This window comes from Candidatus Methanoperedens sp., assembly GCA_012026795.1.
GTDB lineage: Archaea > Halobacteriota > Methanosarcinia > Methanosarcinales > Methanoperedenaceae > Methanoperedens.
In genome coordinates this window covers 1-57,281 of record VEPM01000022.1, presented here as the reverse complement: position 1 = coordinate 57,281, position 57,281 = coordinate 1, and the positions used below count along the sequence as shown (strand labels likewise).

Annotated in this window: 66 protein-coding genes (1 of these 66 running past the window's edge); 20 read left to right on the top strand and 46 right to left on the bottom strand. The window is 41.3% G+C overall.

Annotated elements, in window-relative coordinates:
• Both clpB and FIB07_11905 read left to right on the top strand, forming a co-directional pair.
• Positions 1–933, top strand: the 3' portion of a protein-coding gene (gene clpB / locus FIB07_11910; protein ID NJD53560.1) for an ATP-dependent chaperone ClpB. 1,659 nt of this gene lie to the left of the window's left edge; only the last 933 of its 2,592 coding nucleotides appear in the window; its start codon lies beyond the left edge, outside the window; the stop codon is at positions 931–933.
• 106 nt (positions 934–1,039) lie between these two features.
• The gene (locus FIB07_11905) at positions 1,040–1,471 is read left to right on the top strand and encodes a 30S ribosomal protein S6e (GenBank protein NJD53559.1); all 432 of its coding nucleotides are present in this window, start codon (positions 1,040–1,042) and stop codon (positions 1,469–1,471) included.
• 76 nt (positions 1,472–1,547) lie between these two features.
• On the opposite strand, the gene FIB07_11900 is transcribed toward FIB07_11905, so the two are convergent.
• Genes FIB07_11900 through mvk form a run of 5 tightly spaced genes read right to left on the bottom strand, consistent with a single transcriptional unit; the run spans position 1,548 to position 6,790 of the window.
• Entirely contained in the window at positions 1,548–2,510 is a 963-nt protein-coding gene (locus FIB07_11900) for a polyprenyl synthetase family protein (protein NJD53558.1), read from the bottom strand.
• 38 nt (positions 2,511–2,548) lie between these two features.
• Entirely contained in the window at positions 2,549–3,886 is a 1,338-nt protein-coding gene (locus FIB07_11895; protein ID NJD53557.1) for an RNase J family beta-CASP ribonuclease, read from the bottom strand.
• Positions 3,887–3,926: 40 nt separating this feature from the next.
• Complete coding sequence (locus tag FIB07_11890; GenBank protein ID NJD53556.1) at positions 3,927–5,033, bottom strand: type 2 isopentenyl-diphosphate Delta-isomerase; 1,107 nt, start codon at positions 5,031–5,033, stop codon at positions 3,927–3,929.
• A gap of 33 nt (positions 5,034–5,066) precedes the next feature.
• On the bottom strand, positions 5,067–5,834 hold the full coding sequence (locus FIB07_11885) for an isopentenyl phosphate kinase family protein (protein ID NJD53555.1): 768 nt from the start codon (positions 5,832–5,834) through the stop codon (positions 5,067–5,069).
• Positions 5,831–6,790, bottom strand: coding sequence for a mevalonate kinase (gene mvk, locus FIB07_11880; protein NJD53554.1), 960 nt, complete (start codon positions 6,788–6,790; stop codon positions 5,831–5,833). The genes FIB07_11885 and mvk overlap by 4 nt, the downstream gene beginning before the upstream one ends.
• Before the next feature lie 85 nt (positions 6,791–6,875).
• On the opposite strand from mvk, the gene FIB07_11875 reads away from it, so the two are divergent.
• A complete protein-coding gene (locus FIB07_11875) occupies positions 6,876–7,478 on the top strand; it encodes a hypothetical protein (GenBank protein ID NJD53553.1) in 603 nt (200 codons plus the stop codon).
• Between the two features lies 1 nt (position 7,479).
• Here the strand turns inward: FIB07_11875 and amrS are convergent, their stop codons facing one another.
• The 5 genes from amrS to FIB07_11850 all read right to left on the bottom strand — a co-directional run bounded on the left by amrS (position 7,480) and on the right by FIB07_11850 (position 12,949).
• Positions 7,480–8,487 carry an AmmeMemoRadiSam system radical SAM enzyme gene (gene amrS, locus FIB07_11870; protein NJD53552.1) on the bottom strand — a complete coding sequence of 336 codons (1,008 nt, stop codon included), beginning with the start codon at positions 8,485–8,487 and terminating at the stop codon, positions 7,480–7,482.
• Positions 8,484–10,766: a CDC48 family AAA ATPase gene (locus FIB07_11865; GenBank protein NJD53551.1), complete on the bottom strand. Its 2,283-nt coding sequence runs from the start codon at positions 10,764–10,766 to the stop codon at positions 8,484–8,486. The genes amrS and FIB07_11865 overlap by 4 nt, the downstream gene beginning before the upstream one ends.
• 131 nt (positions 10,767–10,897) lie before the next feature.
• Positions 10,898–11,548 carry a DUF115 domain-containing protein gene (locus FIB07_11860; GenBank protein NJD53550.1) on the bottom strand — a complete coding sequence of 217 codons (651 nt, stop codon included), beginning with the start codon at positions 11,546–11,548 and terminating at the stop codon, positions 10,898–10,900.
• A 127-nt stretch (positions 11,549–11,675) separates the two neighbouring features.
• Complete coding sequence (locus FIB07_11855) at positions 11,676–12,689, bottom strand: transcription initiation factor IIB (protein NJD53549.1); 1,014 nt, start codon at positions 12,687–12,689, stop codon at positions 11,676–11,678.
• Positions 12,690–12,703: 14 nt separating this feature from the next.
• Positions 12,704–12,949, bottom strand: a complete 246-nt coding sequence (locus tag FIB07_11850) for an H/ACA RNA-protein complex protein Gar1 (GenBank protein ID NJD53548.1) — start codon at positions 12,947–12,949, stop codon at positions 12,704–12,706.
• 142 nt (positions 12,950–13,091) lie between these two features.
• Between FIB07_11850 and FIB07_11845 the strand changes: the two genes are divergently transcribed.
• From FIB07_11845 to FIB07_11835, 3 genes are all read left to right on the top strand, one after another.
• Positions 13,092–13,763, top strand: a complete 672-nt coding sequence (locus FIB07_11845) for a hypothetical protein (protein NJD53547.1) — start codon at positions 13,092–13,094, stop codon at positions 13,761–13,763.
• Positions 13,733–14,362 carry a protein-L-isoaspartate O-methyltransferase gene (gene pcm, locus FIB07_11840; GenBank protein ID NJD53546.1) on the top strand — a complete coding sequence of 210 codons (630 nt, stop codon included), beginning with the start codon at positions 13,733–13,735 and terminating at the stop codon, positions 14,360–14,362. The genes FIB07_11845 and pcm overlap by 31 nt, the downstream gene beginning before the upstream one ends.
• A gap of 278 nt (positions 14,363–14,640) precedes the next feature.
• On the top strand, positions 14,641–15,822 hold the full coding sequence (locus tag FIB07_11835) for a bifunctional 5,6,7,8-tetrahydromethanopterin hydro-lyase/3-hexulose-6-phosphate synthase (GenBank protein NJD53545.1): 1,182 nt from the start codon (positions 14,641–14,643) through the stop codon (positions 15,820–15,822).
• A gap of 552 nt (positions 15,823–16,374) precedes the next feature.
• Here FIB07_11835 and FIB07_11830 read toward each other — a convergent pair.
• From FIB07_11830 to FIB07_11810, 5 genes are all read right to left on the bottom strand, one after another.
• Positions 16,375–16,710: a hypothetical protein gene (locus FIB07_11830; protein NJD53544.1), complete on the bottom strand. Its 336-nt coding sequence runs from the start codon at positions 16,708–16,710 to the stop codon at positions 16,375–16,377.
• A 2-nt stretch (positions 16,711–16,712) separates the two neighbouring features.
• Complete coding sequence (locus tag FIB07_11825) at positions 16,713–17,054, bottom strand: hypothetical protein (protein ID NJD53543.1); 342 nt, start codon at positions 17,052–17,054, stop codon at positions 16,713–16,715.
• Positions 17,051–19,558 (bottom strand): hypothetical protein, encoded by a 2,508-nt coding sequence (locus tag FIB07_11820; GenBank protein NJD53542.1) that lies wholly within the window; start codon positions 19,556–19,558, stop codon positions 17,051–17,053. Before FIB07_11820 ends, FIB07_11825 begins: the two co-directional genes overlap by 4 nt.
• Before the next feature lie 735 nt (positions 19,559–20,293).
• Complete coding sequence (locus tag FIB07_11815; protein NJD53541.1) at positions 20,294–20,635, bottom strand: acylphosphatase; 342 nt, start codon at positions 20,633–20,635, stop codon at positions 20,294–20,296.
• 186 nt (positions 20,636–20,821) lie between these two features.
• Positions 20,822–21,004, bottom strand: coding sequence for a hypothetical protein (locus FIB07_11810; GenBank protein NJD53540.1), 183 nt, complete (start codon positions 21,002–21,004; stop codon positions 20,822–20,824).
• Positions 21,005–21,231: 227 nt separating this feature from the next.
• Here FIB07_11810 and FIB07_11805 point away from each other — a divergent pair, with 227 nt between their 5' ends.
• From FIB07_11805 to FIB07_11780, 6 genes are read left to right on the top strand one after another with little or no spacing between them, the layout of a single operon-like run.
• Entirely contained in the window at positions 21,232–22,317 is a 1,086-nt protein-coding gene (locus FIB07_11805; protein NJD53539.1) for a hypothetical protein, read from the top strand.
• A 2-nt stretch (positions 22,318–22,319) separates the two neighbouring features.
• Positions 22,320–22,793, top strand: a complete 474-nt coding sequence (locus FIB07_11800) for a hypothetical protein (GenBank protein ID NJD53538.1) — start codon at positions 22,320–22,322, stop codon at positions 22,791–22,793.
• Between the two features lie 16 nt (positions 22,794–22,809).
• Positions 22,810–23,970, top strand: a complete 1,161-nt coding sequence (gene phaC / locus FIB07_11795; protein NJD53537.1) for a class III poly(R)-hydroxyalkanoic acid synthase subunit PhaC — start codon at positions 22,810–22,812, stop codon at positions 23,968–23,970.
• The gene (gene fabG, locus FIB07_11790; protein ID NJD53536.1) at positions 23,967–24,707 is read left to right on the top strand and encodes a 3-oxoacyl-ACP reductase FabG; all 741 of its coding nucleotides are present in this window, start codon (positions 23,967–23,969) and stop codon (positions 24,705–24,707) included. The genes phaC and fabG overlap by 4 nt, the downstream gene beginning before the upstream one ends.
• Positions 24,708–24,721: 14 nt before the next feature.
• Positions 24,722–25,900: an acetyl-CoA C-acetyltransferase gene (locus FIB07_11785; GenBank protein NJD53535.1), complete on the top strand. Its 1,179-nt coding sequence runs from the start codon at positions 24,722–24,724 to the stop codon at positions 25,898–25,900.
• A gap of 4 nt (positions 25,901–25,904) precedes the next feature.
• Positions 25,905–26,762, top strand: coding sequence for a 3-oxoacyl-ACP reductase FabG (locus tag FIB07_11780; GenBank protein NJD53534.1), 858 nt, complete (start codon positions 25,905–25,907; stop codon positions 26,760–26,762).
• A gap of 46 nt (positions 26,763–26,808) precedes the next feature.
• On the opposite strand, the gene FIB07_11775 is transcribed toward FIB07_11780, so the two are convergent.
• On the bottom strand, positions 26,809–27,468 hold the full coding sequence (locus FIB07_11775) for a hypothetical protein (GenBank protein ID NJD53533.1): 660 nt from the start codon (positions 27,466–27,468) through the stop codon (positions 26,809–26,811).
• Between the two features lie 144 nt (positions 27,469–27,612).
• Here FIB07_11775 and FIB07_11770 point away from each other — a divergent pair, with 144 nt between their 5' ends.
• From FIB07_11770 to FIB07_11745, 6 genes are all read left to right on the top strand, one after another.
• Positions 27,613–28,317 carry a cytochrome C assembly protein gene (locus FIB07_11770; protein ID NJD53532.1) on the top strand — a complete coding sequence of 235 codons (705 nt, stop codon included), beginning with the start codon at positions 27,613–27,615 and terminating at the stop codon, positions 28,315–28,317.
• Positions 28,318–28,373: 56 nt separating this feature from the next.
• A complete protein-coding gene (locus tag FIB07_11765; protein NJD53531.1) occupies positions 28,374–28,973 on the top strand; it encodes an AsnC family transcriptional regulator in 600 nt (199 codons plus the stop codon).
• 3 nt (positions 28,974–28,976) lie between these two features.
• Complete coding sequence (locus FIB07_11760) at positions 28,977–29,627, top strand: methyltransferase domain-containing protein (GenBank protein ID NJD53530.1); 651 nt, start codon at positions 28,977–28,979, stop codon at positions 29,625–29,627.
• Between the two features lie 68 nt (positions 29,628–29,695).
• The gene (locus tag FIB07_11755) at positions 29,696–31,030 is read left to right on the top strand and encodes a hypothetical protein (GenBank protein ID NJD53529.1); all 1,335 of its coding nucleotides are present in this window, start codon (positions 29,696–29,698) and stop codon (positions 31,028–31,030) included.
• Positions 31,017–32,414 carry a 4Fe-4S binding protein gene (locus FIB07_11750; protein ID NJD53528.1) on the top strand — a complete coding sequence of 466 codons (1,398 nt, stop codon included), beginning with the start codon at positions 31,017–31,019 and terminating at the stop codon, positions 32,412–32,414. The genes FIB07_11755 and FIB07_11750 overlap by 14 nt, the downstream gene beginning before the upstream one ends.
• Before the next feature lie 367 nt (positions 32,415–32,781).
• The gene (locus tag FIB07_11745; protein ID NJD53527.1) at positions 32,782–34,272 is read left to right on the top strand and encodes a 4Fe-4S binding protein; all 1,491 of its coding nucleotides are present in this window, start codon (positions 32,782–32,784) and stop codon (positions 34,270–34,272) included.
• 31 nt (positions 34,273–34,303) lie between these two features.
• On the opposite strand, the gene FIB07_11740 is transcribed toward FIB07_11745, so the two are convergent.
• The 3 genes from FIB07_11740 to FIB07_11730 form a co-directional block, all read right to left on the bottom strand.
• Entirely contained in the window at positions 34,304–34,969 is a 666-nt protein-coding gene (locus FIB07_11740) for a metal-dependent transcriptional regulator (GenBank protein NJD53526.1), read from the bottom strand.
• A 113-nt stretch (positions 34,970–35,082) separates the two neighbouring features.
• Positions 35,083–35,835, bottom strand: a complete 753-nt coding sequence (locus FIB07_11735; protein ID NJD53525.1) for a CbtA family protein — start codon at positions 35,833–35,835, stop codon at positions 35,083–35,085.
• Positions 35,798–35,938, bottom strand: coding sequence for a CbtB-domain containing protein (locus tag FIB07_11730; GenBank protein ID NJD53524.1), 141 nt, complete (start codon positions 35,936–35,938; stop codon positions 35,798–35,800). Before FIB07_11730 ends, FIB07_11735 begins: the two co-directional genes overlap by 38 nt.
• A gap of 33 nt (positions 35,939–35,971) precedes the next feature.
• On the opposite strand from FIB07_11730, the gene FIB07_11725 reads away from it, so the two are divergent.
• Positions 35,972–36,580: a helix-turn-helix domain-containing protein gene (locus FIB07_11725; protein ID NJD53523.1), complete on the top strand. Its 609-nt coding sequence runs from the start codon at positions 35,972–35,974 to the stop codon at positions 36,578–36,580.
• 89 nt (positions 36,581–36,669) lie between these two features.
• Here FIB07_11725 and FIB07_11720 read toward each other — a convergent pair whose 3' ends face one another.
• From FIB07_11720 to FIB07_11600, 25 genes are all read right to left on the bottom strand, one after another.
• Positions 36,670–37,086, bottom strand: coding sequence for an ATP-binding cassette domain-containing protein (locus tag FIB07_11720; GenBank protein ID NJD53522.1), 417 nt, complete (start codon positions 37,084–37,086; stop codon positions 36,670–36,672).
• A 327-nt stretch (positions 37,087–37,413) separates the two neighbouring features.
• Positions 37,414–38,181, bottom strand: coding sequence for a phosphonate ABC transporter, permease protein PhnE (gene phnE / locus FIB07_11715; GenBank protein NJD53521.1), 768 nt, complete (start codon positions 38,179–38,181; stop codon positions 37,414–37,416).
• Positions 38,168–38,923: an ATP-binding cassette domain-containing protein gene (locus FIB07_11710; GenBank protein NJD53520.1), complete on the bottom strand. Its 756-nt coding sequence runs from the start codon at positions 38,921–38,923 to the stop codon at positions 38,168–38,170. Before FIB07_11710 ends, phnE begins: the two co-directional genes overlap by 14 nt.
• On the bottom strand, positions 38,886–39,860 hold the full coding sequence (gene phnD / locus FIB07_11705) for a phosphate/phosphite/phosphonate ABC transporter substrate-binding protein (protein NJD53519.1): 975 nt from the start codon (positions 39,858–39,860) through the stop codon (positions 38,886–38,888). Before phnD ends, FIB07_11710 begins: the two co-directional genes overlap by 38 nt.
• An 11-nt stretch (positions 39,861–39,871) precedes the next feature.
• On the bottom strand, positions 39,872–41,164 hold the full coding sequence (locus FIB07_11700; protein ID NJD53518.1) for a DUF2318 domain-containing protein: 1,293 nt from the start codon (positions 41,162–41,164) through the stop codon (positions 39,872–39,874).
• Positions 41,165–41,287: 123 nt separating this feature from the next.
• Positions 41,288–42,124, bottom strand: coding sequence for a DUF63 family protein (locus FIB07_11695; GenBank protein NJD53517.1), 837 nt, complete (start codon positions 42,122–42,124; stop codon positions 41,288–41,290).
• A 2-nt stretch (positions 42,125–42,126) separates the two neighbouring features.
• Positions 42,127–42,420: a MoaD/ThiS family protein gene (locus tag FIB07_11690; GenBank protein ID NJD53516.1), complete on the bottom strand. Its 294-nt coding sequence runs from the start codon at positions 42,418–42,420 to the stop codon at positions 42,127–42,129.
• Positions 42,417–43,295, bottom strand: a complete 879-nt coding sequence (gene artA, locus FIB07_11685; protein ID NJD53515.1) for an archaeosortase A — start codon at positions 43,293–43,295, stop codon at positions 42,417–42,419. The genes FIB07_11690 and artA overlap by 4 nt, the downstream gene beginning before the upstream one ends.
• Positions 43,226–43,957, bottom strand: a complete 732-nt coding sequence (locus tag FIB07_11680; protein ID NJD53514.1) for an isoprenylcysteine carboxylmethyltransferase family protein — start codon at positions 43,955–43,957, stop codon at positions 43,226–43,228. The genes artA and FIB07_11680 overlap by 70 nt, the downstream gene beginning before the upstream one ends.
• 44 nt (positions 43,958–44,001) lie before the next feature.
• The gene (locus tag FIB07_11675; protein NJD53513.1) at positions 44,002–44,517 is read right to left on the bottom strand and encodes a hypothetical protein; all 516 of its coding nucleotides are present in this window, start codon (positions 44,515–44,517) and stop codon (positions 44,002–44,004) included.
• A gap of 4 nt (positions 44,518–44,521) precedes the next feature.
• Positions 44,522–45,049: a hypothetical protein gene (locus FIB07_11670; protein ID NJD53512.1), complete on the bottom strand. Its 528-nt coding sequence runs from the start codon at positions 45,047–45,049 to the stop codon at positions 44,522–44,524.
• 7 nt (positions 45,050–45,056) lie between these two features.
• Positions 45,057–45,647, bottom strand: coding sequence for a hypothetical protein (locus FIB07_11665; protein NJD53511.1), 591 nt, complete (start codon positions 45,645–45,647; stop codon positions 45,057–45,059).
• 8 nt (positions 45,648–45,655) lie between these two features.
• Complete coding sequence (locus tag FIB07_11660; GenBank protein ID NJD53510.1) at positions 45,656–46,147, bottom strand: hypothetical protein; 492 nt, start codon at positions 46,145–46,147, stop codon at positions 45,656–45,658.
• A 9-nt stretch (positions 46,148–46,156) separates the two neighbouring features.
• Positions 46,157–46,588, bottom strand: a complete 432-nt coding sequence (locus FIB07_11655) for a hypothetical protein (GenBank protein ID NJD53509.1) — start codon at positions 46,586–46,588, stop codon at positions 46,157–46,159.
• The gene (locus FIB07_11650; GenBank protein NJD53508.1) at positions 46,585–46,848 is read right to left on the bottom strand and encodes a DUF2933 domain-containing protein; all 264 of its coding nucleotides are present in this window, start codon (positions 46,846–46,848) and stop codon (positions 46,585–46,587) included. The genes FIB07_11655 and FIB07_11650 overlap by 4 nt, the downstream gene beginning before the upstream one ends.
• Positions 46,849–46,888: 40 nt before the next feature.
• Positions 46,889–47,080, bottom strand: coding sequence for a YHS domain-containing protein (locus FIB07_11645; GenBank protein ID NJD53507.1), 192 nt, complete (start codon positions 47,078–47,080; stop codon positions 46,889–46,891).
• A 77-nt stretch (positions 47,081–47,157) separates the two neighbouring features.
• A complete protein-coding gene (locus FIB07_11640; protein ID NJD53506.1) occupies positions 47,158–47,652 on the bottom strand; it encodes a hypothetical protein in 495 nt (164 codons plus the stop codon).
• Between the two features lies 1 nt (position 47,653).
• Entirely contained in the window at positions 47,654–48,349 is a 696-nt protein-coding gene (locus FIB07_11635) for a hypothetical protein (protein NJD53505.1), read from the bottom strand.
• Between the two features lie 13 nt (positions 48,350–48,362).
• Entirely contained in the window at positions 48,363–48,833 is a 471-nt protein-coding gene (locus FIB07_11630) for a cupredoxin domain-containing protein (GenBank protein ID NJD53504.1), read from the bottom strand.
• A 22-nt stretch (positions 48,834–48,855) separates the two neighbouring features.
• Complete coding sequence (locus FIB07_11625; protein ID NJD53503.1) at positions 48,856–49,770, bottom strand: hypothetical protein; 915 nt, start codon at positions 49,768–49,770, stop codon at positions 48,856–48,858.
• Positions 49,764–50,255, bottom strand: coding sequence for a hypothetical protein (locus tag FIB07_11620; GenBank protein NJD53502.1), 492 nt, complete (start codon positions 50,253–50,255; stop codon positions 49,764–49,766). The genes FIB07_11625 and FIB07_11620 overlap by 7 nt, the downstream gene beginning before the upstream one ends.
• Positions 50,256–50,318: 63 nt before the next feature.
• Positions 50,319–52,022: a hypothetical protein gene (locus FIB07_11615; GenBank protein NJD53501.1), complete on the bottom strand. Its 1,704-nt coding sequence runs from the start codon at positions 52,020–52,022 to the stop codon at positions 50,319–50,321.
• The gene (locus tag FIB07_11610; GenBank protein ID NJD53500.1) at positions 51,958–52,380 is read right to left on the bottom strand and encodes a hypothetical protein; all 423 of its coding nucleotides are present in this window, start codon (positions 52,378–52,380) and stop codon (positions 51,958–51,960) included. Before FIB07_11610 ends, FIB07_11615 begins: the two co-directional genes overlap by 65 nt.
• Positions 52,370–54,376 (bottom strand): heme lyase CcmF/NrfE family subunit, encoded by a 2,007-nt coding sequence (locus tag FIB07_11605; GenBank protein NJD53499.1) that lies wholly within the window; start codon positions 54,374–54,376, stop codon positions 52,370–52,372. The genes FIB07_11610 and FIB07_11605 overlap by 11 nt, the downstream gene beginning before the upstream one ends.
• 14 nt (positions 54,377–54,390) lie before the next feature.
• Positions 54,391–54,801 carry a cytochrome c maturation protein CcmE gene (locus FIB07_11600; GenBank protein ID NJD53498.1) on the bottom strand — a complete coding sequence of 137 codons (411 nt, stop codon included), beginning with the start codon at positions 54,799–54,801 and terminating at the stop codon, positions 54,391–54,393.
• 347 nt (positions 54,802–55,148) lie between these two features.
• On the opposite strand from FIB07_11600, the gene FIB07_11595 reads away from it, so the two are divergent.
• A complete protein-coding gene (locus FIB07_11595; GenBank protein ID NJD53497.1) occupies positions 55,149–56,408 on the top strand; it encodes a hypothetical protein in 1,260 nt (419 codons plus the stop codon).
• A 131-nt stretch (positions 56,409–56,539) separates the two neighbouring features.
• On the opposite strand, the gene FIB07_11590 is transcribed toward FIB07_11595, so the two are convergent.
• A complete protein-coding gene (locus FIB07_11590) occupies positions 56,540–56,890 on the bottom strand; it encodes a hypothetical protein (protein ID NJD53496.1) in 351 nt (116 codons plus the stop codon).
• Between the two features lie 2 nt (positions 56,891–56,892).
• Positions 56,893–57,093 carry a hypothetical protein gene (locus FIB07_11585; GenBank protein ID NJD53495.1) on the bottom strand — a complete coding sequence of 67 codons (201 nt, stop codon included), beginning with the start codon at positions 57,091–57,093 and terminating at the stop codon, positions 56,893–56,895.
• Positions 57,094–57,281 lie beyond the last annotated feature (188 nt).

Genomic DNA, 57,281 nt, shown 5'->3' with positions numbered 1-57,281 from the left:
AGCAAAATGCTCGAAGGCGAGATGCAAAAACTCGTGCATATGGAAGAGCGCATCAGACAGCGAGTCATTGGCCAGGAGGAGGCAATTGTTGCGGTTGCAAATGCCGTGAGACGCGGCCGTGCCGGAATTTCAGATCCGAAGCGTCCAATCGGATCGTTTATGTTCCTTGGTCCGACGGGCGTGGGAAAAACAGAACTGGGAAGGGCGCTTGCCGAGTTCATGTTTGACGATGAGGCTGCAATGATCAGGCTTGATATGAGCGAATATATGGAAAAGCATACAGTAGCAAGGCTCATAGGCGCACCACCCGGATATGTGGGTTACGAAGAAGGGGGACAGCTCACAGAAGCCATCAGGCGACGCCCGTATGCAGTCGTTTTATTAGATGAGATAGAAAAGGCACATCCCGATGTCTTTAATGTCCTGCTCCAGATACTCGACGACGGGAGGCTCACAGACGGCCACGGCCGCACCGTAGATTTCAAGAATACGGTCATAATAATGACTTCCAATATCGGGAGCCAGTGGATTTTTGAACTGTTTGACAGGGAAGATGAAATGAGGAGAAAAGTGATGGAAGTCGTTCGAAACGCGTTCAAGCCTGAATTCCTGAACCGGCTTGATGAGATCATTATCTTCCATCCTCTGAGACTTCCGGAAATCATGAAAATAGTGGATATCCAGTTCAATATCCTGAAAAAACGCCTCAGTGAAAGGAAGATCGAAATAAATCTTACTGAATCAGCAAGAGACCTCATTGCAAGAGCAGGTTATGACCCATCATACGGCGCAAGGCCTTTAAAGAGGACAATCCAGCACAAGATACTTGACCCCCTGGCAGTGAAGATACTTGATAAGGAATTCGACGAGGGGGATTCGATAGAAGTGGATGCAAAGGGCAATGAACTCGTGTTCAGGAAAGCCTTAGATTGATATGCAATCAATATGTTTAAGTAGATTAAATGCCAGTTAGGTCAAGAATTATAACAATCCTATTAAAGGGATAAATTATTATTATTGATACAGGAGAATTAAAATAATGGTAGATTTCAGAGTAACTATTTCGGACAGTAAAAGTAAACTGGCTTACCAGGTAGCTGTAACAGGCCCCGCAGCCAATAAAATGATCGGAAAAAAAATCGGGGATGTTGTAAGCGGCGATATTGCAAATATGGCAGGATATACACTTAAGGTAACTGGCGGAACCGATAAGGATGGGTTCGCTATGAGAGGGGATTTACCAGGCCCTGCAAGACGAAAAATATTAGTAGCAGGCGGCGTTGGTTATATTCCAAAGGCAGATGGGGTAAAGAAGAGAAAATCCATGAGGGGAAATGAGATTTCATCAGACATTTCACAGATCAATACTGTCATTATGGAATATGGCCAAAAACCTTTGAACGAAATCTTTGTTAAGAAAGAAGGCGAAGAAGCAAAGAAGGAAAAGGAAAGACCAAAGGCGAGAAAGTAATCTTCGAATATAGCGTTGTGGATATTATCCCGGCGCTAATCTTAATATTTTTAACTTTTTTATTAATATAATTGTCTTAATACTTCCGCTCGATCATATAATCAGCAAGTCCGATAAGTATCTTCTTTGCATCTGATTCAGGGAGCACAGCGAGTGCGGCTTTACCTTCATCAACAAACCCGAGCGCCTTGTTCATGGCGTAATCAATTGAACCTGATTCCTTAAGAGTCGTGAGCGCTGCGGAGATTTCGCTTCTGGTTGCATTACATTTCCCAAGAGCATCAATACTTATTCCTTTTGAAAGTGCATGAATAATAATAAGAGTACGTTTTCCTTCAATTATGTCTCCACCCTGCGCTTTTCCCAGTATTTCCTCAGGAGTGATCAAATCTATCACATCATCATATATCTGGAATCCAACACCCGTCAGCCTGCCAAAATCCCATAAAGCCCTGACATGCTCGCGGTTTGCACCGGATAACACTGCTCCTAATTTTAGTGCTGTTGCAAAAAGTACAGCCGTTTTTTTCTCGACCATTCGCATATACTCTTCTTCAGATACATCCCTGCGTGTCTGGAAATTCATATCCATCCACTGGCCTTCACATATATCGGTGCATGTTTTTGACAGGAGCTCAAGACTTTCAACAAGTCTCTGTGGCTCGCTTTTTGTACATGAAAGGATCTCAAAAGCCTTTGAGTAAAGGGCATCCCCGGCAATGATCGCTCTTGGAACACCCCATTTCTTATGAACAGTTGTAAGTCCTCTCCTCAAGTCCGCTTCATCCATGATATCATCATGTATCAGGGTAAAATTATGGACAAGTTCAACAGCAACTGCAGCAGGAAGAACATCCTCGGGCTTTCCGCCCACAGCTTCGGATGCAAGCAACAACGCAGATGGCCGAAGTCTTTTTCCTCCGGCATCAAGAAGATGGCGCATGGCTTTATACAATTCATCCGGCGGAGTAATTGGAAGGAATTTCGGGATAGCTTCATCAACCAATTTAGCTTTTTTCTGAAGGATCTCTTCGATCATATGTTTTTATCTCCGTTTTTTAGCATATATAAGTATTTTCATACTACCAGTTCCTCCCCGTTTCTCATGATATGGACTGTGTCACCGAAATGGTATCCAGCATCCTCAGCCAGCTCAACATAATGGGAATGCATTACCATATTCCCATGCGATGGGATAACCTGCTCAGGATTCACCATACGCAGTAGTTCCCAGTGATCTTCCCTTGAAGCATGACCCGATACGTGGACATTTTCATAAAGGCGAGCTCCCGCCATTTTCAGTTTTATTTCAAGGGCATGCCTGTTCGCCATAGTCATAGGGCTGGGAATGGTATTTGCAGAGAATATTACTTTATCTCCCGGTTCAATCCTGAATTGTGTTTCTCCATTTGCGATCCTTGTCAGGATGGCATCGGGCTCTCCCTGATGACCTGTAACTATAGGCAGGTATTTTTTCTTTCCTTCCTGTGATATGCGTCTCAGGAACTTATCAACTGAGTTCCTGTTACCGTATATTTCAAGATTTTTAGGGAATTCTATATAACCCATCTTCTGGGCTATTGAAAGATAGCGTTCCATTGATCTTCCCAGCAATACAGGGATCCTGTCCATCTCTTCTGCTGCCTGGATAATTGCATTGATACGCGCAACATGTGATGAGAATGTAGTAATAATTACGCCTGATTCTGTTTCTTCCGTTCCGAGAAGTACATCACGCACAAGGTCTTTTGCTATTTGTTCTGATGGTGTTTTCCCGGATAGTCCCGAATTTGTGCTTTCGGTTATCATAGCCCTGACGCCATCTTTACCAATTTTTTTTAGTCGTGCGAAATCCGGAGGTTCGCCGATTGTCGGCGTCCTGTCCAGTTTGAAATCACTTGCATACAGTACAACTCCTTCCGGAGTATGTATCGCTGCAAAAGCTGAATCCACTATGCTGTGCTGGATACGTATGAATTCTATCTGGATATCAGGTGTAAGATTATATCTTCCACCGATCCTTAAGGGAATAACTTCATTATTTACCCTGAATTTCTTTTCATCTGATATTTCATGCTTAACAAGCTCTGCGGTATATGGTGTGGCAATTATGGGTGCTTTATACCTGTGGGCGAGCTTCGGGATGGCTCCGATATGATCAAGATGACCGTGTGTGCAGACTATAGCTTTTACGCTTCCGCCTGCATCCTTCATAATGGTGTCATCCGGGATTGCCCCCATTTTTATAAGGTCCATTGAATGCATTTTGTCTACTTCGACATCTTCATGTATCTGGACCCTGTCCAGCTGTAGTCCCATATCAAGGACAATAATATCATTATCTACTCTTACACCGGTCATATTCCGGCCCATTTCATTATAGCCGCCGACCGCAATAATTCCTATTTCTGTCATTTAAATTACTCCATAATTATTATACAATACAATTTTTATATTATATCTTATATCTTTTTGTTGCAAATTTACCTGTCTCAAATCCTCTCTGCTCAAGGAACTCTTTCGTGCTTCCATGTATCACTAAAGCGACATTGCCCAGTTCTTCAATTGTGCTGCACCCGCATAAGAACATAGCTACTCGCAATTCTTCAATAATAAGATTCAATCTGTCTACTACGTCCTTATGCCCCTTTAAAGCAGGAGCTACAAGGGGCAATGCAATTCCGCAAAGGGATGCACCCAGTGCGATGGATTTTGCCACATCTATACCTGAACGTATGCCTCCTGTTGCAATTACAGGTATTGAAATACTGGATTCCACAATACTTGCTGCTGTGGGTATTCCCCAATTCCAGAATTCTTTGCCAAGATGTTCGGATAAAAGATCTCCGCGTTTTTGTGCACGATATGTTTCAACACCTGCCCAGCTCGTTCCGCCACGGCCCCCTACATCAATGGCAGATGCTCCTGCTTCGGATATTGCAAGGGCCTGGTTATGAGCGATACCCGCGCCTGTTTCTTTTACAATTACCGGAACAGATAACTCCTCACAGACTTTCTTTATGGCTGTAAGGCATCCTGTGGCGTCAACATTTCCTTCAGGTTGTATGGCTTCCTGGAGAAAATTCAGGTGAATGGCCATGGCATCCGCACCTATCATCTCGACTGCCCTTTCAAGTCCATCGATCCCGAATTCGTTTAGCTGTGCTGCGCCCACATTTCCGTAAATGAACGCATTGGGAGCTTTATCCCTTACTACCCTGAATGAATCCTCCATGCTGGGGTCCTCGATCGCTGCCCTCTGGCTGCCTACACCAATACCTATACCAAGCTCTTCTGCTGCGCTGGCAAGCGCTGTATTCACAGCTTTAGTGTCGGGATGACCTCCTGTCATTGATGCTATCAATATGGGCGCACGTAATTTCTTACCCATGAATTCAGTTTCAAGAGAAAGATTATTTTTATTTATTTCCGGAAGACAATCATGAACAAGATCTATATCATCAAAACCAGACGCCCGAAGACCCGTATTACTCTTATGCGCTTCAACATCTTTTTCAACGCATAATAATAAATGTTCTATCTTCCTTTCCGACGTACTCATTTCATATCCCTTATTAAATTCACTATATATAACTCATTTGTCTGATATCAAAGTTCCAACATCTTCTCCATATAGAAAACCTGATACCATACCTTTCCTGGAAGCATTGAATATGCGGGAGCTTATTCCTTTATCGGCAAGTTCCAGCAGCTCCGATACTTTTCCGAGCATTCCGCCTGTCACATCTGTTGAACTTGAACCCTTGATATTTTTTTTCATATCAACAAAACTGAAATGCGTTATTTTTTTAATGACTGCATCCTTATCATCAAGAACCCCATCAACATCGCTTCCCGCACCGATTTGCGAAGCATTCAGGGCGATCGCAAGATGCGGGATTATCCTGTCACCTGAAAGGACCGAAGCGCCTTTGACCCTGTCCATAACCATATCTCCATGAAGTACAGGAATAATGCCTTTTTCAAGCATCACTTTTATCTGCCCGACCTGGAAATCAATTATCTTCCCGTTCTCAAGAAGACATGAACTTAAAGGATGAACCGGCAGGGCATTTGCACCTGCATTATTCAAAGACTCCAGGACTTTTGAATTCAACACTTTAACAGAAGCATGGATAAGATATGCGCCTTTTGCATCAAATCCTTCGCTCAACCGGTATTTCATGGCCTGCGGATGACCGAATGAACCTGCCCCATGAACAAGGATCAGCTGTGAATCCGAATCTTTTTTAAATGATGCAATCTCATTTGATATCCTGTTAATCTCAGCTTCCCTTGCTTTTGATAAGGAACCTTTATCAGTAATTACACTTCCACCGATCTTCAATATGATAAGGTTCAAACCTGCAACACCCCGTCAGGAGTAAAACTTGAAATAATCGCGCTACCTCCGGCTTTCTCAATCGCTGTAGCTACTTCCTCAGGCGAATCAGTAAGTGCAACCATGCAGCCGCCGCCCCCGGCACCTGTCAGTTTTGCGCCATATGCGCCTGCATTACGTGCAGCATAGACGAGAGCGGATAATTCCATCGTACACACGCCAAGCGCATCCAGCAATCCGTGATTGATATTCATAAGTTTTCCGAGCTCTATATAATTTTTTTGCATTACCAGGATCTCCCCGTATCCTGCAAATGAACCGATTATTTTGATTATGGGATCTATTGAATCAGGGTACTCTTTCTTAAGCCCGGCTACCTGCATTACAAGTTTTGCGGTTTTTTTGGGCGAAGCGCCTTTATTGGTATTACCGATAACGATACCGCAATCAAGGATATCAAGCTTTTTCCTGGAGGGTATTTCAACTACCCCGCCAAAAGTCGAGACAAATGTATCGGTAGGGCTTGCAGCTCCCTGCACTTCCTTTTCTATCTCATGCGCCATTCTTGCAATACCGGTTTTATCATATCCGAGCCCGCATTCGATATTAATGGCCTCAAGTGTCGCAACTGTTACAGCGGCAGATGAGCCAAGACCGGAGCCAACAGGTATCCGGGAGGTTATTTTTATTGAAACTTCAGGAGAACCCAGTTTCTGTATAGCTGATGAAACATAAGGATGCATCTGGAAATCAAGCCCTGTTGTCCCGATATCTGATGATATCGAAATACCGCTTGATCTTTTTACTGCAACACAGGTCCGAAGCTCCACAGCGCAGGCAATGGCAGGTTCGCCATATACCACGGCATGCTCACCAAACAGGTATATTTTCCCCGGGGCTGTGCATGTAGTGGTCAGTAAAATTCTCCGACCCCCATGATGCGATATATAAATATAAGGATTGCCGCGATCACACATTTTTCACACCTCAGTTTATTTGCAACACACAACGCTATTTAAAAGAATATACAATTATATACTGTTCCGGAAGCTGCATGAGTGAATGAAAAACCTTACAAATGAAACAGCAGATGTTGGTGTAGGCACACTGATAGTTTTCATTGCAATGGTATTAGTTGCAGCTGTCGCGGCAATCATGCTGATCTATTCAACAGGAGACCTCCGGCAGAAAGCAATAATTACATCTAAAGATGCTACTGCGACAGTTGCAACAAATTTCCAGATCGAAACTGTGGTTGGAGACAGGGTAAATCCTAATGTGACAGGCCTTCAACCTGGTATTCAAAATTTATATATCCGGATCAAACCGGAGGTGGGGACTGAATCTATGGATCTAAGGCTAATAATGATAATCTTAAACGAACATCAGTTTTTGAATTATTCAAATAGAAGTGATGTTGCAAATACATTTAACGCAATCATCATACGCGATATTGATGGATCTTTTACTCCGAATTATCCGGTTCTTAACAGTGGAGATTTAGTAGATATTAACGTTCATAATCTCAATTATACAGATCCGATTCTTGTTCCAAGACAAACTATCTCAGTATATATTAACCAGGAACGTGGAGCATCTGTACAACTTGAACTTACCGCACCATACACTTTCGGAATAGACAGATATATCAAGCTTTATCCATGATCTATGCAACGATCGGTATTGTTTCCCCGCATTCCGGGCATTTCCCATCCCTGATCTTAACAGCGCCTACCCTGAATCCCAGGCGGTCAATAAGCAGGGCATTGCACTTCGGGCAATATGTATTCTCATACCTGTGTCCTCCAACATTCCCCAGATATACAAACCTCATCCCAACTTTTTTTGCAATATCATATGCCATCTCAAGAGTACCAAGGGGCGTGGGATGAAGGCCATCCATCTTATACATTGGATGGAATCTCGTAAAATGCATTGGCGTGTCAATACCCACGTTATCATGCACCCATTGCACGATTTGTGTGATCTCCCCGGGTGAATCGTTCTTTCCGGGTATGATAAGTGTTACCGTTTCCACATGCATTCCCAGTTCCCTGGCCAGTTTTGTTGATTCAAGGACCGGAGCCAGCCTTGCACCGCAGATTTTCCTGTAAAAGTCCCCGGAAAATGATTTGATATCCACGCGGTAGGCATCAAGATGTGGAGCAATTCTTCGAAGCGCCTCCGGGGTTATGTAGCCGTTTGTCACATATACTGTCTTTAGCCCTGCTTTTTTTGCAAGCACCGCGCTGTCAAAAGTATATTCATGCCAGATGGCAGGCTCATTATATGTCCAGGAGATCGATTTTGATCCTGATTCCAGCGCCCGCTGGATTGCGGTTTCAGGCGTTATTTCCATCGTATAAGACTCTTCCGGATTAACCTGGGAAATATTCCAGTTCTGGCAGTGCTGGCATCTGAAATTACACCCTATTGACCCCAAGGAATATGAAAGTGTACCTGGCAGGAAATGATAAAGCGGCTTTTTCTCGATAGGGTCAACATTTTCACTTGATACCGTATTATATATCAGCGTATAGATTTTCCCGTTCTTATTCTGTCTTGTCCTGCATATCCCCACTTTACCTTCTGCAATAGTACACCTGTGGGAACAAACATTACATTTTACTTTTTTGTCCGGAAGCTCATCAAATAATATCCCTTCCCTGATCATACATATATTCCCGGACTGGTTTCTATCTGCTTTGAGCGTTTCTTTCTCAGGTCATCCTTGATCTGTTCATAATAGTTCATTATATCAGGGGTAACAGACGGTCCTGTCTCTTCAATTGCAGAAAGGAAATGCCTGTGGCTCACTTTTTGCGTGTTAATGTCCTCTCTCATCGCAATGCGTCCTGCTTTCTTGCATACAGCGGCAATATCCGCACCTGTAAAGTCCTGGGTTATTCTCACAAATTCCCCTAAATTAACATCTTCGGAGAGTGCCATTTTTTTCGTATGGACTTTAAAAATCTCTAATCTTGTCCTGGGGTCAGGAACAGGAACAAGTATCATCTCATCAAACCTTCCAGGCCGCAAAAGTGCAGGATCGATTATATCCGGCCGGTTTGTCGCTCCTATGATCACAACTCCCCTTAGTTCTTCAAGACCATCAAGTTCTGAGAGTAATTGGTTCACTATTCGCTCTGTTGCAAGGGGTTCACCCTCGGCAGTTCCCCTTACAGGCGCAAGAGCATCAAGCTCATCAAGGAATATTATAGCAGGTGCGACCTGGCGCGCTTTTTTAAATATCTCAGCTATATGCTTTTCAGATTCTCCATACCATTTTGATAAAATATCGCTTCCCTTTACGGTCATAAAGTTTGCCGCGCTTTCATAGGCAATAGCTTTAGCCAGAAGTGTCTTTCCAGTGCCAGGGGGACCATACAGAAGAACGCCTTTCGGTGCTTCAACCCCTATCCGCTTGAATGATTCAGCATACCGCAGCGGCCATTCCACAGCCTCGGAAAGCAAATCTTTAACACTCGTAAGCCCGCCTATGTCATCCCAGGAGACATTTGGCACTTCAAACAATATCTCGCGAAGGGCCGATGGCTGTATTTCCTTCATTACGTCTTCAAAATCCGAAGATTTAATAATTAGTTTATCAAGCGTCTCCTTGGGTATGACCTTCAGTTCAAGGTCAATTTCAGGAAGAACTCTTCGAAGAGATGTCATTGCAGCCTCACGGCATAATGCTGCTATATCTGCGCCCACAAAGCCATACGTCCGGTCCGCAAGTTTATCTAGACTGACATCTTCAGCAAGAGGCATACCGCGCGTGTGTATCTGGAATATTTCATGCCGCCCTTCCCGGTCAGGTGCCCGAAGCTCGATCTCCCTGTCAAACCTGCCCGGGCGGCGAAGCGCCATGTCAAGAGCTTCAGGACGGTTCGTGGCCCCGATGACGATCACATTCTTCCTTGATTTCAGGCCGTCCATAAGAGAAAGAAGCTGAGCCACGACCCGGCGCTCCACCTCGCCTGTTACTTCAGCTCGTTTCGGTGCAATGCTGTCGATCTCGTCAATGAAGATTATGGCAGGGGCATTTTTTTCGGCCAGGTCAAAAGCTTCACGAAGCTTGTGTTCGCTTTCCCCGTAATATTTTGACATTATCTCAGGGCCATTGATTGTGATAAAATATGCCTCACTTTCATTTGCCACGGCTTTTGCAAGCATGGTTTTTCCTGTCCCGGGCGGCCCGTGAAGAAGCACTCCTTTTGGCGCATCAATACCCAGCCTGTTGAAAAGCTCAGGATGCTTAAGGGGCAGTTCAATTATCTCCCGGATCTTACTCAGGGCAGGTTTTATACCACCAAGGTCTTCGTACATTACCTCAGGCAGTTCCGCAGGAAGCTCAACAGCTTCAGGCAAAAGCTCCACTTCAGTGACATCGGTTATCTTGACTATCCCGGCAGGGGTTGTTGAAAAAACATGCAGTTTTATCTCGCCAAGCCCAAATGAGCCGCCAAAGAATTCCGGGAACACCTGCTCGAACATGACATCCGTGCCCATTGATTCCCTCGGCCGCCTGACGCTTGTTGTCGATATGATGTCTCCTTTTGAGACCGTCCTGTTATGAAAAATCGCACGCAGGCTTTCAGCTGGCGCATAAATATGAATATTCTTTGTCACCGGGGCAAGTGTGACTTTTTTTGCTTCTTTCCACTGTGCTATTGAAACATCCACATATTCCCCGAGGCCTGTCCTGGCATTTGTGCGTATAAGGCCGTCCATTCTTATGACATCAAGTCCTTCATCCTGCGGATATGCCCTTCCAACCACGGCAGATGTAGAATGCTGCTCTCCTTTTATCTCAACTACATCAAAAATATTGATGCCGATCATGTTCCGATACTTTTCATCAATCCGGACGATCCCTTTTCCTACATCACGCTGGTCTGCCTCAACTACCTTCAACCTAATTGATTTTTCCATGTTACCCCGTATTATAAGTTATTTAGTTAAGCCTGTTAAACTTTTATTATGTGGCTACCATTATAATATTTATTGGAATTATCATGGAAAGCCATACAATTATAGATAGATACTTTAAAGAAGAAATAATTAATGGATTGAAAATATCAACAAAGCATTAAATCTATTAATCTTTCTGCCCATATGAGTTTTTTCTTCTTAAGAGGAGTTACATTCGTATCTTTAAAATCAAATCCGATCAATGTGATTGACTTTGCTCCCATTTCTTTTGCAATAAAAACGCTTCTGTCACCATCAGTAAATCCACCAAAGTTATAGACATTGTTAAAGGGCTTTGATTGCGTGGTTCCTATCACTCTTTTCAGGCGCGGCAATTCTTCACCCAGCGTATCAATGTTATCACCATGGGCATGCACTACCATTATGGCGCCAAGTTCGTTGGCTTTTGCTTCATCGTCTATATTGCCATCAAGGTCTGTAACGATTATATCCGGGGTAATTCCGTTGTTCATCAGAACACTGGTCGCGCCGTCAGCAGCAATGACCACGTATTTTTTGAAATCAATTTTTTTTTTAATATCATCTTCAAGGCAGGGCGCTTTGCCGCATACAAGAATATCCTTTCCATTGATGGCCTTTTGCAGCAATTCGATCTCAATAACATCAGGTGGTTTTTTCCTTGCCTTCGTTTCAAGCATTTTTGAGAGCAGGCGGGCAGAATTTTCATCATATATCCTGTCAAAATTCATGTCTTCAAGGATCAGTTTATATATCGGTTCCCATTCCTCAAATTTCATATTAAAACAATAAAAAATAATTATAGTAAAAAGCAAATGAACGCAAATCTGTTAACCGGTTATCTGCGTTCATCTGTGTTTGTCTGCGGTTTTCCTGGTTTTTATGTATCAGATCAGTTTCCCATCCTCAGAGGATAATTTCAATATCCAGTTCCTCGGCTAATTCTTTATAGCGGTTCCTTATCGTCACTTCGGTTATTCCTGCGACTTCGGCGACTTCGCGCTGTGTTCTCCTGTCACCGCACAGGATCGAGGAAATATAAATTGCAGCGGCAGCAACACCTGTCGGGCCTCTTCCGCTTGTAAGTTCTTTTTCGGATGCCTGCCTGAGGATCTCTACGGCCTTTGACTGGACTTCTCCGCGAAGGGTGAGTCCTGAGCAGAAACGCGGCACATAATCAATGGGCGATGTCGGGACAAGCTTCAGGCCAAGCTCTCTTGAGATGAACCTGTATGTTCTTCCGATCTCTTTCCTGCTTACTCTTGAAACTTCTCCTATTTCATCAAGGGTCCTGGGTACATTGCACTGCCTGCATGCTGAATACAAAGCTGCTGCTGCAACGCCTTCAATGCTTCTTCCCCTGATAAGGTTCTTATCAACGGCTTTCCTGTATACGACGGCTGCTGTCTCTCTCACGTTCTGTGATAAACCCAGGGCTGATGCCATCCTGTCAAGTTCTGATAATGCAAATGCAAGGTTTCTCTCGGTCGCATTGCTTACACGTATGCGGCGCTGCCATTTCCTGAGACGGTATAACTGCGCCCTGCTCTTACTGGATATGGATTTCCCGTATGAATCCCTGTTTCTCCAGTCTATCATAGTGGATAATCCTTTATCATGAATGGTATAGGTCATTGGCGCACCGACACGGGACCGTTTCATTCTCTGGTCATGGTCAAAAGCTCTCCATTCCGGACCCTGGTCAATAAAGTCCGCATCAACTACAAGGCCGCATTCATTGCAGATAAGTTCAGCCCTTTCATAGTCATGAACAAGGGCGTGGCTCTTACATTCGGGGCACTCTACTGTTGCTTTCTCGAACTGACCGACCTTTTCTTTTTCTTTCTTCTGCCTGATGCCTTCTTTTATTTTCTCTCGTTCGGTCTTCTCAATTTCCTTTACTTTTTCAATTTCTGCCATTTCACACCTTTCCTTTATGCCAAATAGACCCTTTCTTTTTTTAATTTCGTTATTTCAGAGTCTTTGATTTCATTGAATAACTTGATAGATATGTAGGGATTCTTCTCCGGGCCAAATAGTTCTTTTACCCTGCCTATCTTTTTCATCGTTTTTGTAATAACCATTGAATTCGGGTACAGGCCACTTGATTCAAGCGTTTTATCGGCGCGTACTATCAGTATATTATCGATAGAGTGAAGAACAGTTCCTAATCTTTTCAATTTTTACCTCAGCGAAAGAGTTATATATTCAAATATGTAGTATATAAGCATATCGCTTACTATTTAATTTTTTCCGGACAATAATAAAATATTTCATGTTTTAAAAGGATATTTATATCAATCAAGCCCCTTATATGATCATATGGAATATATCGAAACAATATGCCCTTCATGCTCACCTGATACACCGGTTAACCATATTATTCTTAAAGGGGGAAAAGAAGAATTATTGCAGTGCCAGGAATGTAAGTCAGTCCATAAAGAGAAAAAACCAAAAAATTTACTGGTAAGGGTGATTGTAAGCAAGGGGAAAGAATCAGTCCATACAAGAGCAATGCTTTCCGGTATCATACGAAAAGATGATGAGATCCTGATAGATGATGAAACAACGGGTGAAGCATATCTTGTAAAGATAACTTCTATAGAAGGTAAGGATAAAAGACTGGATGAAGCTAATGCAGACGCTATTAAAACAATATGGGCAAGAGCAATCGATGAAGCCATTGTGAAATTTGCAATAAGTCACCGGGAAACCACAGAATCCGTATCTATGCGCGTACCTGGTGACAGGGAATTTGTGATCGGGGATAAAGTAGAAGTAAACAACCGGAATTTAAAGATCGTGCGGATAAAAATAAGGGATGGCGGATTTAAAAGTAGGAAAGGTGTAGCCATCAAAGCAAAATATATAAAGCGGATATATGCTGATTCCGGTATCAAGGAACCTAAACGATTTTCAAGGGCAAAAGGAGAGCGTGTTGTGATCAAAAAGAGGGAGTCATTATGGAGTTTGAGGTCAAAAGCAACCAGCTGATAGAAGAATTGAGGCGGCACGGGATAAGCAAACGTGTGCTTGAGGCGATGAAAAGCATTCCCAGGCATCTTTTTGTTCCGGAAAGAGAACAGGATAATGCATATGGCGATTACCCATTAATGATAGGTTTCAATCAAACGATATCAGCCCCTCACATGGTTGCTATAATGTGCGATCTTCTCGATATCAGGGATGGAATGAAAGTTCTTGAGATCGGGGCAGGATCGGGATATCATGCTGCTGTCATGGCAGTACTCGCGGGCCGCGGGCATGTCTATACTGTTGAGAGGATCGAACCCCTGGCATTACTTGCCCGCCAGAACTTAAAAAAAGCAGGGGTCGAAAATGTGACTGTAATTGTCGGGGATGGATCGCTTGGTCTTCCCGGATTTGCACCGTATGATCGGATAAGTGTTGCTGCCGCATCTCCTGAAATACTTGATACCCTGACCGACCAGCTTAAAACCGGGGGAAAACTGATCATACCTGTAGGAAAAAATTATCAGGAATTATATCTTGTTACAAAGACCGATGGTTTGAAAAAAGAAGTGAAAGGGGACGTAGTATTTGTACCCCTTGTCGGGAAAAGAGGATTTTAGGATTGGAATCAGAGCGAATGAAGTTCACCTGATTGGATTTTCTCAACCAGTTTGTTCCATTCATTCTTTTTCAGTCTTACTATATTCGTATCTTCACCGATCAATACTTCATCACCGATCGTCTCAACGGCCGGACAGCAGCTTTTTTCGCATATATAAACTTTCATTTTATTCACCGCATGCAAGTAAGCATGCAAAGATATTAATGTTTTTCATTTTGTATAATATTTAGAAATACATAAATACCAAACAATCAATCTAAGGCCAGAGGTACAAAAATGTTTTTAATAGGTGAAGCTTTAATCGGAGAAGCACCGGAACTTGCTCATATTGATTTGATGATCGGAGAAAAATCAGGCCCTGTAGGACAGGCATTTGCGAACGGTTTTACACAGCTTTCCATGGGACATACTCCTCTTCTTTCAGTAGTAAGGCCAAACCTTCTTGCAAAACCGGCAACACTTATTGTTCCAAAGGTCACCGTCAAGAACATGGCCCAGGCCGCCCAGATATTCGGACCTGCACAAACCGCTGTGGCAAGAGCCGTGGCAGATTCGGTTGAGGAAGGCGTAATACCACAAGACCAGGCTGAAGACCTGAGTATCGTTGTAAGCGTTTTTATCCATCCTGAAGCAAAGGATTACAATAAAATATACCGTTACAATTATGGCGCTACAAAGCTTGCAATAGAGCGCGCAATGCAGGGATTCCCGGATGTCAAGACCCTCATGTACGAGAAAGACAGGACCATGCATCCGATCATGGGATTCAAGGTAGTCAGGTTATGGAACCCGCCTTATCTGCAGGTTGCATTTGATATGCCGGATATTGAAGCTGTCAAGAACATCTTAAAACAGGTACCCCAGAGCGACCACCTTATCATAGAGGCAGGAACTCCTCTTATCAAGAGATATGGTGTTAATGTAGTGCAATCTATCAGGGAGGCACGTCCGAATTCATTTATAGTAGCCGACCTGAAGACACTTGATACAGGCAATCTTGAAGCGCGCATGGTCGCAGATGCAACTGCTGATGCAGTTGTAATCTCAGGACTTGCGCCGGTCTCCACTATCGAAAAAGCAATAATAGAAGCCAGAAAGACCGGTATTTATGCAGTCATCGATATGCTGAACGTTGATAAGCCGTTATCGGTAATAAAAGCCCTTTCTGTCAAACCGCATGTTGTGGAACTGCACAGAGCGATTGATACTGAAGGAAAGGCAGAACATGCATGGGGCGACATTTCAGCAATGAAGAAGTTATCCGAGAGGATGCTTGTGGCGGTTGCCGGCGGCATCCGTGTGGATACTGTTAAGGAAGCTCTGAGATCAGGCGCAGATATAATCGTTGTTGGACGAGCCATCACAAAAGCAAAAGATGTGAGATCCATGACAGAGCAGTTCATCGAAGAAATGAAGCAGCCTGAGATAGACCAGTACAGGATAATGACAGACTTTTAGTATGAAGGTATAGAATACTAACGCAATAATCCATATGTATATAGGTCAAAAGAGATTCCCTCCGTGATCAATATACATTGGATATTTTTACATTCCCGATCGGAGCATCTAAAATTTTTTTATACTCATATTTCGTAAGGATGTTTTGTTAGAAATCATAGCTTTGAAGTGACCACTGTTCAGAGGGTGGACGTATTATATCATTATGGAATGCCCTACAATCTATTCTGGTGGTCATTCAGGTCATCTCTGGATATATCAATGTTATACTAAGTAATTGCTGAATAAATTAGCTTTTTTGCCATAATCATACTGATAGTTAATAATAACATACTGTCATCTGCAAATAACGTGCTGTCATTTGAAGAATGGCTTACCAACAGTGATTTTTTAGCACTTGCAATGAAGGCATTCTGAGGTAGAGAGGATTTTCAAATAATTCGTTTATGAAAATGAGTTACATATTTAAAATATATAAATAATTAACATTTTATATTTGTATTTTATTTGGAGTTTTCTGTAAAATTTGTGGGATTGAAATGTCCAAATAAATTAGAATATCCATTGATGCAACCAAAGATTATAAACAATCAAAAACGTAGCAAAAACAAGTATAACTATTCCAAGAAAAAAAGTCCATTTTCCTAATTTCCAAAAACTTTGTTTATTATATTCTTGAGATTCATCAGGAGTTGTCTTCCATTCATTATTTACAGATTGTATAAAAATACAAATCGAACTTATCATAAAGAATAGTGAAGCCGTTGAAACCAAACTAACTGCAAACTTGCTTGCTGTAACAGGCGAAATCGCAAAGAAGGTCAGGCATAAACCTGCCATAAGCGCGGGATAAGTTGAATCAATTAATGGTTTCATTCGGTCGTTCAAAATTAACCCTCATTGAACTTTTTAATGAATTCAGTAAATTCTCTCAATGGAGGAATTTTTTCTTTTAATGCTTTTTTTGTTTCTTTTGTATTAGTATCAATATTTTTTTCAAAATCAACCAAAAATTCATCAAATTTATTACAAAATTCACCCATATTTTTTCTGTAACCTTTAAAATCGTATTTCTTCTCTAATTCATTTATAACTTCATTTTTTATTAAATCACAGAATTGTTTATTTCTTTTTTCTAATAACTCTTTCTTTTTCTTTGCTATTAATTTCGCTTCTTCTCCAAGTTGATCAATCTGTAGGTCAAGGTCAAGTCCCATCATATCATCTGTCATGGTCTACCACCATGATGTCTCTGCAATTTCGTTATTTCGAGTGCTGATTCTGGAATAAAAAGTGGTTTTTCTTTAAATCCTCGCATTAATTCATCGAATGTTGATTTCTCCGTTTTATCTTCAATTTCTAACGATTCTCCACTTTTGATAACCGAGAATAATTTAAGTGCTGTGAAAGCAAGCTCCTCATTAGATGTAATAGACGCAACTTTTGTAATAAATTTATTCAATGATTTTTTAATTTTCTCTGAGATAAGAACCATCGTCGGTTTTCCCATACCCGTTATTAAACCTAATTGGTAAAAAAGTTCGTCATCAATATCTCTGTCGAGAATCATAAGAACAAAATCATTTTTCTTTACTTCCTCTTTAAACTGTGGACTATTTTTAAATTTATTACGTGGAAAAGATGTTATATTAAATATGAAATAATCCAACATTCTTTCTTTAAATCGATATGCTGAGTTGCCGGTTACATCTCCGCATAAATAAATACTGGACACAGGAAAACTTTCATTTTTAGAGTGTAAATACTTTGTATAAAATTTTATTATTAGTTCTAATACGATTTCATTACTGAGCTTTGATTTTTTGGATTCGTTAAAAGCAATTTGCGTTAAATAAAGCCATCCTAAATCAGTTTGTTCAGCGGCTAATTGTTGAAACTTTTCAGATTCAACTTCATTTTTTTCATTTAGAGAGAGGAAAAAGTAATACTTAGCTAATAATTTATGGACATTTGTTTCTTTATCTTTTGCTTCTTTTCGTTTATCAGCTGCTTTTTTATAGAAGTCTGCTTTTTCATCGGATTTTTCAGATGCGTTTGCCAGTGAGACATAATACCGCGCAGTGTATATTTGAGCTTCCTTTATATCCCCTGCTTTTGTAAATTCATCTGCCACTTTTTTATAAAATTTTGCAGATTTTTTATAGAGTCCTACCGCCTCATCAAGTTTGCCTTTTGAATCTGCTAGAGACTCATAATACCGTGCAGTGTAAATATAGGCGTCCTTTAATTTCCCTACTTTTGTAAATTCATCAGCTGTTTTTTTAAAGAGCTCTGCTTTTTCATCAGGTTTATCAGATACATTTGCCAGTGAGACATAATATTGTGCAGTGTATATATGGGCGCCCTTTATGTCCCCTGCTTTTGTATATTCATCCGCTGCTTTCTTGAAAAATTCTGCTGCTTTATTTAAGAGCTCTGCTGTTTCAGGTTTATCAGATGAATTTGCCAGTGAGAGATAATATTGTGCAGTGAAAATATTAGTGTTCTTTGAATCACTTGCTTTTATGAATTCATCTGCTGCTTTCTTGAAAAATTCTGCTGCTTTCTTATAGAGCTCTGCTTCTTCATCAGGTTTATCAGATGCATTTGCCAGTGAGACATAATAATGTGCAGTGTATATTTGGGCGCCCGCTATGTCCCCTACTTTTATAAATTCATCTGCTGCTTTTTTATAGAGCTCTGCTTTTTCATCAGGTTTATCAGATGCATTTGCCAGTGAGACATAATACCGCGCAGTGTATATTTGAGCTTCCTTTATATCCTCTGCTTTTGTAAATTCATCTGCTGCTTTTTTAAAGAGCTCTGCTTTCTCATCAGGTTCATCAGATACATTTGCCAGTGAGACATAATATTGTGCAGTGTATATTTGGGCGTTCTTTATGTCGCCTAATTTTGTATATTCATCGGCTGCTTTTTTATAGAATTTTGCAGATTTTTTAATGAGTCCTGCCTCCTTATCAGGTTTATCAGATGCAATTGCCAGTGACATATAATACATCGCAGTGTAAATTTGGGCGACCTTTATGTCCCCTGCTTTTGTATATTCATCAGCTGTTTTTTTAAAGAGCTCTGCTTTTTCATCAGGTTTATCAGATGCATCTACCAGTGAGACATAATATTGTGCAGTGTATATATGGGCGCCCTTTATGTCCCCTGCTTTTGTAAATTCATCTGCTGCTTTTTTAAAGAGCTCTGCTTTTTCATCAGGTTTATCAGATGAATTTGCCAGTAAGATATGAGACAATGCAATAACCATATGGGCATTCTCTGTGTCCTCTGCTTTCGTAAGTTCATCCGCTACTTTTTTATATAATTCAGCAGTTTCATTAGGTTTCTCGGATATCCATGCATCTACTAATGATAGCAAGATCGGGTCTTCAATTTTCTCATAATAATCTTTAACTTTTAAATGATATTTTTTTATTTTTATATCATTTTTATTTGAATCAGCGAGTAAATCATAATAACTAGCCTTGGCAAAATTAACTGTTTTGTCATTTAATTTTACTCCTTTTATTTGTATTTTTTTCCATAGTTTCTTTGCGGTTTTAAAATCCTTTTTTTTTATAGCAATAATTGTTTTCCTAATATCAGCTAAAACAGCAATTTGGTTAGAATCTGCCTCTTTTTTTAGCCTATCGGTCATGATTAAAGCGTAATCCCAATTTCCAAGTGCTATAGAATACATTAAAAAATTAAACTCTTTAGATTCCATTGTTTATCCTCAATGACTATCATATAAACTTTATGTCTCATGATTTTTCCCTTCTATCATTTTAGATATTAATAAAGAATATGTCGTACATAAACCGAATTGTGCAAATCATGTGAAGAGTGGTCATCATTACAGGTCTTCATACCTTGGAGATTTTATGCAGGTGCTTAAAACTGCATATAGTCCAGCTTATATACCGTTTTTTTTGTCGCTGCTTAGTGATTTCATTTTATTTTGCTGATTTTCTTATATCGCCGCAGCTTGTCGATTCAATTAATCCAAAAGCGCAAAAATAAAAATATAGTGATCTATCAGGGTGATCCAGTTCCAGTGATCTACCTACCAGTGATGCGAACTTTGCTGACGCAAGACTCTCAGCTATCTACGCTCCTGGATCACCGCTCTTATCGCAACTTTGAGCGTCGATATTTTATCTCTCCTCGACTTTTCCGAGATATTTAATAACCTTCTGCTTTATTTTTCCATCTACCCTTACCGATTTGACAAGATAGCGATACTCCTGACCATTGATTTTTTTGATGCGCTCAAACATTATTTCTCCGCCAATTTTTCAAGGATCGCTTCGAGGCGGGTGTTATGTGCTCTCCGCTCTTTGTTATGCTCTCGCATTTCTATAACAAGTGCCGAGGTATCCCCTTTTATTGCTGAGATATCCCCCTTTATTTCTGAGGTATCCCCCTTTATGTTTTTCAATACTTCGACCCCCGCATCCAGCTATCTTCCGATATCGATTTCATCATCAGACGATACTTTTGTGAAATTATCTGGAAGTTCAATATATACAGATAATTTCTGTTCTTTGATACCAGCAATTTCAGCGCCTTTTTCTGTTCCCCGTATCCTTATTTCTTGAGTGAAATTATTTATCTCGGTATCCTCACCTGAACAAAGGATTTTAACACTACCGTCTTTTGCATTAAAAACCATCCCCGGCAGACCAAACGCCCTTCCAATATGCTCTATGGTGTTCCTGAAACCAATGTCCTGAACATTTCCTGTGATTGTTATGCTATGAGTCGAAGCCGTCATATAGAATACAATGTAATGCCTAAACATATTTAAATATTGGGATAACTTCACTTTTAGACATTACACTTTCCGTTTATTAAATTTTTGGCGGCTGCGCCTCCGGGTATTCTCTCACAAGAGAATATAACAATATAATCCAATTTTAAAGGTTGGGCATCAGGCCCTTCCTCTATTCCCGTTATTTAAACAGATTATTGCGGTTGCATTATTATTTTATTCACTTACAGCTAAAGCCTCTAAGCGGTCCTGCGTGGATATAAAGAAATCCTGGGGGATACTTATCCTGTTTCCTGGAATCTGTTCGTCTAATCTTTCAAGAAACAGTTTATCCATATCGAATAGATAGTATGCCCTCTCATTGAATATCTCGTCCATGGTATTATCATTAACGCCCATTTTTCTCACCGATCAATGATTTATTTTTTCCGAATATATAGTTTTTCCTTGGGTAAAGATAAAATGCATAAACTGCGAAAACTTTTTATATGATCACCATCATAAGTATGATGCAGTTATCGGCCTGTGATATAAAAACGGGATGGTTGCAGGTTTGAATTAAATTGCATCAATGTGGCGGTCACAGATCGCGAAATTATGAACAGAACAATAAGATGTGAGCAGTTATGGTCAAGAAACATGATACCAGCACAGAATTTGAAATAAATAAAGATGCCTATAAGATATGGTCTGATACCTGTGGCGATGTCTCGAAAATGTGGGATGAATCCCATACAAAAATTTTGAAACCATGGGTTGAACTGATGGGAGAAATGTCTGATAAGACAAAAGAAATCTCCTTAAACTCGGCGCCGGATAATTATAAGGAATTTTATGACGAATGGATGAAAACATACGAAAATTCGTTTGGAAAGTTCTATCCTGTTTCGATCCCTGCGCCTAAAGAAACACTTGAAAACTTCATAAAAATATCAGGTGAATCAAATAAACTTTACAGGGCATGGATAGAAGAATCAGAAGAAAATACAAGAAAGACAGCTGAATTACTTAAAAATGGGGCTGACCCTGCAAAATTCAAAGAGTGTTTTGAAATGTGGATGAAGTCCTATGACAAAATGTCGAATGACTTTATAGAACAACCCGCAATTAAATACCAGAAAGAGATATTTGGAAATTATACAGGCATACCCGATTTCTATTCTGAAACCCTGTTGAAAATGTCAGCAATGTGGAGAGATTCTTTTAATAAACTGTATAACCCGTGGATGGAAACCATGCAAAAGCTCTCCCGGAATATAGAGAAGATCTCAAAAGGCACTGCAGGCCCTGAGGCTTATAAAGAATTTTTTGACCTGTGGGTAAATACATATAAAGAAAACTATAAAAAAATGATTGACCCGCAGTCTGCGATATCATCTAACGAAGCGTTCGAGAATTTCATAGAGAGCAGCAATATCAGCCTGAATCTATATAAATCATGGATTTCGGCTATGGAAGGAATGCACGAAAAATTCAAGGATCATTCTAGGATCATGAATGACCCCGAAGCTTGTAAAGAATTCTTTAATCTCTGGGTGAAGATGCATGAAAAGGCTATTGAAGATGTCTTTGATAAGATGCCAATGGTGTCTCCGGTCAAAGAGATGATAGAGCCTATAAGGGATGCATGTAAACTCTATGCCAACGCATCCATAAAAATGTCAAAAACGTGGATGGATTCATATACACGCGCTGCACGCTCCAGGGTTTGAATATGAACCCTGGTGAAATACCTGCTATTGGCCCGTCAAGAGAGAAAACAGAAAAAATGATGAAAGTTTTTCCTCTCTTTATGGACTTTTATAATGTATGGATGGACTCTATTTCTGACTTTTCGAATCTCTCCCTTGAGGCAATGAACAGGATGCATGACAAAACCGCAAATATGGGGTGTGAGATAAGTCCTGAGAAAAATAAAGAAATATACAATATCTGGATTGAGACCTACAGCGATACCTTTAAGGAATTCCTGGGATCAGGTCATTTTGCCAGGGATATGGGTAAAATCACCTCACTTTTGATCGACGCTCAAAAATACAACCGGGAAATGCTTGAAGAAAATTTACTAAAACCCATGAATCTGCCCACAAGTACAGATATTGATGAACTGAACAGGGAGTTATATTCTCTTAAAAAAACAGTACGAGAATTGAACCGGAAAATCAACGAACTATCGCAGGGAAAATGATTATTTTATGATTCAAATGACGAACGGACTTAATTTAATTGAAGAAAATTTTACAAAATTTACAAAGGGTTGTGAAATAATTTCAGAATTGACCGAAATTTCCGTGGGAACAACCCCTCATAAGATAGTATATAGTGAAGATAAAATGAAACTTTATCACTATAAACCAACAGTGAAAAATCCCTTCCCGGTTCCTGTTCTTATGATATACGCTCTTGTAAACCGGTATTATATCCTGGATCTTTCGCCAGATAAAAGTGTAATAAAGAACCTGCTGGATAAAGGCTTTGACGTTTATGCAATTGACTGGGGATACCCATCGGGAATGGACAAATATCTCACGATAGATGATTATGTAAATGGCTATCTGAATAACGCTGTGGATTATGTAAGGAAAGAATCGGGAGAAGATAAAATTTCCTTATTAGGCGTATGCGTGGGCGGAACTCTATCCGCGATGTATGCAGCACTTCACCCTGAAAAGGTAAAAAACCTGATAAGTTTCGTTGCACCTATCAACTTTGATACCGATAAATCCCTGCTCAATATCTGGGCAAAAGAAATGGACGTGGACAAAATAGTGGACTACTACGGTATAGTTCCCGGGGATTTCCTGAACATGGGATTCCTTCTTCTTGATCCTTTCAGGCTTATGATCGATAAATATGTGGGATTTTTAGAACGGATCGATGATAAGAAAACCGTAGAAAATTTCCTGCGCATGGAAAAATGGATATTTGACAGCCCGGGCCAGGCAGGTGAAGCTTACAGGCAGTTCATGAAAGACTGTTACCAGAAGAACCTCCTGATCAAAAACAAAATGGAAATCGGAGGAAAAAGGATCGATTTGAAGAAAATTTCCATGCCCTTGCTTAATATTATGGCACAATTTGATCATCTTGTTCCGAATGAGTCAAGTAAACCCCTGACAGAGGCTGTATCGAGTACTGATAAAGAATCTATGGTCTTCCCGACCGGTCATATTGGTATGTTCGTTGGCTCAAAATCCCAGAATGAAGTTTGCCCGAAAATCGCACAATGGTTAAAACCAAGGTCCATTGCCAGCCAAGATGAAACTCCCGGAAGCACAGATGCGGGTAGCGATCAAAATAAAACCGGTGTAAAGAAAAGCAAAAATAAGAAAAGTAATCGTAAATCGAAGGAGATCATGAAATGAGAGTTGAAAACAAGGTCGTAATAATAACAGGATCAGGAAGCGGCATTGGCCGGGAGACTGCAATACTGTTTGGAAAAGAGGGCGCTAAAGTCGTAGTGGCGGATATGAATGAAAAAGGAGGCCAGGAAACAGCGGAAATGATAAGGAATAACGGAAGTGATGCATTCTTTGCAAAGCTTGATGTATCTGACAGGGAGCAATCAAAAGAAGTTGTAAAAGATACACTGGAAAGATATGGAAAGATCGATATCCTGATCAATAATGCAGGAATTATCCAGGATGCATTGATTTCCAAAATGACTGAAGACCAGTGGGACAAAGTCATTACCATAGACCTCAAGGGACCTTTTAACTGCATCCAGGCAGTTGTAGAAGCAATGACAACCCATGGGACAGGCGAAATCATCAATGTGTCTTCAATTGTGGGATTGTACGGTAATATCGGCCAGTCAAATTATTCAGCAGCAAAAGCAGGACTGATCGGATTGACAAAAACCCTTGCCAAGGAACTGGGAAGAAAGGGAATAAGGGTCAATGCGGTGGCTCCGGGATTTATATATACCCCGATGACTGCAACTGTACCTGAAAAAATACTTGAGATGATGAAGGAAAAAACACCGATAAAAAGACTTGGCCAGCCTGATGATATCGCATATGCACTGTTATATCTTGCTTCGGATGAGGCGAATTTCGTTAATGGGGCAGTCCTTTCTGTTGATGGCGGACTCCTCCTGTAATCCGGGTGGCAACTATGAAGAATGTAGTAATCGCTTCTGCGACCCGTACCGCAATAGGAAAATTTGGTGGAAGTCTTAAAGATTTTAATCCGGCGCAACTTGGTTCTGTGGTATTGAAGGAAGCATTAAAGCGGGGAAATATAGCAGGAACCGAAGTTAATGAAGTCATAATGGGAAATGTACTTTCTGCAGGGCATGGCCAGAATGTTGCACGCCAGGCGGCGATTAGCGCAGGTATCCCGGTAGAAGTATCCTCATTCAGCGTAAATAAAGTGTGCGGCTCAGGTTTAAAATCAGTTGTCCTTGGGGCACAGGCTATAATGCTTGGCGATGCTGATGTTGTACTGGCAGGCGGCATGGAGTCAATGTCAAATACCCCTTACGCCTTAAGAAAGGCCCGCTGGGGAGCCAAAATGGGCAATGATGAACTTGTGGACCTGATGGTTCATGACGGTCTGTGGGATATTTTCAATAATTATCATATGGGCATTACAGCAGAGAATGTAGCTGCAAAGTTCGGGATTTCCAGGGATGAACAGGACGATCTGTCAGCAAAGAGCCAGAATAAAGCGGAGGCTGCCATTAAAGCCGGGAAATTCAGGGACGAGATCATTCCTTTGCCGATCCCTGTTCCAAAAGGCGAGCCTGTTCTTTTTGATACTGATGAATTCCCGAGGTTCGGGACAACAAAAGAATCGCTTGCTAAACTGAAAAGCGCATTTAAAAAAGACGGTACTGTGACAGCAGGCAATTCTTCGGGGATTAATGATGGTGCAGCTGCTTTGCTTTTAATGTCTGAAGAGAAAGCGAAAGAAAAAGGGATTGTTCCCCTTGCAACTATCAAAAGCTATGGTTTATCAGGGGTAGCTCCTGATATTATGGGCACAGGGCCGATCAATGCAAGTAAAAAAGCTTTGCAGCGGGCAAATCTTTCCGTAAGCCAGCTTGACCTTATTGAGGCAAATGAGGCATTTGCGGCGCAAAGTATTGCGGTCAACAGGGAACTTGGTCTTGATCCCCAAAAGGTTAACGTTAACGGCGGCGCCATAGCCCTGGGACATCCCATAGGGGCAAGCGGCGCAAGGGTACTTGTTACACTTCTCCATGAATTAAAGAGAAGGAATGGCGCATACGGCCTTGCAACCCTCTGTATCGGAGGAGGGCAGGGTATAGCCGTTGTTGTAAAGAGGTGAATTTATGGGTTGCAGGAAGAAAGGCAGACTGGATGGTAAGGTTGCCCTGGTCACCGGAGGCTCAAGAGGTATCGGGAAAGCTATCTCTTTACGCCTCGCAGAAGAAGGGGCGGACGTGATAATTAATTACCAGAATACGAAAGAGCATGCTGAGACGGTTTCAAAGCTCATCGACATGATGGGCATGGCAGACAGGCTTGAAAAAATTGCCTCGCAGATACACAGGATGAATAATAAAGAACATGCAAAGGAGTTTTTAAGACAACTGGACGCTATTGAAAAGCACTCTTATATATGCCAGGCAAATGTCAGTGATTTTGAGCAGGTAAAAAAGATGCAGGAGGAAGTCATAAAACAATTCGGGAAACTGGACATCCTGATCAATAATGCCGGAATAGTAAGGGATAAATCTTTTGTAAAAATGACTTCTGACATGTGGAATGATGTTATGCATGTGAATCTGGACGGGTCCTTCTATTGCACCAAGGCGTTCATAGAAGGAATGCTTGAGAGAAAGTACGGCAGGATAATCAATATTTCTTCAGTCATCGGAAGAATGGGCAATTTCGGGCAGGCAAATTATACTGCATCAAAAGCAGGAGTGATTGGACTCACAAAGGCGCTTGCGAAAGAATTTGCAGGGAAGGGAATCACCGTGAACGCAATTGCACCCGGATTTATTGAAACCGATATGGTAAAAGGTGTCCCTGGCGATGTAATGGATAAGATTCTTGCGAAAATTCCTCTTGGCAGGCTTGGTAAAGCTTCCGAGGTCGCAGGGACTGTTGCTTTTCTTGCATCGCAGGAAGGGGATTATATTACAGGACAGGTTATTGACATAAATGGAGGACTCTATATCTGATTTAATTGTTAGTTAACAATTCTGTGTGCCTCTTCCAATGATTCCTTTATTTTTTGATCTTTTCTTCGCTTTTTATAAACCCGATATACATCACAGCAACACCAAGCAGTTCGAGTACATAGAGCGCCCATTCCATGCCAAATCTGGATAGACCGCCCCCGGATGCCACCAGGAGCGCACCTATCGCGATGAATAAGTTATAACTTCTTCGTGTGATGTACAAGGAATATAAGGCGCCGCCGATTAATGCGATTGAGCCCGGGATTGTAAGAAACGGGGATATCATTCTAACATTGGCAGGCATGGCACTGCCTCCGACGATTCTCCCTTTCAGTTTTTCAGAAGCAACATCGGCATTCAGGGTTAAAATAATAAGAGCAGCTATAACCACCGCAAAATAAATGGTTAAATATTTTCCAGCGCGCCTGTTGAATAGATAAACTGTCCCAAGCCCCAATATCGCAACAAGAGAGGCTATTAGTACGTAATAAGCCCGGTACATGGGCATATCCCAGCCATATATCTCGGAAATAAACTCAAATAAGGTGGTAATTGAAAAAATAAGAAGCCCAATCCCCCAGATAAACTGGTATATTTTCCTCCTTTGTGAATACTGGTAAAACACCGAAATTGTAAAACACAGGCTTATCAGTGTGGTAAGTAAAGGGGCAAGAGATTGTATTAAAGAATCTGAACTAAGTATCATTTATCCTCGCTATTATCGATGGAAAACGATATGGATAACTTTAAATTAATCATTTATATGGTTTGTGCTTAAAAAATATAAAAAATATGAGAATATTTACTCATTTTGTAAATGGAAACCAATATAGTTATGGAATTTATCAATATCCTTGATATGTCGAAAAAAATACTTTTTTTATTGACGGCAACAGCACTGGTTGTTTCGATTTATATGATATTCTTTCTTGCGCCTGTTCCCATTGATCCTATGGAAGCTGCAGGAGATCCGGTAAACTTCAAAATATTCTACTTTCATGTTCCCATAGCAGCAACCGCTTATCTGGCTTTTGCAATTGTATTTGCATCCGGTTTTATGTATCTGCGGACAAAGCTGGAAAAATGGGATATAATAGCAGTTTCGGCATCGGAAATCGGAATTATATTCGCATTCCTTACTCTTATTACCGGTTCAATATGGGCAAGATCAGCATGGGGCGAGTACTGGGTATCCTGGGATGTCAGGTTAAACACTTCTCTTGTTCTTTTTTTGGTCTACTTATCCTATCTCATGGTGAGAAAATCAATAGATGAACCTGAGAAACGCGCAAGGCTCTGCGCAGTTTTTGGCATTTTCGGCTTTATAAGTGTACCATTAAGTTTCCTGTCCATCAGGTTATGGAACAGGGCTACCGTTCATCCGGTTGTGATAGGACCGGGAGGAGGAGGTATCAGCGGGGATACTGTGATTGGTACGGTTCTTATGAACGTCATTGCATTTTTCCTTCTCCTGGCATCTCTGATCATTTTACGCATGGACAATGAGAAACTGGCTGAAAAGATTGCTTCTATGAAACGTGCGAAGAACCTGTGAAAAATACAAAAATAAGCCGTAAAGTACTTAAGTTTACACTCCTTGTAAATATATATATGATAGAACTGGACAATCTCGATGTAAAGATACTGGCACATTTGCAGAGCAATAGCAGGGAATCATTCCAGGAGATCGCAAAGCGCTGTCTTACAAGCGTTCCCACGGTCAAGAGCCGTGTTGACAGGATGCTTGAACTCGGAATTATCAATAAGTTCACAATAGATATCGATAACAGCAAGCTGGGGATAACCGAAGCGATACTCCTTGTAAACGCAAAACCCGGCGCTGTCAGCAGGATAACTGAAGAGCTCCGGGGGATTGAAGAGGTTAAGGAGCTGTATGTAACCTCTGATTCTGATACAGCCATCGTTTCAAGAGTAGCGGGGGACATGCAGCGGATTCTTGCAATACAGGAGAGTATAGACCTCACTGATGTGAATAACATCCGTATATTATCAGTAAAAAACGCATTCGCAAAGGAGTCAACGATTCCTCTTGCGTCCTCCAGCATAACACTGACCTGTTCTTATTGCGAAAAGAGAATGGCAGGAGATGCAGTAAGAAAGAAATTCGATGATAAAGACTATTTCTTTTGCTGCACCACCTGTCAGGGAGAGTTTGAAAAGAAATACAGTAAAATGATAGCAAAGATTTAAAGTATGGACACAAATTACAATAAATATATCCCTGCACTCAGCTATAAATGGTTTACACCTTTTTATGATCCGATAATGCAGTTGCTCATGCGTGAATCCACATTCAAGCGCAGCCTTATTGAGCAGGCTAAAATAGAAAAGGGTTATAATGTACTTGACATCGGCTGCGGTACAGCCACACTCACCATTCTCATAAAGAAAGTTCATCCGGATGCTGAAGTGACAGGTCTTGACGCAGATCCTGAAATCCTCAAGATGGCCAGGAAAAAAGTAATAAATGCAGGCATTAACATCAAATTTGACCAGGGGATGTCGTTTGAACTGCCATATCCGGACAGTACTTTCGACCGTGTAGTTTCAAGCCTGGTTTTTCACCATCTGAGCCGGGAAAACAAACACCGGACATTTAAAGAAATATTCAGGGTTCTGAAACCCGGGGGAGAACTGCATGTTGCAGATTTCGGGAAACCACATAATGCTCTAATGTATTTGATATCACTGGTGTTCAGGCATCTTGAAGAAACAAAAGAGAACATAGATGGGCTGCTGCCCGATATGTTCCGGAAAGCGGGATTTGAACAGGTGGAAGAGACTGCAAGATTTATGATGCTTTTTGGCACGCTTTCCCTGTACAGGGCAATAAAATCCCGATAAATGGCAATAAAATGATAAAACAAAAACGCGTATTCCTTATTCTTATAATTGCAATTATAGCCTTGAATATGAATTTTCCTGGAAATGCCACCTCTTCTGAAGAGCCTGCTCCTTCCCTCCAGTGGTTTCCATCCTTAGCTGCTGATAATGGCACTGTTTACATTGTCTGGGCCGATGAGCGAAATGGCAATTATTCACGGATAATGAACAATATACCTCATAAATCCGGGGACATATATCTTTCAAAAGGAAGATTCAAAAATACCTGGGTTTTTGATAGAAATATAAGGATAAATGAAATTAAAGGAACTACAGGGCACGGTTCACCCTCTATAGCCGTTGATGACCGTAATATCTATGCAGTCTGGGAAGATGACAGATATGGATTTGAAGAGCTTTATTTTTCATACTCTGAAAAAAACGATATAAGGTTTAAAAAAGATATACCGGTTGCTGAAGATACAGGAAGCCATGTGCTGCCCTCCATTGCAATCCTGAATGAAACCGTATATGTGGCAAAGATGAACAAGAAAACCTGGGATATTGAATTCGCACAGGGACGTTCTATAAACAGTGTTTACAGGTTCGATAAACCGGTACGGGTCAATGATGATCCCGCAGGTAACTGGCACTATGCACCATCACTTTCTATGGATGATGAAAAAAATGTGTGTATTGCCTGGCTGGATGCGAGAAATGGCAATTATGATATTTATTTTTCACACGGGACCAAAGAAAACGGGACATGGAGATTCAGGACGAATGTGAGGGTGAATGATGAGTCTGCAAATGTATCCCATTATACTCCTTCAATTGTATTTGAAAACTCAAGTGTGTATGTTGCATGGTATGATGACAGGAATAAAGATTTTGATATATACTTCTCAACAGGCAGGTTCGAAAATGAAAGCTGGAAATTTGACAGCGACATCCGGGTAAATGACGATGGGATAGGCGATCAGATGCATCCTCAAATTGTTGTGAGAGGCAGTGAAATCTTCATTGTATGGGAAGATGATCGAAACGGCGGGCCTGACATTTATTTCTCAAAAGGTGAGAAGAAGAATGGAAGCATTGAATTCATAAAAAATGTAAAAGTAAATGATATCAAAGGTAAGCATTACGACCCTCAAATAGGGGTCGAAGGAAGCAATGTGTATGTTGCATGGCAGGCGGAAAATATCCCGGATACATACTTAAATACGGGGGACGGCGGAGATATATTTTTTTCAGCCGGGAAATACGATGGCAGGATATGGACATTTGGCAGGAGTATCAAAATAAACGATGACCTGACAGATTCTTTTACAGAACCGGAGCCACTATTCCTGGGACTGGTTCTTGTTCCGGTTATAGTATCGGTCATAATTATGGGATTCTTAAGAAAACATGGAAAACGATAAAAATAACCCGGAAAAAAGAAAATACGATGTGCTTCAACAGAAGGCTGTAGTATCGCTTCTCAAGAACCACAAAACCCGGTTCCTATTCCATCTGCCAGCAGTCCTGCTATTTGCAATAGTGGTGATTGCAGGCTTTTTCGGAATCCAGAACAGCAACAAGAGCCTTACAACCATTTCAATCTGGGTTATCTGGTGGTCGCTTCTGATAATAAGCCTGGCTCTTGCAGGAAGGGTATGGTGTTTTATATGTCCTTTTGGTGCTATCGGGGAATGGGTACAGCATCACACTTTGAAAAAAGTTGATGACGCTTCCGGTTTCAGGAAATTCCCCGCAGGATTCAGAAACCTGTCTATTGCAGCGGCGCTTTTCCTTGCGATCACATGGGCTGATTTCCAGTTCAATCTTGTGAACAGCCCGCTTTTGACAGCATATTTTATTGTTGCTTTGCTGGGTCTTATTGTAGTAATATCGATAATCTTTGAACGCCGATCCTTTTGCAGGTATGTATGCCCTATAACCGGATTAATAGGTTTATACTCGATGTTCGCACCTGTTGAATTGAGAGTAAAGGAGAAAGAAACATGTAAAGCCTGTAAGGAAAAATACTGTATATCAGGCAGCGAAAATGGATATCCATGTCCGGTATTCGAATATCCGGGGACCATGGAGAAAAATACACATTGTATCCTCTGTATGGAATGTGTTAAAACCTGCCGCAGGGATAATATTTCCTTAAATCTTCGTTCTTTTGCAGGAGATTTTTTGAATTTGACAAAGACCAGGATGGATGAAGCCCTTTTTATCCTGTTGCTCCTCGGAGTGACTATATTCCAGACACTAATAATGATACGGCCGTGGGCTGTTTTTACACAGGGTTTAATGATCTATACAGGCGCCGGTTATGATACAGTTCGATTCGTTTTATTTATTGCTTCATCTGTAATTCCCATTCTTATCTATTCGATAATCATCGCTGTTTCAAAATTGCTCAATCCAAAAACATCATTTAAAGAAACCTTCACAGGCTATGCTTACTCAATCATTCCCCTGGGATTGCTGATGCACCTGTCCCATAATCTCCGCCATTTACTGGAAGAAGGAACCGGGATCGTTCCTGTACTTTCGGATCCTTTTGGTTTTGGATGGGATATATTCGGGACTTCAGGATATATGCCCGCCCCGCTTCTCGATAATAATTATATTCTCCTGACCCAGTGGCTGCTTATGTTTATCGGGTTGGGTTTCTCCATTTCAATCGGCAAAAATATTTCAAGGAGGATGTCTCGCACAGATATGGCATATTTCCCAGTACTGGTCTTCGTTCTCATACTTTTCATTTTGAATCTCTGGATACTCGGGCAGCCGATAATGCATAAACACTGATCATTTGCCTTAGCAGCCCATTGATATCACGATTTGCAGGGCAAAGCTGTGGCTTGTTTCCTGCAAAAACATTATAATTAAGTTTTAAATGATATTCCTTTATATACAGGGAGTGATCAATAAGACTTGTTTACGATGGGTGTAAAACACACACAATGAGTGTAAAACATACACAATAGATGTAAACCGGGATTATGAGATATATATGAAACCTCAAAAATTGTTAATTATATATACGATTTTGCTGCTGGCTGCTTTCGTTTTGCCAGCTGTTGCAAATGAACAGGGTATGGACATGGGAAATATGGATATGGGCGACATGCCTGCATCAGATCATGCAGCCACAACAAGTGAAGGCGGTCACTCCATGGAAGGACAGGTCAACTGGTCAGTCATAGCTTTGTTCCTCCTTGCCATAGTGGCTTTAGGATTTGTTGCATTCAACACCGGGAAGCTCAGTAAAATAAATTTCCTTAATAATCCTCAGATTAAATCCCTTTTAAAAAGCAAATGGTACCCATTGATATTTGTTTTGCCAACAATGTTAATATTTGGCATCCTTGTCATCCAGCTGTTTTTTGGACCTGAGGAAACAGCTCTTAATTTCGGCTCTGTAATGGTATGGATATTCCTGTGGCCAATCTTGCCGGTCCTGTTCCTTGTTTTCGGAAGATTATGGTGCTCAGTTTGTCCCATGTCACGAATCAGTGATGAAGTGCAAAGAAATGTGGGGATGCATAGGAAAGTTCCAAAATTCCTCCAGACTTATGGTGTCTGGATCATAATATTTGCTTTCCTGGTAATAACCTGGGTTGATTCAGTACTCGGGCTTGTGGAAAATCCAAGGAACACTGGCTATCTCCTGCTTTTCGTGTTCATCGGCGTAGTCCTTATGGGCGCAGTATATGAACGGAGAGCCTGGTGCCGCTATCTGTGTTTCCTGGGCGGCCTGTCAAGCAATTATTCCATGAGTTCGGCGCTGGAACTGCGGGCTGACAGCGAAAAATGCAAAGCCTGCAAGACTCCGACATGCTTTAAAGGAGACGGGAAGGTTGCAGGATGCTCAATGTTCGAGTATCCGAGAACAATGGATTCAAACAGGTTCTGCAATTTCTGCTCAAACTGCATAAAGACATGCCATTCTGATGCCATAAGAATAACGCCGCGACCTCCTACAAGTGAACTCTGGTTCATAAAGAAACCGCGGTTTGAAGAATCTTTCCTTGCAACAGCCCTTATCGGGATCGTGGTAGTCCAGACCGTAGTCATGCTTGAAGTATGGGGGCCGTTCATGGAATGGTTTGAAAGCACCACTGGCATCGCCAATTTCACAATTGCATGGACAATAATGTTTGCAGCAGCAATGGTAATAGCTCTCCTGTTAATGCTGGGTGCAAGTTTCATTTCGGGTATATTGCCGACAAAAACACAGAATACAAATGTAATCTCTGACTCATCTGCGCAATTGAACATTGATATGGACGTTCCTGCGGAAACAACACTTTCCAACTTCGTTCGCTATGGATATGCTCTTATCCCCCTGGGACTTGGAATACACCTTGCCCACAATGCAAAGCATTTCCTGGGTGAAGGCTTGTCTGTAATATATACCTCAGCTTCGCTTGTGGGATGGAATATTACAGGTGATCCATCGATCCTGAATATGCCCACGATTCAGATAATCCAGTATATCCTTTCGGTACTGGGAGTTCTGGGAAGTATTTACACAGCATACAAAATATCGCAGAATAATCCCAATTCGAAATCATCGGTTTTGCCTTATATAGTGCTGATGCTGATGTTCGGATTGATAGCCCTGTGGATGTACACCGTACCTATGGCAGCACGCGGCCATTAAATTGTCCTCTTTTTGAGGACATCTTTTTCATTCAAATCATTCCTGATTTTTGTACTAATATCTTTTCGGTAAGTTCCTTTCCAAGCGATTTCTCTTCCCCTGACACCATGATCAGAATCGGTCCCCCAAACGGAGAAATGCTCTTTATCTCAACCTCAACCTGGGGATATAATCCAAGGCTTCCCAGATACTGCAGCATCTCGGAGTTCTCCTCAAAAACGCTTATAATGACTCCTTTTTCATTTGCTTTGAGTTCTGAAAGTTTTACAGTGTTATCTTGAATTATCAACCCTTCTTTATCAGGTATCGGATAACCATGAGGGCATGTTTTGGGATTACCCAGTTTCTCTTCGATTTTTTCCTCCATTTCAGGACTTATATCGTGTTCAAGCCTGCATGCTTCTTCATGCACTTTATCCCATTTAAAACCCAGAATATCCGTAAGCAGACGCTCAGAAAGGCGATGTTTTCGTATCACTTTCCTGGCTTTTAGTTCACCTTCTCCTGTCAACACTACTCCTTTCTCAGCGTACTTCACAAGTCCCTTCTGTTCGAGCTGCTTTAGCATCTCTGAGACGGATGAAGGGCTTAACTCCAGGCGTTCTGCTAATTTCGAAGTGGTGGCGGATTCATGTATCTCCTGCAGTTTATATATATACTCCAGATATTCTTCTATCCTTGGGGATTCTTTTGTCATATATGATTTCAGTAGGCTTCTTGATGACTAATAGTTTACTTCACGGTGGGTATTTCACAGTGGGTACTTCACAGTGGGTACTTCACAGTGGGTACTTCACAGTGGGATATGTATTATCCTGTTTCTGAAATCCTAATGTGTGGTCTAAAATATTCCAGCATGGTATTAACCATTACTCCCATAGTTACCCAGAAAGTAAACATAACTCCAAGGCTCTCGACCCTGTATTTCCATAGTAAATCTGAAGGAATTGAAGGTATGCTGGAATTAGGAGGAAACAATAAGAAGGCAGTGATAATTATGACGACAAAGGCAATTGCTCCTGTTGAAAGCCCGGACATGGGATTATATTTCCGGGATAAATGTGAATAAATAATCCAGAAGGCTATTGAAGCAAGAATACCAGCAATGATCATAGCGATAAAGATGCTTTGCCTTGTCATCACAGATAGCGAGGTTTCCATGCCAGGCGGGTCAGGCGGCAAATAGAGAGAAGGGACAAGCACCGCTACTAAAAAACCGTTTAAAGCCATAATCAGACTTTTAAACTCAGCGTTTTTTACAGGAATCCTGTGTTGAACCATAGTATACACGAAAGTGAATATTATAGAATAGAGGATTCCAAGCATTATTGCTCCGGCGAATGTCCAGAAGTGAACAATATTTCGTGGAATTAATGGATGGGAATCAGGTATCTGGATTTCGTAAGTTTCTGCTTCCAATATGATTGGCGTCAGGAATAAAAGGAGAAGTCCTCCGAGAGCTGTGCCTGCAACCATACCTGTTACAATTCCTGCTTTCAGAATTGATAAGAAATCCAGTGAGCCTTTAATGGCAGGGGAAGCCTGCTGCGTGGCGTAGGTCATGAAATCCCTCGTGGAATGCTGGAAAGCTTTCAAAGTTTGAAAATCCTATTATATAAATCGCAATGGCGATGGTAAGAAAAATTATAGCAAGCTTTGCGAGCATTACATAGTCCAATTCATATCGATACTTATATCCATGCCTGTATTCACTAATCATTTCTGTCATTATTATACCTCAATTAACTTAGATGATCATGAAGGAGTAAAATATTTAACAATTCAAGCAATACTTGTTACCCATATGGCTAACGATATTTTTAAAGCACTCAGCAGTACTACGCGGTCGAAAATGCTGAGAATATTGGCTAAGAAAGAAATGCATATCACAGGTATTGCAAAAGAATTAAATCTCTCTGTTCCGGTAGTGGCTAAACATGCTAAGCTTCTGGAGAGGGCAAATCTAATTGAAATAAGGAAGTTTGGCAAAACACATGTGCTTGGCAGTAAAATAAAAAACATATACGGAATGCTTGATGAACTTGCCGACTCACACACGATTGATCTGCAAAAAGGTTCAAGTATTCTGGAAGCCCTGAGAAGAGTATCCGGGGTAGAATTAAAAACGGTTGGGGGCAAAGAGTTTGTTATGGCTATCGATGGAGAAGATGGGCTTTACCTCTATGAAGTTAACGGGAACTCACCAAATTCAACAACCGAGGATTTTAAGATAGAAAAAGACTGCACAATCGAATGGAAAAAATTAATTCCCGTAACGAGGAAGAAGATTATTGTCAAAATCAAATAGAAAGCGGATTACCTCCTGGCTTTCAGCTTTGAAATTGACATTTGACAGCAGCGTTTGAACTCCGAATTAATCATAAGGACCCAATACAATTAATACTTTACTTCACCGTGGGATATTCGTATTATTTTGTCCCCCATTTCTCCTATTTCAGGATTATGGGTCACGATCACAATCGTTCTTCCTTCGCTGTGGAGTTTCCTGAATATATCAAGAACTGCTTCCTCATTATTTTTATCAAGATTTCCTGTGGGCTCATCCGCTAATATAATCTGAGGCTGGTTGATAAGCGCCCTCGCTATGCACACGCGCTGCTGTTCCCCGCCGGAAAGCTGGGAGGACAGGTGATTCAGCCTGTGTTCCATCCCAATGTGGAATTGCTGGAAAACAAGACCGATGTTCTCGCGCCGAAAACGCGTTCTTTCCTTCTGGCCAGGCTTCGTTGTCTCAATTCCATTCACCAGCAAAGAGCCGCTTGTTGGTGAATCGAGGCATCCTATCAGGTTCAAATAACTATCAGTCCACGAAAATCCGGATTATCGGAGTTTTTGGGTCGTACTTGTAGAACTCATTCTGGACCTCTACATTTTTGGTTTTATTATTGCAGTTTACGAGAGCGAGAATTTTACCGATGATGAATTCTGCATCTTTTTCATTTTTGAGATTTATTCTTAATGCTTCTATCATGCCATCACCCCATAGCAGGGGATATACCTAACCCTAAAAACAGTCTTAACAGATAGGATAGGAGTTGGTCCGGGTTAGACATATCAGCCAGTAATTGTTTTGTTAACATATAAATCATTCGGTTTTACGAATTTATTATTTAGGATAACCTAATAAGGCATTTGTGTTAGGAACTTGTCCCTGATCCTGGCACTTACAAAGTCGATGATCAATACCACTGCCAGTGTTAGCAGAATTGCAGTTGTAAGTCGCTGGTACTGGAAAAGCTGGATGTAGTTCATCATGTAGAACCCTATGCCTCCGGCGCCTACAAAGCCAAGTATGGCAGAAGACCTGACATTGTATTCGAACATGAAGAAAAGCTGGCTCAGGATATGATTCATTGATTCAGGAATAATTACGAAGCGTATCTCCTTCAGACGGGATATTCCCGTTGCCCTGACAGCCCCGATGACTTCCTGGTCAACTGCCTCAAACGCTTCGTAGTAGAGCTTGCTCAGGTAGCCAACGGAATATATCGCAAGACCTAATGTTCCGGGAAGAGGCCCAAGGCCGAAAGCTACGACAAATATTATCGCCCACAGCAGCGCAGGTATGGTCCTTATAGCTCCGAGGACCAGCCTGACAAACGCGCTTATGCTTCTTCCCGATATGTTGCGGGCTCCAAGAAGTCCAAGAGGAAAAGCTGCAATAAATCCCAATATAGTGCCCATAAGAGCCATCCGGATGGTTTCGAATAATGAGTACAATAAAGTTCCGGCAACTCTGAAATCGGGCGGATAGAGGTCGCCTGAAAAAACGATGAGATTCTTACTTCCCGAGTAAATTTTCTCGGTGTCGAAAAATCCTATAGAATAAGCCAGATATAATACAATTCCTGAAAAAAGTACTTTACTAACTATATTAGGTGAATACATCCTTTACCTTATCCTGGTCAAGCTCCCCTGAACTTATCTCTCCAATCCTGGTCCCATTTTTCATGATCACAGTGGTTTCACTATAATCACGGGCCAGATTAATATCATGCGTTGCAATTATTAATGTAGTATCCTTTCCTTTTATTTTTATCATCATGTCCATTATCTCCCTGCCAGTTACAATATCAAGGTTAGAAACAAATTCATCTGCAAGAATAATCTCCGGTTCCTGCATCAATGCCCTGGCGATAGCTACTCTTTGCCTCTCCCCACCGCTTAAGGTATAGACTTTCATGCCAGCTTTGGGTGCAATGCCCACCATGTCCAAGTATTTCAAAGCAAGTTCCACTTCTTTTTTCGGGAACACTCCAAACAAGGTACCTGTAAATCCTATTCTGGAGTGGGCGCCTATAAGGACATTCTCAAGAGCTGTACGGCTTCGAACCAGGCCGAGCTGCTGCGGGATATAACCGACTTTATGTTTTTCAAGCTCCCCGGTGCTCCCTTTGATACGTACTGACCCGCTGCACGGTTCCAGGAGACGGGTGATTATCTTGAAAAGCGTGGTCTTTCCGGAACCGCTTGGCCCGATTAGAGCAATGCTCGCGCCGCGCTTTATCTTTAAGTCAATATTCTTAAGGGTGTGGTTGCCCCTGTCAGGTGCATACCACACATTGCGAAGCTCTACCGCATATTCTTCCATGTTATCCCAGTTTTTCCGTGAGTTTGTAGCCCGTAGCATTCAGGGCGGTGTTTAAACCTGCAAGATGCTCCTCATTGCTTGTTTTTTTGAATCCGACGAAAATCGCCGAAACCAATTTTCTCATAAGATCATTGTTTTCAGGTTCATTCAATTCCATGAAGGCATTTATCAGTTCTGACCTCAGAGGTTCTTCGAGGTTTTTGCCAAAAACCACGCCATGCGAAGGAATGGGACCCTGCGTCTCTATTATGCGGGTATTATCCATTATCTCCTTAAAGAGCGTCCCTGAGACATCCCCGGCTATCACGCCTACATCAGCCTGGCCCCGCTTCAGCGTATCCCATGCGGGACCATAGCCGCCAGGCGTAGCAACCGTGCCAAAGAATTCCTTCGGATCGGCTTCTTTTCCCGGGGCCGGTGTTGATATTAATCCTTTCTCAACCAGTTTTGCAACCGGGAACAGGTAGCCTGAAGTGGAGGTCAGGCTTGCATATACGGCTCTTTTTCCTCTCAAATCTTCCAGTTTTGTATAGCTGGAATTTTTCATGACAACATAGTATGAATAATAATAGGTCTGGTTTGTCTTTTCACCGTCTATTATGACCTCTCTTATTTCAGAGAGCACGACATCGGTTCCTGCCAGCTTTGCTGATGCAGCCATTGGCCAGGCGCTCATCAGGCCGACCTGGGCATGTCCGAACCTGAGAGATTCGACAACAGCAGAGTAGCTCATGGGTACATACACATCAATATCGGCATTTACCCTTGATTCCAGGAAATTTTCAAGTTCCTTTGCTTTGGGCATTATTTCTTCAGCTTGCTGCGTGGGCAGGATAGCTATGGTTATTTTTGGTCTGGTTTCCTGGGTTGTTGTCCCGGGCTGTTTTTGTTCAACTTGCTTTTCTTCTGGCGTAACGCAGCCAGATAAGAAGACCGCTGCTATGATTAATGCAGCAATTATTATCGTTTTTTTCATTTTTAACTCCTTTAATTCCTGAAAAGGTCAGCTTTTTCTTTGATATCCCCGGTTTTTATAACAATCTGTTCACCCTCAAGTGTGGAATTAAGAGGGATGGGATTGCATCCTCCACCCATTTCCAGGCTATCGCGATTAATGGGCGCGCCGCATCGCTTGCATATCAATTCGTCTCCTTCCTGTACATACCCTGCAGCGCCGCACAGGGCGCAGGCATCATAAGCTACGGCAACGCTCCCATCGCTCTTTGTCATAGCCAGGATCCTCACATTTGCTTCGCCTGAACTGCCATGCATCGGGCAGGCTTCGCCTGGTGCATGCTGCATATCGCAAACGTATTTATGCAGATTCCCGTCAGATGCGCTTGCTGCGGGGATCTTCACCATGCTTCCTGATGTGCTCACTTTTTCAGGCTTTGGATCTACCCCGGACGGTAGCGCAGATATCTGGGCGCTCACGAAAGCAAATATCAAAAATGCTGCTACTATACCCACTGTGGCTTTCCTGTTTCTCTCTTTACGCATGGCACCGAGCGCTTTTCTTTTTTCAATTCCTTCAATGCCCTCGGTGCTGATCTGCTTCCATGGTACCATCACAAACAACAGCACAAGGAAACCAAGCATTATTCCTGTGAATAGAATGGATGCAGACTCCTTCACCAGGGGACCTATTATACTCATTCCGGTCTGGTTCAGGTTTATAATTCCCACTTCCGACCATTCATGGATACCGCCGATTATCAACTGGAAGATTATTACGGCAAGCATCACGCCTGTTATCTTGAAAAATCTTCCGAGATCCATTCTCAGGCTGCCTTTAATGAACAGGTAGCCGAACATGACTGCCAGTGCCAGACCAGCGACACCTTCCAGTGCCGAGCCTATATTTGCCTCTTTTGCCGTTGCAGAGAGGAACAATACTATTTCTGCGCCTTCCCTGTATATCATAAAAAAAGTAAGTGCCAGCACACCAAGCGCCTGCGATTTATTAAGGGCACTTTCGACACCCTGCTCGATATCCTGTTTAATATGCCTGGAGGTGCGGTGCATCCATATCAGCATCGTTCCCAGGAAGAATGCTGCTATGAAAAACATGAGTCCTTCCATGAATTCACTCCATTCTGCCAGAAGCATCTGGATTGCTATTGCAGTTGCGATGCTTCCTGCTACGGCCGCAATGATTCCACCATACACATATTTTTTCAGCGCCTGTTTATTGGTCTTGCCAAGGTATGCAAGTATTATACCAATTACAAGCGCTGCTTCTATTCCTTCTCTTAAAGTAATTGTCAGTGTTTCAAACATGATTTCACCTTTATTAGGGTCACCTAATATCTTATGATGCAATAGTAGATATTAAGCATTTCGGTTATCCGAATATTATATTTTTAATAACCTTAATGACCAAAGGCAAAATCAGGGCGACCGCTAAACTCCAAATACCATTGCCAGCAGATTCCTTGCCCCCATTGAAAAACCAAGAACTATCAATGTCAGCGCCAGCATATACTTTTCATCGGTGTTCTTTTCTTTGGGGGAATCTTTTTCAAGCATCAGGATTATCAAAATGGACAGGACCAGGGACAGGGGGATCAATACAGCCCCTGTACCAACAAATGAGGTCAGGAATGAACTGAATGGATGCTTATTCGTATAACCCATCAGGTCTACACCGATGTATGTTGTAAAAGAATCAAGCAGGAATGAAAAGATCGCAAATGAATAGATCCGGCTTCTAAGATAGGTCATGCCGATCACAGGTGATATTCTTTTAACAATTTCTGTCAGAGCTACGGCTGGCACAAGAGCATAGACCAGTATGTTCAGATTCCAGCTTGAAGAGATATGGTATATTAAGATCATAACTCCTGCTAATGATAATATAAGGCCGGTAGTCGCATAAGCATGAATGTAATTCTCTATTTTTTTCTGCTTTTCAAGATACCTCGCAACGAGAAGAGTCCCGAAACATACTGCAAAAATCACAAAGAAAATAAGCGGCGTGATGAAAAAATATTTCACCGGCGGCTTTAAAATATCCGCATCCTCGATCACACGGAATACCGAACCCATAAAAATAAAAGGGATCGTGGCTATGACAAAGTCTTCATCGATCTTTATTTTCAGTTTATTCAGCAGTTTCGTAATAACAAATACACCCGCGAATAAAATAATGACATAAGTGATCATGTCAAAGTGATTATAGCTGGTATCGTTTACTATCCCTTCAATAAAATTCCGGTTTATGAAATCGACCAGGCTCATAATTATCCTCCGCAGAATCCATAGACAAATTCAACAATATCCCCATCATGTAATTCATGATCCATAATATTTTCCGGTGCGCAGGTGTTAATAAAAACCATGCAGGCATTTAACTGATCGCCAGCCAGGGTTGTTCTGTAAGCAGTCTCTATCCCCTTCTTTTTTCCAGCTTCAGTGATCCTGATATCTATTAACCGCAGCAAATCCCCAAGTTTAACTGCATCCGGGACTTCAAAAACATCTGAATTCCCGACCAATTCTTTCTGGGTAAAATCATAATTCACTTTTATTCTCAAGGTTGCCCCAGGGTCAATCTGCGAAATTCCATTCTCATCATTTTCAGAATGCCATCCAGCATATCAGCAACCTCAGGCAGCATTTTCAGAACTGTATAAGAAATCAGCATTAAGGCAAGCAATGAGCCTGCCTTTGTTATAAAATGCTCTGAAATATGGAAGCTCTCATCAGGTGTGCCAAACCAGCTTAATCCATAGGCTGAGGCAGTAAATGAGATTCTTATAATATTCAATGTGTAGATGATGGGCACTGAGATCAGAAAGGCCTGGAATTTTCTTTGGGTAGTCGCACCGGCAGCAGAAGAAATTATACCTGAGAACAGGGCGATACTTTCAATAGCTGTACAGGCAAGTATTATTTCAACATTAAGGCCATTGACCGCAATCTCATTCCATGCGGTCTGTGCAACAGGAAACCCGATTTTCCCCACAAGCCATACACCCTGCACTGTGACCGTTGAAATTATCCAGGTATTCAAAAACCCGACTTCTGCGAACATGAAATATATCAAACCGCCAACAGATGCAGCTCTTGATAATGAAATAAACACTTCATAGCCGCTTTTATCGATATTATCTTTCGCCTGGAAAGTCATATGTGCTATAAAGAGTGAGGTTGCGGTCGCGGCAATTACCAGGATGATATTGACATAATCTTTAAGATCAATATAACCTCCGAGCTGCCCTGACCAGTAGATTGAAAGGAATATCCAGCCAGCACCCCCGAAAATGAATCTTGAATTAAAGGACTTCGGAATGAACGATGCAATAATGAGAAGCCCCAGGGAGATCCAGAGAACTAAAGTTATAACATCACCTGACTTTCTGTATTTCTTGTCAGGAATGGCAAGAACATTGGCACCCGCCGCCTGTATTCTTCATATCTTTCACCGAAAGCCTCCATTGCTTCTTTTTCTTCTTTTTTTGCCAGCCTGTGATACATTAAAACAAGAACAGGCCACATTAAAAGCGTGATTATGGTCGGCCACTGGATAAGAAGGCCCACAGTTAATACTATCAGGCCAAGATACTGCGGATGCCGGACATACCTGTAAATGCCTCCGGTCACAAGTTCTCCGGATGAGGCGTGGATCATGCCCCAGCCTTTTGACATCAAAAATAATCCCAGGAATATAATTGCGCTGCTTGACACCATTACCAGTGCCCATGCAGCGTCCATACTCATAAAACCTGCCATGGAAATAAGAACTCCAAGGAGATGTCCCTGTGCATGTCCGAAAGAAAGATTCAGTCCGAAAAGTGAAGAGAGAACGTATATCGTAAGCGGGAAGCCGTACATTTCCGAGAACAGCGCTATTATGAATGCCTCGTATATCCCCAGGGTGCGCCAGTTCTGCTTCTTCAGCGGGGTAAGGAAACTGAGCACAAAGACCGAGAAAATCCCAATGCTAAAAAGTGTTGATTCCCAGTTGCCGTAAGCATACTCCGTAAATGTATGATGCCCGGAGCCTTCGATATTCGCGGGGTTTTCATAGCCAAGCAGCACTGATATGCCTTTAAATAGGGCTAAAGCCATGAGCGCAAGAAATCCAAATGAAATCAGGTTACTGAAGAATTTCTTCATGATGGTCCACCTATGTTTTTTACAGCTTCATCAATGAGCGTTGAACGATATGCTCTTTCCGGGTTGCTAAGAGCTATCCAGACCACCAGATCGTTTTTCGAGTAATAATAGTGATACTCGCCGCCGCCCTCGGTATAATAGATTTTCAAACCATTTAGTTCCAGTATTTCCGGAATTCCAAACATTCCCCCCATCCCTTTTGTCATATTCTCTACTTTTTCGGCTGCCCTCTTTTGCGTACCTGCTGAAGTTATGGATATTGTCGCCCTGTTACCTGCGCTGCTCCTGTATCGTGCTATGTGGGCCTGACCCGGGCTGACATTATCCTTTGCAGAGTGGGAATTCTGTATCTCACGAACTGCTACCTCACCTTCCCTGTGAAGTTTGAGTTCCATGTCGCCGAGTTTATCCGGAAAAAATGGCCTCTCATATAAGGATAAGAGTATTGCAGATGCAATTATAATTGCTATAAGAGCAGCTATTAAAAAAATACCATTTTTTCGTCTCTTCATTGCATTAAATCCGTTTTATTGCCTCTTTCACGAAGTTGAGTCTGTAAGATTCGTCCGGATTATCTACCTGTATCCAGATAACTTCCTTATCTTTGGCATAGAAGTAATGATACAGGCCAAGTTCAGGCTGTCCTGTCACAAAGTAAACCTTCATATCTTCTAAAGTCAAAGGCGTGGATTCGCTGAACATCCCTGTTTTTCCCACCCTGCTGTTCATAGCCTCAAGAAGCGAGGCTGCTTCTTCTTTGTTTTTGGATTCCGATACCCAGAATTTAGCTTTACTGGAAGATGCGCTCCTGTAATTCGCTATATAGGCATTCTCTATCTTCACATTTGCTCCGCGATGAAGATTCAGGACCTCCGTCATGGCTTCATCCCCATCCCTGAAAAGAGAAATGCTCATATCTCCCAGTTTTTCAGGGAAAATACCATATGGATTTTTCAATTGCGTCTGGACATACAGTAACGAGGTAATAGCTATTACGGCGATTATGAATACTGCAAGGTATATTTCGGATTTCTTTTTTCTCATTGCTCACCTATTTGATATTAATTACAGCCTCTTTTACCATCGCTACCTGATAGTCCATATCAGGGGAGTCGAAAATTATCCAGTAAACTCTCCCCATGTTGTAATTCATTTTAAAATAATAATAATTCATTACATTATTCTCTCTTATCATGTAAACATCAGGCTTGGTAAACTCCATGAATTCCAGTTTTTCAGGTTTCGTGAAGTTATCATTCATCATTCCCGGATCATTGTGCTCATTATGGGCGCTGGAACCCACGTCTCCTTCATGCTCTTCATGACCAGTTGAACCTCCAAGCATCGAGTTCATGGAACTGTAGGCATCGTTTGCAATATTATGGTCAGGGGCTTCGACTGCCCATATTCTCATTGTTCCCCGGTTGCTGCTGTACACTGCTGAATAAGCTTTCGCCAGTGGTATTTCCTTTATCCCTGACATATTCGATACCTGTTTTGCTACAACATCGCCAGTATCGAATCCTGTTAATGTCATATCCCCTAATTTCTCTGCAAAAATACTTTTCATGGCTGGCTGATATAGCAAGTACATCATCAGCGCGAAAGCCACGATAACGATAATATAAGCGTTTTTCTTCATATATTCCCTCATGATACTGATTTTTCTAAATTTGCAATAATTATTCTATCTTTTATTATGGCTCTTGCGATGTAGATACTTCCAGCTACATTGGCAAGCAGCCCGATAACTATTATGGTGTCTTTATACTGTATCAGGAAAGATGATGCTGCAAGGATCAAACCAATTGAGGGCAAAATATCACTCACATGGTGCAGGCAGCACGCGACCATCGTCAGAGATGAAGTGGCTGAACCTGCCATGCCCATTTTTTCGGTTCCTGCTACATTGCCGGTTGTAATATTCCGGTGGTATCTGAAAAGTGCCATCTGTACGCCGACTGCAAGAGGGATCAGGTACACAAATATCCCGTTGGTAAGAAATACCTCGTATCCTTTCTCAATTGAACCTTCGGCCAGGGAAGCAATCGAGATATTAAAAAGTACTACGAGTATCCCGATACCTGCCCCGAAAACAAAGGGATTTCTTAAATGAAGTTTGATTCTTTGTTTTAGAGACATATACTTACCTTACCATTTCAGGACTCTTTCTTTCACTCCTGCAACATCCTGGATAACGAGTTCAAAACCCGTGCTATCACCAAATTCCGGGAATTTCAGGGTGCCTTCAAAATGATGTCCTCCAATGCCTCCGTCCCATGATTCCGGTTTGATGATATTCCCTTTACTGTCACGTACATATGACAGCTCTGCCATATCATAGTCCAGCGAGCCTGAGTGTGTGTCAAGTTTAACATCAAAGGTATTGCTTCCAAGATATACAGCAGTGACAGTTACTCCTGCTTCTGAATTTACTTTCGTATCTGCTGAATCTGCTGTTGAGGTTTTATCTACAGTAGAAGTGGAACCCGCGGTTTTTTCGGCCTGGGGTCCATTGCCTGATAAACACCCGCTAACTGCTGTAATCAAGATCAAAAGTGCTATTATTCCTGATATTCTCATGTATGTTCCTCTTTTTTGTTTTCATCAATCCGGGTTTCAGGATTCTGCGTATCGTGTTTCATATTTTTCATCATGATTAGATGCATTATAGGGCAAAGTAACAGTATCCCAAAAGAAAGAATATTCTGCGAAACTCCTGCAACCCAGAGTATCCCCAGCAGCAAAAGCGGCATCATGCAGCCAAGCATCATAATTAATGTATGTCGGTGTCTGCTGAAAAAACTTCCATTCACTTTTTGGTTCCCTGTATCATTTTCCATTCATGCACCTCGAATTTATTATAAAATATTGATTACCAGATTACCAGAACTTCCACCAGGGTTTTTTCTCAACCATACCCACTGGTCCGCTTTTACTGTATTTTTCAGGCTCGGAATCAAATGCTTTCTTACATCCGGGCGCACAGAAATAATAGGTCTTACCATTATATTCTGATTTGTACTGTGCTGTATTTTCATCAACCTGCATTTTACAAATTGGGTCTGTCTGCATATTTTTATTTCTCCTTTTATGATTCTTATTAGATTCTTATTATATTTGTACTTTACGTTTGTTGTAAAGTAAGTATCTTAAACTGGCAGCGACGTATTTGTTCCAACACCCCTGCCTGAATACTTATCATCAATGATTTTCCTGACATCTTTCAGTGAATATCCCGTCATCAACATGTCCCTTGCCTCAAGTGTTATGTCGTTACACAGCTTGCATTCAGAAGCATGGGGCTCATAGCTGCCATCGGGCTTTATATAACAATCCTTCAGGCTCTTATGTGATAGTAGCTTATCCGAATGCTGCATGCCTGCGCATCCGCAATAACAGGCGAGATACATGACCTTATCCTGGTTCTGGGCTGCAAAAATATATGCCTCTGCTACACGCCCTGTTTTCTCGACGAAATCAGGAAGTTCAGGTTCCAGGAGTTTATTAGTATCACCGGATACTGGTTTTTCAATAACTGTTTTGTATAATATTTGTGAACTGCCGGACAGGGCGTAAATTATTATCAAGACCGCAGAGATCACAATCGCATAAAGGATGTATTTTGATTTCATTTTAATCTCCATATTATATTATCAATAGTATCACAAATCCCATAGCTACCATGAATGAACCCATCAACAGTTTTACTCTCATTTTGTTCCCTGACTGCCATATTATCATTTTATCTACAACAGTCCGGTTAGAGGAAGCAAGCAGAACTGCTACAAGAGGCACGATAAGCATCAGGTTATAGAGCAAAAGATACAATATGCCCTGGGTTAACGTTGATTGCAGTGACAACAATCCTATAACTGCAAGATATATGCCGCCACTGCACGGTACTGTACAAAGGCCCACAAGAACCCCGGCTCCGAATACGCCGGGCGCGGACGTTTTCCTGATCCAGTTATTTATTGTGGTATGCATACTTCCAGGTATTGCCAGGCTGAATCCACCTGGTATAAAGTAGTCCTTCATTATTACCACCCCAAGTACCATGGAAATAAGAGCCGCAGCCTTACCCACAGCATGTGTTGTGGAAAAGAAGGATATGGCGCTCAAAGCTCCCATACCGATTAACACATAGGTTACAAATATCCCGCTGATATAAATCGAACCCGCTTTCATTAACGCATACCTGTAATTTGCCTGCATCTGGAGCATGCCCATTGTAAAGGTTACAAAAAGCAGAAGGACTGCAAAAGCACAGGGATTAAAACCATCAATTAAGCCTGCCGTAAGGACAAGCGGAAGTGTTAATGTTTGCGGGTCTATCGCCATTATAGCTTCACCTTCAGGCAACTATCAGCGTCCCATGCATGCTCGGATTTTCTTTGCCTCCGCAACATGAATCGCAGTACCAGTGGTATTCTCCGGGTTTTGTGGGAGTGAATGTGAACACCTTCTGGCTTTCTGGTAAAACCGTGATATTCAGGTTTGACCTTACACTTTCCATACCTCCGGTAAGCATGAAGTTGTGGATGCCGCCGCCGTCTGTGTGCATCGAATTATCAGGATTGATCAGGTTTATGGTGACAGGCTGCCCTGCCTTTGCCCTGATTATATTGGGTTCAAAACCTGCCATTGTGATGGTCATTTTAATGGCATCTTTATCAACAGGTTCCAAGGCTGCTGATTTGCTCATGATCAAATATATCGCGCTGCTAAAAATCGCAATAACGATAAACATGAACAGAATGCTTTTGTATGGAAGTTTTTTCTCTTGCTTTCCTTTCGTTCCTTTATATTTCTTTAATTTTGACACTACTAATCCTCCCTATTTCATTCTATTTTATCTGTTTCATCCCCGTCTGAACAGGTCCGGACTGACTTTTGTTTTTTAAGTTATCGATATTAATAAAAATCCTGATGACTTTCTGCCTGTACTCTTCCATTAATTTCCTGTATTCTTCCGAATGTTCGGTTCCTGCATGTTTTTCAAATCCGTGAATTGTATTGAAAATTTTTCTTTTCTCAATCTCAAGTTCTTCAAGCGTGGGCTCTTTTTTTCTTCTCCATGATATTTTATCCCTGAAACAATAAATTAAGCCGGTTGATACCAGAAAGAACAATCCGATCCCTGCATATCGATAATCAGGCTCCTGTGCCAATTTTACCGGAATGCTGACATTCTCCCCGACCAGGAGATTATTAAAATTGACGACTTTGTATTCTTTTCCTGAAAGTGTCATAATCTCTGATTTTTCTTCGATATCCATTCCACTTGTTCTATCAATGAACATCGAAATAGAAGAGGTATTGTATATGGCGCTTTTATTGAACACATATTCTTTATCCTGGGGAATAAGTGTATATGATATCTTCATCTCGAAGTTTTCACCGGGCTTTATGGATTTCATCGGATCCATATACACTATTCCTTCATCCTGCACAAGGCAGCACTCCATTGCCTCGGTTTTTAAATTTTTAGCATCCATCGGGGTTGAAATGGCAAAGAAAGTATGGTTTTCCGTGCTGTAATATATCTCTTTACCCTCATTCCTGAATACGACTATCTCGGAAATATCAATTGAATTATTTTTACTGGATATGAAAATATGGTCAAGAGCGACACTTATATTGTCCATAGTTTCAGTTTTATTTCCATCTGTGGTTTTATCATCAACCCGGGCAGCAGCTATATTTATCAAAAATAATAACGCCATGAATATGGAAATGTATCCCCTTACAACGATTACCACTTATCCTCCTGAATTGGTGTATCCTCAGGAATATGGTTTACATTCTTATCTGAGTCCTCAATTTCAGAAACAAAATTCCTGTATTCTTCTTCAAACTGTTGTTCATACTTCTTTATATCAGGTATAATATCTATTCTTGTTTTTTTGGAAAAAATGTATCCAAGAAACACAAATAGAATTGCCAACGATACGCCGGCAACCACTAATGATGATGAAATCGTTTTCTCAGGATGCACCAGTATTTCTGTGCCATACTCTGCCTGAAGCGCTGAAAATATCTGCTTTTCTGAAAAACCTTTATCCTTCATTTGAGCAATCTCTTTTTTAACCTGTATTGCAGTCGAACAGTCACAGGTTGAAATAACCATGGCGCATTCACAGGGGCAAATAATGTCTGAGGCCATTCCTTCATCAGCCCGTGCCGGACCAATCGCCGATATCAGAAATATAGACAGCATAATCGCACCCTGTATTTTTATTTTCATCTCCGTATCCGTGCAGGCAATATTAAACAGAGATGCGGGTTTTTCCCGCGATCTCACACATATTTACTCATTGCGTTCGATATCATCTATTCTCTGTTCAATAATCTCCTTTAATTCTACCCTGTTTTCTCCTTCTTTTTCCCGGTCAAGCAGATTTTCCAGGATATCTATGTCACCTATATGCGCTATCGTTTTTTCAAGCGCTGTTACAGGCTGATCAAGATCAAGGTTTAACGCTGTTTCTTTTAATTGTTTCAGGACAAGCGTTGCATTTTCTTTATGGGCTTTCTTGAGTTCCTTATATTCTTTTTCCGCAATTTCTCCTGTATTGAATTTATTTTCAAGAGCAAGTATCGATTCAAATGATGCATTCTTTTCAACAATCAATTCATCGAATGACATTTCGGTGATATCTTTTCCTGGTACATGCTCTGATACAACATCCGGCTGCGAGATATCATCAACTGCTTCCAGAGGCTCGTCGATAGACGTTTTCATTGCCGGTACTACTTTAATAAGGCGTCTTTTTGGCTTTTTGCCAATTTTGTTTTTAAGGAATGGATATGAGACAGCCCCGATTAATACAATAGCAGCGATAGGAATCATATAATTGAAATCCTCATCGCTTCCTGTCTTTGAAGGAACATACCCGTTTATCCGGATCTCCAGTCCCTGCTCTCTTGGCACATTCGTGAAGGTTAAGACTTCGAATTCTTTTCCCTCCCTTGGTAGTACTTCCTTATTACCAAATTGGTTTTCTATTCCAAAACCGTTATTTTTGTCAGAAAGGATTGTGATGTATGAAGTATTGTAGATCATACCCTTAAAAAATATGTCTTTTGTTGATTCCGGATTAAAAATATATGATATCTGCGCACTATATGTTTCACCGGGCATTATAGGGTTCATGGGATCTATCCATGCTGAATCTTTCTCCCTTTGCAAACAGCACTCCATTGCATCTGTCTGGAACCTCGTTATACCCTCAGGAGTTGAAATGCCGACATATGCCCTGTCTTTACTGAAAAAGACTTTATCTCCCGTATTCAGGAATTCGACAAATTCATCAATTTTTATCCCGTTCGCTGCTTTTGAAAGTACGATGTGGTCGATACTCACTGTCAGGACATCCCCGTTTTTAGTGGATTCGTAAACTGTGATATTGGCTTTTTCTGATGCATTAACCTGTTTTGTGTATGGTACATCAGTATAATTCACCCCTAACAGGTAACTCTGCCCCGCATTGACACTGTTGAAGGAATATTTACCGTTCTTATCGGTGGTAGTATTCATTAATTCGATCCCGATCACATCCATGAGGCTTACAGGAATTCCTTCAAGGGTAGTATTTGCTTTCCTGACATATCCTTCTATTTTCTCTGATAGATTGAAATTCACAATTGCATTGCCCTGCAATCCGATATTTTCTCCGTATATTGTTCCATTATATGTCACATTTATCCTGTACATGCCATTATTAAGGTCAGTAAAGGCATAACTCCCTTCTTTATCAGTTGTTATATCCGAAAGCGGAATGAAGTTATATACTACACCTGTTTCAGCGCTCTGTGTGGTGTTTACCCTGCTCAGTTCAACTTTCTGGTCAGGAAGTTTTTTCCCGGAAGATACAACACTGCCGTTTATATTAGCAGCGGATGCTGCGCCTGTGAAAATAACAAGTATTATAAAAATTGATAATAGTTTATTCATTTTTGTCTTTCTCCTGCAAAAATTTTTCATATTCCAGTTCAAATTCTTCGTTCTCATCCATTCTCTTCTTGCTGATCTTATAAACAACAACCCCTCCCACGATCACACCAGCAGGAAGAGCGAGCCATACTATCCAGTCAAACCCTTCTTTCGGGGGCGTGGCAAGAACACCTTTTCCGTATTCTGCCATCAATTTATCATATATCTTTTTCTCGGAAAGGCCCTGGCCAAGCATTGCCCTGACCTTATCTTTTATTTCAAGCGAGCTCGGACACGTGCAATCGACAACGATCATAGTACAGCCTTCTTTATCCGGGCAGTTCAGGTTTGTAAATATCTCTTCCTCGGTCACTGCCAGTACCGGCACTGCAAATACAAGAAGAAGGAACCAAATTGAAACAACTTTATATATCATGTATACTCTCCGTAGATAATTTTTGAATGTTTTGATTTATATTTATATCATCAGATGCTATTTTTCTCCTTATCGGTACAACAGTTGACAGGCATATCACTATTCCCAGTATAAGCACGTGGAATCCACCCAGCCACATCAGGAACATCAATGGCATCACTTTGAGTTTAATAGTTGCACTATCAGCCGTTATGGCCTGGGCTGAGAAATACAGGTCATCAATGCCCACTGTATAAGCCATAGGTTTGACATTGGTGTTTTGCTGCTTTGAATAATAATACATGAGCGCCGTGGCTTTTGTCAAAATTCTCTCTCCGTTCTTATAAACATCAAAATATGCAGCCTGCACCTCCCTATTGTTTTGTGGATACTGGTCGATACTTGTGAGTTTGAAATCATAATCGCCCACGCTGTATGTGCCGCCGATCCTCATGTTAAATGTCCCATCCTGCGCATACACTACAGCACCTGCGGCTGACACGATTATCATAAGGATTCCAATATGGCACAGGTAGCCTCCAAAGGTACGGCGGTTGTTCATGAATGCCCTGTAAATATTCTTTAATACTCCTTTATCTTCCAGCTTTTTCTGCTTGTTCACTATCCTGGAAACATCCAGAAGATGGGTTGAGATGACAAGTAAACTGCCTACCACTGCGACCTGCGCATAGAAATCCCGTATTCCGATGGCAAAAGCGATTATCATTGCAATAACCGCTGCTGCAAGAGGCTTTGTAAAGTTTCGCTCAAGATGAGAAACAGATGCCTTCCTCCATGCTATGAGAGGACATATACCCATTAGAAATAGAAGCGCTATACCAAGAGGTACATTTACCTGGTTGTAGAAACTCGGCCCAACCATCACCTTATAGCCGCGGAATGCTTCAGAAAGGAGAGGATATGAGGTTCCCCACAACACTGATACTGTAGAGGCCATGAATATCCAGTTATTATATAGAAAACTCGCTTCACGGGATACAAGAGATTCCAGGATTTTCTTGCTTTTTATCGTATTGTATTTCCATGCCACAAGAGCCAGGGAGACTGCAAGTACTACGATCATGTAGTTGATATAATAAGGAGCGGTCACAGACTGCCCGAAAGTATGGACAGAAGCGATTATACCGCTCCGGGTAAGGAGCGTACCATAAACCGTAAGCTCCCATGTGAAAAGGATGAGAAGGATATTCCAGAACTTCATCCCGCCCTTACGTTCCTGTATCATAGTGCTGTGGTAGAATGCGGTCATAGTTAGCCAGGGAAGGAATGAAGCGTTCTCAACAGGATCCCAGCCCCAGAACCCGCCCCAGTTGAGCACCGTATATGCCCACCAGCTCCCGAACATGTTGCCAAGAGCCAGTCCAAGCCATGCCCAGAGCGCCCAGCGGCGCGCGCGATATGTCCATGTATCATCTGTAAGATATATCCCCGCGATCATCAGGGCGAATGGGATCAATACCCCGGCATAACCCCAGAAAAGCGTAGGAGGATGGAAAAACATTCCGGGATCTTGGAGTATGGGATTTAAGCCATTCCCATCCGCTGGCATGAAGTCAAGCATCCTGAATGGACGCGAGACTGTAAGTAACATATAGAAGAAATAAGAAAGAGTGGCAAGAATTATGACCATAGCATGTCTCATCAGATTATCGTAGGATTTTCCCCGGACTGCTATCATAGCAATATAGATCGAAATAAGCCATGCCCAGAGCAGTAATGAACCGTCAGCTCCTGCCCAGAAAGCTGAGATCGTATATAACATGGGAAGGTCAAGACTGCTGTACAATGCCACATACTCATACTGGAAGTTGCGGTTAATAAACAGATTAAAAAGCCAGATTGAAGCAATAGTGGTCAGCACCCCGATGCCGATTATGGCGATCCTGCCGCTGTCGATAAGCTCATTTTTCTTTTTCCATATCCCGATTATATGCGCAACGAGTGCGTATACGGTCAATAACAGTGCGATAATTAATGTTGTTTCACCTAATTCCATTTTTTTTCTCCTTTTTATGTTTCGTTATGATCTCCGTGATCAAGATCACCGCCATATTTGGAAGGACATTTTGTAACGACCTGGGTTGCCTCGAAAGTACCATTTACGTAAATTCCTGTTACAACTGCCGGGATCCCCTCTTTATAATTTCCCGGCATTCCCTGGTTTGATACGACAGTGATTGAAGAATTCTTATCCACAAGTTTAAATGTCAGTAAGGCTTTTTCCGGCACCCAGACCGTCGATCCCTTCAGTATGGTGCCATTAACATTTACGATTTTACCATCCAATGTATCAGCTTTCTGAACAAACTCATCCACTTCATAGTAAAATGAGAGCGCGTTACTGAAACTTTGCACTCCAAGAAATAATATAAGTATAACTACTATCCCGACACCAAGCATGTTTCTTTGTTTCCGGTTCATGTTTCACATCTCATTTACTCATAATCATCTACTTTACAATGGGTGTAAAGTATATTTATAGTTTACGGTGGGTGTAAAGAGGTGGCTGTGACCGGGGGTGGAAAAAGTATAGGATAGTTTTCCGGTCACTATTATCTAAAAGGATGTGCTTTTTAATGTGGGTTGTGCTTTAAAAATACAAATAAAAGTATGTTTTTCCTTTAAAAGTTCGAAATATATTTTCTTATTCTGTTTTCCAGCAGTTCTATGATGATAGCTTTGTTAGTGGTTATATGGGTTTTAGCGCCATATCCTTAATAAGTTTAATATCATAAGTAACTCACTAAAATAAGAGGGATTTTAGAGCAATGACTGATCCAGAAAAAATCCAATTCATCATACAGGCATATAAAAATGATCCCGAAAGCGTATACAACACCTGGTTCATTAACAATGAAGCACGGCTAAAAGCCTTTGGAGCAATACGTAGAGGCGTTGAACAGGTCATAAAGGATATTAAAGAAGATATTTTCCCTAACGATTTTAAGGGTTCCTCCCTTGAAGTAGTCCTGAATGCCATAACAGAACAAAAGCAGGTCTTTGAAGGAGCAGCACACCCATTCTACTGGAAACCAAAACTCAGGATCCCTGATATTTATGAGAACGATGCAAATAAAATTTTTTTTGGCCAATTCCTGGAATCATGCCTTAAAACAAATGAGGAACAGATCATTAAAGAGATAATTAAATTATCCCATCAAAATATTAAAGGGCTGGGTCCTTCAGTAGCAAACATACTTTACTTTATTCATCCAACAATTATCCCGCCATTTAACACAGCGGTAGTGAAGGGATATAACTTATTATTTAAAGATAAGAAAAACTTGGGCTCATGGGATGATTATTTGGAAATGAGGGACACAATCCTGAGGGTCAATAATCAATTTAAGAATTTACTATCAAAGGACCTGGGAGCAATCACGGGTTTGTTTTTTGATATTGGCATAGGGAAAATAGTTATTGAAGAAAATGTTCAGGTAATCCTGGAAAAAGAGGATAAAAAGAGAGAAAAATTAATCCAGAAAAGACATCAAGATGTACAGATTGAGGTAGAAGAAGAGCATACACATACAAAAATCCAATATTTATTGATGAAGATCGGAAAATCCCTTGGATACGATGTTGTTGTAGCCTCCAATGATAGGGCGAAATCGTACAACGACGAAAGCTTTTCATTTATTTCTTTACCCGAACTTCCAGAAATAGAAATTGGAAATGAAATAAAGAAAACTATAGCTCTAATTGATGTGATCTGGTTTGAGAAAGGAACAAATAAATTTGTGAGCGCCTACGAAGTAGAGAAAAGCACATCGATATATTCTGGCATTCTGCGCCTTACCGATTTAGCACTTACACTTTCGAAATCCGAAAAGGTATCACTATATCTGGTTGCACCCGATCAAAGAGAAAAAGAAATAATCGCCCAATTAAAAAGACCGGCTCTCATGACACAGAATGGGATTAAAATAGCATATATTTTATTTTCCGAACTCTGCACGCATTGTGATTCTATCCGCAAGCTCGGCGAGGATCATACTATCATGGATAAGGTGGCAAGGTCATTGTGAAATATTAAACAAACGATAGGTAGATTATCTTATACTTTGCCCACTATAAGGTAAGTGAAAATTCTGGAATAATTGTATTATTATCGATTATGATTTTGGTCTTCATAGTTTATGATTGGAAACAAAAAGTATCACATCATTCCTTTCGTATCTGTGCGGCCTGAACCCATCATTGAACCCATGCCAGATTCCATACCTCCACAATGACTCTCGCCGACTGTATTATTATTTTCCTCAGTTGGCTTTTTATTACCCATCATTTCATTACAATCCTTTGCGCCTTTCATCATATTTTCACAGGCGCCGGACTGCATCATCTGCTCAGGGCAGTTCTGTGGCATATCTTTCATTATTTCAGGAGTGCATTCAAGATTTTCCGGATCTTTTTTATTCTCACTTGAATTCTGAGCAAGCGCGACAGCGGCGCCAAATACCATAATTGTAGCCATGATTCCAATAATCAGAACAGTATTCCTTTTCATATTCATCCTCTTGTAAAATAGGATATTGCCACAACTATTATGACCATCAACACAATGTGTACTAACATATCTTTCATTCCGCCGCCGCAGCAACCGCCACTATGTTGTTGTTCTTTTACGACAGAATTTTTTTCAGTGCCTGTTTGTTCCTGTTTTATTTCTTTGTCTGTTTCTTTCGGTTTACTTGGTCCACAGCAATCCATTTTTAATTCTCCTTTATTAATTTTTAAATATCATATGTTATATATGTTATGTAAAGTCAATATTAATGGTCATTTTGCTTTAAATTTCAAACTCACCTTTCAAAGATGATCGAAAATCCGCTATCTATTGCCCATATGTGTGTTAGCCTAACAAACGGTTAGTCCTATGCTTATCGTTTTTTAAAATT

What these genes read in the sequence shown, in the direction of transcription:
- FIB07_11905 (NJD53559.1), top strand. Translation starts at nt 1,040, where the DNA reads ATGGTAGATTTCAGAGTAACTATTTCGGACAGTAAAAGTAAACTGGCT.
- FIB07_11900 (NJD53558.1), bottom strand. Translation starts at nt 2,510, where the DNA reads ATGATCGAAGAGATCCTTCAGAAAAAAGCTAAATTGGTTGATGAAGCT.
- FIB07_11895 (NJD53557.1), bottom strand. Translation starts at nt 3,886, where the DNA reads ATGACAGAAATAGGAATTATTGCGGTCGGCGGCTATAATGAAATGGGC.
- FIB07_11890 (NJD53556.1), bottom strand. Translation starts at nt 5,033, where the DNA reads ATGAGTACGTCGGAAAGGAAGATAGAACATTTATTATTATGCGTTGAA.
- mvk (NJD53554.1), bottom strand. Translation starts at nt 6,790, where the DNA reads ATGTGTGATCGCGGCAATCCTTATATTTATATATCGCATCATGGGGGT.
- FIB07_11875 (NJD53553.1), top strand. Translation starts at nt 6,876, where the DNA reads ATGAAAAACCTTACAAATGAAACAGCAGATGTTGGTGTAGGCACACTG.
- amrS (NJD53552.1), bottom strand. Translation starts at nt 8,487, where the DNA reads ATGATCAGGGAAGGGATATTATTTGATGAGCTTCCGGACAAAAAAGTA.
- FIB07_11860 (NJD53550.1), bottom strand. Translation starts at nt 11,548, where the DNA reads ATGAAATTTGAGGAATGGGAACCGATATATAAACTGATCCTTGAAGAC.
- FIB07_11855 (NJD53549.1), bottom strand. Translation starts at nt 12,689, where the DNA reads ATGGCAGAAATTGAAAAAGTAAAGGAAATTGAGAAGACCGAACGAGAG.
- FIB07_11845 (NJD53547.1), top strand. Translation starts at nt 13,092, where the DNA reads ATGGAATATATCGAAACAATATGCCCTTCATGCTCACCTGATACACCG.
- pcm (NJD53546.1), top strand. Translation starts at nt 13,733, where the DNA reads ATGGAGTTTGAGGTCAAAAGCAACCAGCTGATAGAAGAATTGAGGCGG.
- FIB07_11835 (NJD53545.1), top strand. Translation starts at nt 14,641, where the DNA reads ATGTTTTTAATAGGTGAAGCTTTAATCGGAGAAGCACCGGAACTTGCT.
- FIB07_11825 (NJD53543.1), bottom strand. Translation starts at nt 17,054, where the DNA reads ATGACAGATGATATGATGGGACTTGACCTTGACCTACAGATTGATCAA.
- FIB07_11820 (NJD53542.1), bottom strand. Translation starts at nt 19,558, where the DNA reads ATGGAATCTAAAGAGTTTAATTTTTTAATGTATTCTATAGCACTTGGA.
- FIB07_11815 (NJD53541.1), bottom strand. Translation starts at nt 20,635, where the DNA reads ATGTTTAGGCATTACATTGTATTCTATATGACGGCTTCGACTCATAGC.
- FIB07_11810 (NJD53540.1), bottom strand. Translation starts at nt 21,004, where the DNA reads ATGGGCGTTAATGATAATACCATGGACGAGATATTCAATGAGAGGGCA.
- FIB07_11805 (NJD53539.1), top strand. Translation starts at nt 21,232, where the DNA reads ATGGTCAAGAAACATGATACCAGCACAGAATTTGAAATAAATAAAGAT.
- FIB07_11800 (NJD53538.1), top strand. Translation starts at nt 22,320, where the DNA reads ATGAACCCTGGTGAAATACCTGCTATTGGCCCGTCAAGAGAGAAAACA.
- phaC (NJD53537.1), top strand. Translation starts at nt 22,810, where the DNA reads ATGACGAACGGACTTAATTTAATTGAAGAAAATTTTACAAAATTTACA.
- fabG (NJD53536.1), top strand. Translation starts at nt 23,967, where the DNA reads ATGAGAGTTGAAAACAAGGTCGTAATAATAACAGGATCAGGAAGCGGC.
- FIB07_11785 (NJD53535.1), top strand. Translation starts at nt 24,722, where the DNA reads ATGAAGAATGTAGTAATCGCTTCTGCGACCCGTACCGCAATAGGAAAA.
- FIB07_11780 (NJD53534.1), top strand. Translation starts at nt 25,905, where the DNA reads ATGGGTTGCAGGAAGAAAGGCAGACTGGATGGTAAGGTTGCCCTGGTC.
- FIB07_11775 (NJD53533.1), bottom strand. Translation starts at nt 27,468, where the DNA reads ATGATACTTAGTTCAGATTCTTTAATACAATCTCTTGCCCCTTTACTT.
- FIB07_11765 (NJD53531.1), top strand. Translation starts at nt 28,374, where the DNA reads ATGATAGAACTGGACAATCTCGATGTAAAGATACTGGCACATTTGCAG.
- FIB07_11760 (NJD53530.1), top strand. Translation starts at nt 28,977, where the DNA reads ATGGACACAAATTACAATAAATATATCCCTGCACTCAGCTATAAATGG.
- FIB07_11755 (NJD53529.1), top strand. Translation starts at nt 29,696, where the DNA reads ATGAATTTTCCTGGAAATGCCACCTCTTCTGAAGAGCCTGCTCCTTCC.
- FIB07_11750 (NJD53528.1), top strand. Translation starts at nt 31,017, where the DNA reads ATGGAAAACGATAAAAATAACCCGGAAAAAAGAAAATACGATGTGCTT.
- FIB07_11745 (NJD53527.1), top strand. Translation starts at nt 32,782, where the DNA reads ATGGAAGGACAGGTCAACTGGTCAGTCATAGCTTTGTTCCTCCTTGCC.
- FIB07_11740 (NJD53526.1), bottom strand. Translation starts at nt 34,969, where the DNA reads ATGACAAAAGAATCCCCAAGGATAGAAGAATATCTGGAGTATATATAT.
- FIB07_11735 (NJD53525.1), bottom strand. Translation starts at nt 35,835, where the DNA reads ATGACCTACGCCACGCAGCAGGCTTCCCCTGCCATTAAAGGCTCACTG.
- FIB07_11730 (NJD53524.1), bottom strand. Translation starts at nt 35,938, where the DNA reads ATGCTCGCAAAGCTTGCTATAATTTTTCTTACCATCGCCATTGCGATT.
- FIB07_11725 (NJD53523.1), top strand. Translation starts at nt 35,972, where the DNA reads ATGCCTGTATTCACTAATCATTTCTGTCATTATTATACCTCAATTAAC.
- phnE (NJD53521.1), bottom strand. Translation starts at nt 38,181, where the DNA reads ATGTATTCACCTAATATAGTTAGTAAAGTACTTTTTTCAGGAATTGTA.
- FIB07_11710 (NJD53520.1), bottom strand. Translation starts at nt 38,923, where the DNA reads ATGCTACGGGCTACAAACTCACGGAAAAACTGGGATAACATGGAAGAA.
- phnD (NJD53519.1), bottom strand. Translation starts at nt 39,860, where the DNA reads ATGAAAAAAACGATAATAATTGCTGCATTAATCATAGCAGCGGTCTTC.
- FIB07_11700 (NJD53518.1), bottom strand. Translation starts at nt 41,164, where the DNA reads ATGTTTGAAACACTGACAATTACTTTAAGAGAAGGAATAGAAGCAGCG.
- FIB07_11695 (NJD53517.1), bottom strand. Translation starts at nt 42,124, where the DNA reads ATGAGCCTGGTCGATTTCATAAACCGGAATTTTATTGAAGGGATAGTA.
- FIB07_11680 (NJD53514.1), bottom strand. Translation starts at nt 43,957, where the DNA reads ATGGCTTTAGCCCTATTTAAAGGCATATCAGTGCTGCTTGGCTATGAA.
- FIB07_11675 (NJD53513.1), bottom strand. Translation starts at nt 44,517, where the DNA reads ATGAAGAGACGAAAAAATGGTATTTTTTTAATAGCTGCTCTTATAGCA.
- FIB07_11670 (NJD53512.1), bottom strand. Translation starts at nt 45,049, where the DNA reads ATGAGAAAAAAGAAATCCGAAATATACCTTGCAGTATTCATAATCGCC.
- FIB07_11665 (NJD53511.1), bottom strand. Translation starts at nt 45,647, where the DNA reads ATGAAGAAAAACGCTTATATTATCGTTATCGTGGCTTTCGCGCTGATG.
- FIB07_11660 (NJD53510.1), bottom strand. Translation starts at nt 46,147, where the DNA reads ATGTCTCTAAAACAAAGAATCAAACTTCATTTAAGAAATCCCTTTGTT.
- FIB07_11655 (NJD53509.1), bottom strand. Translation starts at nt 46,588, where the DNA reads ATGAGAATATCAGGAATAATAGCACTTTTGATCTTGATTACAGCAGTT.
- FIB07_11650 (NJD53508.1), bottom strand. Translation starts at nt 46,848, where the DNA reads ATGGAAAATGATACAGGGAACCAAAAAGTGAATGGAAGTTTTTTCAGC.
- FIB07_11645 (NJD53507.1), bottom strand. Translation starts at nt 47,080, where the DNA reads ATGCAGACAGACCCAATTTGTAAAATGCAGGTTGATGAAAATACAGCA.
- FIB07_11640 (NJD53506.1), bottom strand. Translation starts at nt 47,652, where the DNA reads ATGGAGATTAAAATGAAATCAAAATACATCCTTTATGCGATTGTGATC.
- FIB07_11635 (NJD53505.1), bottom strand. Translation starts at nt 48,349, where the DNA reads ATGGCGATAGACCCGCAAACATTAACACTTCCGCTTGTCCTTACGGCA.
- FIB07_11620 (NJD53502.1), bottom strand. Translation starts at nt 50,255, where the DNA reads ATGAAAATAAAAATACAGGGTGCGATTATGCTGTCTATATTTCTGATA.
- FIB07_11615 (NJD53501.1), bottom strand. Translation starts at nt 52,022, where the DNA reads ATGAGAACGAAGAATTTGAACTGGAATATGAAAAATTTTTGCAGGAGA.
- FIB07_11610 (NJD53500.1), bottom strand. Translation starts at nt 52,380, where the DNA reads ATGATATATAAAGTTGTTTCAATTTGGTTCCTTCTTCTTGTATTTGCA.
- FIB07_11605 (NJD53499.1), bottom strand. Translation starts at nt 54,376, where the DNA reads ATGGAATTAGGTGAAACAACATTAATTATCGCACTGTTATTGACCGTA.
- FIB07_11600 (NJD53498.1), bottom strand. Translation starts at nt 54,801, where the DNA reads ATGAACCGGAAACAAAGAAACATGCTTGGTGTCGGGATAGTAGTTATA.
- FIB07_11595 (NJD53497.1), top strand. Translation starts at nt 55,149, where the DNA reads ATGACTGATCCAGAAAAAATCCAATTCATCATACAGGCATATAAAAAT.
- FIB07_11590 (NJD53496.1), bottom strand. Translation starts at nt 56,890, where the DNA reads ATGAAAAGGAATACTGTTCTGATTATTGGAATCATGGCTACAATTATG.
- FIB07_11585 (NJD53495.1), bottom strand. Translation starts at nt 57,093, where the DNA reads ATGGATTGCTGTGGACCAAGTAAACCGAAAGAAACAGACAAAGAAATA.